Here is a 48,687-nt window from a genome sequence, read left to right as displayed (position 1 = left end):
ACACAATCGCTTGCGTCCTGCGAATTACTTGTTTGGAATTTTTTTCAAGTGTTTCCTCACTTTAAAAGGGTTCCGTTCAAGCTTCGATATTGTTCAATTTTCAAGGTCCTGTGCGCCGCGCCCTCTCGGGTGGGCAGCTCATTTATTATATCTCGCGGAGTGCTGTTTGTCAAGCACTTTTTTGAGATTTTTTCGAGCCGCTTTCCAGCGCCGTGCCCCCTCAAAGGGTGCTCACATATAATAGCACAGACAACCCCCTGGGTCAACACTTTTTTTGCGATTTCTACGCAAAAGTCATTCTTTCGGGATTCTTGCCAGTAAATTCACGGGATTTTGTGTAAATTCCAAGTAAAATGCGGGGTGTATCGCCGCAAAAGGGGCTGCCTGCGCGCAAAATGCACAAGCGGCCTTTAGTCATCCAACAGCCTGCGGCGCAGCTGCGCCAGAATTTTTCGCTCCTTACGGGATATCTGAACCTGGGTTGTTCCCAGGACTGCAGCGGTTTCACTCTGGGTTTTCCCCTGAAAAAAGCGAAGCTGGATCAGCTTCCGGTCCTGCGCCGGTAAGGTTTGCAGCACTTCCGACAGGCCGATCCGGTCGGCCAGTTCCTCCTCCGGGGAATCCACCGGGATGTCCAGTTCCCTTCCTCCTTCTTCTTCCGAGGCCGGTGTCAGGGAAAGCGCCGGCTGTCCGGCCCGGATGGCCAGTGCCACCTGTTCACTGCTGACCATCAGTTCTCCCGCCAGCTGACTGACGGTGGGTTCGCTGCCGGTACTTTTTATATACCGTTCCCGCAGAGCGTTGATCCGCATTCCCAGTTCTTTGACCGAGCGGCTGACCTTGACGGTGCCGCCATCCCGGAACAGTTTTTTGATCTCCCCCAGGATGACCGGCACCGCATAGGTGGAAAACTGCACGCCCCGGCTGGTATCAAATCCATCGTAGGCTTTGACCAGCCCCATACAACCGGCGGCATACAGATCGTCGTATTCCACCCCTCTGCCCCGGAATCGCCCGGCACAGGCATGCACCAGGCCCAGGTTGTTTTCTATGAATTCTTCTCTTGTGCCGGGAAGCTGCGTCATGGCCCGTCCCCTCCTTTATGTAGACGGCTCACTCCCGGGTCTCCAGCTGTTTTTCCAGAATGACGCGGGTGCCTTTTCCGGGCTGAGAGGTGACCTTGACACGATCCATAAAGCTTTGCATCACGGCAAATCCCAAACCGGCACGCTCGTCCGGATTGCCGGTAGTGTAAAGGGGCTCCATGGCTTTTTCCACATCCGGAATGCCCACACCGCTATCGGCAATCACGACGCGTACCCGGCCGCCCTCCAGCAGGGACAGGGTCATCCGCACCACCCCCGCCCGGTCCGGGTAAGCGTGGACAATGCAGTTGGTGACCGCCTCCGACACGGCGGTCTTGATATCTGCCAGCTGGTTGACGGTGGGGTCTGCCTGGGAAAGAAACGCCGCCAGCGCACCACGGGCAAAGGCCTCGTTGGCGCTGCGGGACGGAAAGCTGATACGGGCAATGTTGCGGGTTTTCATAAACCATTCCTCCTTTATACATAAGCCACATGAGCCAGTTCCAGCATCTTCTGAATCTGCGCCGGGGGCTGCTGCACCACCACACGGCCTTCGCCTGCCTGCATCCGGCGTGCCCGGCCCAGAATCAGGCCCACGCCGGAGGAATCCATAAAGCTTACCGCCGAAAAATCCAACACAAGCGTCTGCGGCATCCGGCTTTGGAGAACCGAATCAATCTCGTCCCGCAGGTACTGGGCGGAATGGTGGTCGATCTCGCCGCTCAGGTAGGCGACCAGGGTATCGCCCGCCGAAGAAAAGGTGACCTTTGCCATACTGTTCCTCCTTGTTTGCTGTTCCTGCCCGGTGCGGGCAAACAAAAAGACCCGCACATTGGGGATACTCCCAGTGTACGGGTCTTTGTCTGCGATTTTTGCCAAAAGCAGGCAGTCACTTCACAAAATACGGACGGGCCTGCGCGGCCAGATAAAGCGAGCCGCAGATCAGCAGCGGCGCGCCGTCCGCCCGGGCCAGATCCAGCGCCTGCTGCAGGCTGGCACAGGGGGTCACATCCGGAATATGGGGGTTCGCCAGCTCGGCCAGCTGTTCGGCGGAAAGAGCGCGGGGGCTGTCCGGCGCTACGGTATAGGCACGGCGCACACAGGGTGCAATGGCGGCCAGGGATTCCGCGGCGTTCTTGTCCGCCAGCATTCCCAGCACCGCCGTGAAGCGGGGCAGATTTTCCGCGGTGAGGGCGGCGGCCAGCGCTTTCATACCGTCCGGGTTGTGGCAGCCATCCAGGACTACCAGCGGGTCCCGGCCCACAACCTCAATACGGGCGGGCAGACGTGCCGCTGCCAGCCCCTTGTCGATGGCTTCGTCGGAAATCTCCAGACCTTTGCGCCAGAGGGCCAGGGCGATCTCCACCGCCATGGTGGCATTGTAGGCCTGGTGCACGCCCGGGAAGTTCAGCGCCGCCTGGTAACCGCCGTAGTCGATGCGGTTTTCCAGCGGGCGGCCTTTAAGAAGGCGCAAATCTTCCTTATCCGGCACGACCAGTTCGCAGCCTGCCGCGCCGGCAGCCACGATCAGCTCCTGCAGGGCCTCCTTGGGCTGATCCGGATAGCAGACCACGATGCTGCCGGGCTTGACGATACCGGCTTTTTCCGCGGCGATGGCGGCCAGGGTGTCCCCCAGCAGCTCGGTGTGATCCAGGCCGATGCAGGCCACGGCGGCCACCAGCGGCGGCGGCAGCACATTGGTGGCATCAAACCGGCCGCCCAGGCCTACCTCCACCACCGCGATATCGCATTTCTGACGGGCAAACCACAGAAACGCCAGGGCGGTGACCGCCTCGAACTCCACCGGCGGCTCGGCCAGGGTATCGGCGGCGGCGCGGATCTCTTCAGTAAGGGCAGCCAGTTCCTGGGGCGGGATCATCTCGCCATTGATCTGAAAGCGTTCCCGGAATTCCAGCACAAAGGGGGAGATGGTCAGGCCGGTGCGATACCCGGCAGCCTGCAGGATCGAGGCAGTCAGGCTGGCCACCGTTCCCTTGCCGTTGGTACCGGCGATGTGCACCGCCCGGAACTGCTGTTCCGGATTGCCCAGTGCGGCCAGAAGCGCCCGCATCCGGTCCAGTGTGGGTGCGCCGGAGAGCCGGGGCAGGCTGTGATAATAGGCAATGGCTTGTTGTTCGGTCATGATTTCTCCTTTTTACTCTTCGTTTTCCCGTTCCAGCCCGCGCAATGCCAGGCGGCAAAGCCGGAAAAACAACAGAATCAGCAGCGCAATAAACAATCCGGTAAGAACACCGGAGAAATCCAGCAGTACGTCCTTCACGCTGGAGGAGCGGCCGGGCACATAGAGCTGGATGGTTTCGTCAATTACGGCGGTGAGCAGGCCAAAGAAGAGCGGCCAGCTTACATGCCGTACAAAATGGCGGGTATACACCCGCAGGCAAAGCATAAACCAGAAGCCCAGCAGACTGAACTCGCAGAAATGGGCCAGCTTGCGCACAAAGTGCTCGCTGAGCGGGCCCAGCCCCACGCGGCCGAGCAGACTGTTGAGCAGTTCCATGACCTGCTGGCTGCGGGCAGAGGATTCCCGGGCGATCTCCAGCGAATTGGAGAAGATAAAATACACGGTAGCGGCCAGCGCAGCGGTGAACAGCACCCGGAACAAAATCAGGTACCAGGGGGTACGGGTATGTGATTGCATAGCGGTTTCCATTCCGATAAAAAGCGTCCGGCCCCGGCCGTGCCCCGAAAGGCGCGGCGGGGCCGGACGCACAGTGTATATAATCTACGGGTTAGCCCAGAGCGGCCAGGGACTGCTCCACATTGGCCAGCTTATCCTGCGCACGGGCCAGCTTCTGGCGGATGTCGTCCACCACCTTGGCCGGGGCCTTGCTCACAAAACCCTCGTTGGCCAGCTGACGGCCGAACTGTTCGATCTCCTTTTCAGCCAGAGCCTTTTCCTTGTTCAGGCGGGCCAGCTCCTTCTCCCGGTCGATCAGCTCCATCATGGGGATGAAGCCGCGGGCCGCGTGGGTGACCACCTGCACCATGCCGGCGGTGTCGCCCTCGTACTTGTCCACCACGGTCACGTCGGTGGCAAAGGCGAACTTGGCCAGATAGACCTGGCCGCGGCGGAAGGGCTCCGGATCGGCGGTGGCAATGATCATGCTGGTCTTTTTGGCCGGATGGACGTTCATATCGGCGCGGACGGTGCGAACCGCCTTGATGTAGTCCATCAGCTTGGCGAAGTCGGCCTCGTCGTCGGCAAAGTCCAGCGCGGGGTCGGCCTCGGGCCAGCGGGTGATCATGATGCTCTCGCCGCTGCCGGGCAGGGCGCGGTAGATCTCCTCGGTGATGAAGGGCATGAAAGGATGCAGCAGCTTGAGCGCCTTGTCCAGCACCCAGACCAGCACCTTGCGGGCGTTGTCCGCCTGCTGCTCGTCGCCGGAGTTCAGGCGCAGCTTGGCGATCTCGATGAACCAGTCGCAGTAAACATCCCAGATGAAGTCCTGCACCTTCTGGGCAGCCAGGCCCAGCTCGAACTTCTCCAGATTGTCGCCCACGCTGCGGCACAGGCTGTTCAGCTGAGACAGCACCCACCGGTCGGACAGATCCAGTTCGGCGGGCAGGCCGGCTTCAAAGCCCTCGGGCAGGTTCATGAGCACAAAGCGGGCGGCGTTCCACAGTTTGTTGGCAAAGTTGCGGCTGGCCTTGACCTTTTCATCCGAGAAGCGCATATCGTTGCCCGGGGTGCTGCCCAGCACCAAAGTCAGGCGCAGCGCGTCGGCGCCGTAGTCCCGGATGATCTCCAGCGGATCGATGCCGTTGCCCAGGGACTTGCTCATCTTGCGGCCCTGCGCGTCCCGCACCAGGCCGTGGATCAGCACGGTGTCAAAGGGGATGTTGTCGGTGTACTCCAGCGCGGAAAAGATCATCCGGCTGACCCAGAAGGTAATGATGTCGTAGCCGGTGACCAGGGTGTTGGTGGGATAGAAGTAGTCCAGATCCTCGGTCTTGTCGGGCCAGCCCAGGGTGCTGAAGGGCCACAGGGCGCTGGAGAACCAGGTGTCCAGGGTATCCTCGTCCTGATGCACGGGCGCGCCGCAGTCCGGGCAGGTGGTGAGCGGCTCGGCGCTCACATGGACCTTGCCGCAGGCGTCGCAGTAGAAGGCCGGGATGCGGTGACCCCACCAGAGCTGACGGCTGATGCACCAGTCCCGGGTGTTCTCCATCCAGTGGTAGTAGTGCTTGTCGAACCGCTCGGGCACAAACTTGATGCGGCCGCTGCGTACCGCCTCGATGGCGGGGCCGGCCAGGGGCTCCATCTTCACAAACCACTGCTTGCTGACCATCGGCTCGATGACAGTATGGCAGCGGTAGCAGGTGCCCACCTCGTGGGTGAGAGGCTCGGTCTCTTTGAGATAGCCGCCGGCCTCCAGGTCGGCCAGAATGGCCTTGCGGGCCTCCTGGGCGGTCATGCCGGCGTACTTGCCGCAGTCCAGCACTTCGGGCTCGTCGGCGCTGGCACGGCCGGAAGCCCGCAGCTCGTCGGCCTCGGCCTTGTCCGCCGCGCCGGTCATGCGGCCGTCGTAGGTGAGCACGCGGACCATGGGCAGGTTGTGACGCTTGCCCACCTCGAAGTCATTGGGGTCATGGGCGGGGGTGATCTTCACCACGCCGGTGCCCTTTTCCATATCGGCATGCTCGTCGCAGACGATGGGCAGTTCCTTGTTCAGCAGCGGCAGGATCACATGGCAGCCGTGCAGATGGGCATAGCGGGGATCGTCCGGGTTGATGGCCACGGCGGTATCGCCCAGCATGGTCTCGGGACGGGTGGTGGCCAGTTCCAGCATCTCGCCGGTTTCCTTGACCGGGTAGAGCAGATGCCAGAAGCTGCCTTCCTTCTCGGCATACTCCACCTCGGCATCGGAGATGGAGGTGCGGCAGTGGGGGCACCAGTTGACCATCCGGCTGCCCCGGTAGATCAGGCCCTTGTCGTACAGCTGCTGGAACACCTTGAGCACCGCTTTGGAGCAGCCCTCGTCCATGGTGAAGCGTTCCCGCTCCCAGTCGCAGGAGCAGCCCAGCTTTTTCAGCTGGCTGACGATGCGGCCGCCGTACTGTTCTTTCCAGGCCCAGGCGCGCTCCAGGAAGCCGTCACGGCCCAGATCCTCCTTGGTCAGGCCCTCCTCCTTCATCTTGGCCACCACCTTGGCCTCGGTGGCGATGGAGGCATGGTCGGTGCCGGGCACCCACAGGGCGGCATAGCCCTGCATCCGCTTATAACGAATCAGGATGTCCTGCCAGGTTTCGTCCATGGCGTGGCCCATGTGCAGCTGGCCGGTCACGTTGGGCGGGGGCATCACGATGGAGTAGGGTTTCTTGCTCCGGTCCACCTGGGTGTGGAAATAGCCTTTCTCCACCCAGTCCGCGTAGGTGCGGTCTTCAACACGGGCAGGATCGTACAGTTTGTCCAGTTCTTTCATTGCGACCTCCTGTCTTGTCACGGGCGGCAAAAGAAAAAGGCCGCCCCACTGTTACATGGGACGGCCTGTGTCTATACACGAGCCGCGGTACCACCCAAATTGCCGCCCTGACCGGACGGCCACTCGAGAGCCTTTAACGCAGGCCTACGGGGACGGCTACCTGCAATTCACCGCCCCTGCTCCAAAGCGACAACCCGCCGCGCACCCTGCCGGGCTTACAGCCTGGGGCCCGGCTCTCTGAAAGGGACGCAACAGCGGCGGGAACTCTTTTTCCGCGCATTTGACAGCCGCCGGAAACCCGGCAGCCTGGGGATATACGCCAATATTATACCACAGAATCCCGGCCCGTCAACTGTCAGAAGGACATCTGTTCGGCGGTATCCTCGGCGCGCAGCAGCGCGCCGGCCGCGGGCAGGGTGCGGACCCGGTAGCGGTGGGGGTTGGCCAGCTCCAGTTCCGACGCGGGCCGGATGGAGGTGATGGTCTGGTTCTTTTTCAGGGTAATCACCGCCACGCCCGCGGTGTCGCGGGTCTGCTTGGCAGGAATCTGGGCGGTGCCCACCAGCAGCAGACGGCCCGCGCTGGTCTGGATGGCCAGTTCGGTTTCCTCCGCCAGCTGCAGCGCCTGCACCAGCGGCGCTTTGTCGCTGTAGGCTTTCAGCAGTTTTTTGCGGTTCTGCTTGGTGGCGTAGCTGTCCATCGGCACCTTGGCACACTTGCCGTTGTCAAAGAAGAAGAGCATATGGCCCTTGTACTCCTCGGTGATGGCCATATAGACCGGGGCCTCGTCCGGCTCCATGCCCAGGGCGGCGGGTACAAACTCGCCCATCAGGCTGGCCTTGCCGTCGGCAAAGTCGCCGGCGCGGCACTTGTACACCTGGCAACGGTTGGTGAAGAAGAGCAGCCACACATTGTTGCGGGTTTCCACCTGGGTGATGATCTTGTCCCCTTCCTTGAGTTTCTGTTCGCCGCTCATGCGCAGCGACTGGGGCGTGATCTTCTTGAAATAGCCCTCCCGGGTAAAGAACACCGTGACCGGATAATCCGGCATGGCGTCCTCGCCGGCATCCTCTTCCTCGTCGGGCAGGTCGTAGACGATCCGGCAGCGGCGGGGCTCACCGTATTTCTTAGCCACAGCCGCCAGCTCATCCATGATGATGCGGCGGATCTTGGCGGGCGAATTCAGAATCTCCTGCAGGCGGGCGATCTCGGCTTCCAGATCCTCGATCTCCTCGGTGCGCTTCAGGATGTATTCCCGGTTCAGGTGGCGCAGCTTGATCTCGGCCACATATTCGGCCTGAACCTGGTCGATGCCGAAGCCGATCATCAGGTTGGGCACCACCTCGGCCTCTTCCTCGGTTTCCCGCACGATGCGGATGGCCTTGTCGATATCCAGCAGGATGGCTTCCAGACCTTTGAGCAGGTGCAGGCGCTTCTGCTTGCCCTGCAGGTCGTGGAAGGTGCGCCGGCGCACACACTCGGCCCGGAACGCCGCCCACTCGTTCAGGATTTCGGCCACACCCATCACCCGGGGCTGGCCGCCCACCAGGATGTTGAAGTTGCAGGCGAAACTGTCCTCCAGCGGGGTGGTCTTGAACAGCTTCTGCATGACCTTGTCCGGGTCCTGGCCGCGCTTCAGGTCGATGGTCAGTTTCAGGCCCTGCAGGTCGGTTTCATCCCGCATGTCGCTGATCTCGCGGATCTTGCCCGCCTTGACCAGTTCGGCGATCTTGTCCATAATCGCCTCCACCGTGGTGGTGGGCGGGATATGGGTGATCTCCAGCATATTGCCGTCTTTTTCAAAACGGTACTCGGCCCGCACCCGCACGCTGCCCCGGCCGGTGGCGTAGATCTTGCGCAGTTCGGCTTCGTTGTACAGAATTTCGCCGCCGCCCACAAAGTCCGGGGCGGGCAGGGTGGACAGCAGGTCGTGTCCGGGGTCCTTCATCAGGGCGATGGTGGTCTGGCAGAGTTCCGCCAGGTTGAAGGAACAGATATTGGAGGCCATGCCCACCGCAATGCCCAGGGTATTGTTGGCCAGGATGGTGGGGAAGGTCACCGGCAGCAGGGTGGGCTCGGTGGTGGTGCCGTCATAGTTGGGCACAAAATCCACCGTGTCCTTGTCGATATCCTTGAACAGTTCCTCACACACCGGCTCCAGCCGGGCCTCGGTATACCGGCTGGCCGCGTAGGCCATATCCCGGCTGTACGCCTTGCCGAAGTTGCCCTTGGAATCCACAAAGGGCACCAGCAGGCTCTCGTTGCCCCGGCCCATACGCACCATCGTTTCGTAGATGGCCGCGTCGCCGTGGGGGTTCAGATGCATGGTGCTGCCCACGATGTTGGCGCTCTTGGTGCGGTTGCCCTTGAGCAGCCCCATTCCGTACATGGTATAGAGCAGCTTGCGGTGGGCGGGCTTGAAGCCGTCGATCTCGGGCAGCGCCCGGGACACGATCACGCTCATGGCGTAGGGCATGTAGTTGGTTTCCAGCGTCTGGGTGATGGGGGTTTCCAGCACCACACCGGCGCCGGGGATCTCCACATGGTCGCCCAGCTGGGGACGCACGGGGGCCGTGCGCTTTGCGTTCTTTTTCGCCATTGGTTTCTCCTTTCCCCGCGATCAGGACAGATCCAGATCGTCCAGATATTCTGCGCCGTGCTGGGCAATGTGCTCCTTACGGCCGGCCAGGTTGTCGCCCAGCAGCAGGTCAAAGACCCGGGCGGTATCCTCCGCGTCCTCTGGCATGACCTTGATCAGGCGGCGGCTCTCCGGGTTCATGGTGGTAAGCCACATCATCTCCGGGTCGTTCTCGCCCAGACCTTTGGAGCGCTGGATGGTGGGCTTTTCCTTTTCGCCCAGGCGGCTCAGGATGGCGGCCTTTTCCGGCTCGGTGTAGGCAAAGTAGGTCTTGGTTTTGGTGTTGATCTCGTACAGGGGGCTTTCCGCGATGTACACATAGCCCTCCTGGATCAGGGTGGGCACCAGCCGGTAGAGCATGGTCAAAATCAGGGTGCGGATCTGATAACCGTCCACGTCCGCGTCGGTACAGATGACCACCTTGTTCCACCGCAGGTTGGCCAGGTCAAAGGTGGCCAGATCCCGCTTGCTCTTGCCGCCCAGCTCCACGCCGCAGCCCAGCACCTTGATCAGGTCGGTGATGATGTCGGATTTAAAGATCTTGTCGTAGTCGGCCTTGAGGCAGTTCAGGATCTTGCCGCGCACTGGCATGATGGCCTGGTACTCGGAGTCCCGGCTGGTCTTGACCGCGCCCATAGCCGAATCGCCCTCCACGATGTAGAGTTCCCGGCGGGAGGCGTCCCGGGTGCGGCAGTCCACAAACTTCTGTACCCGGTTGGCGATGTCGATCTGGCTGGACATAGTCTTTTTGATCGACTGACGGGTCTTTTCGGCGTGTTCCCGGCTCTGCTTGTTGATCAGCACCTGCTGGCAGATCTTCTGGGCCTCGTCCGGCTTTTCCAGGAAATAGACCTCCAGGTTGTGCTTGAGGAACTCGGTCATGGCCTGGGCCACAAATTTATTGGTGATGGCCTTTTTGGTCTGGTTCTCGTAGCTGGTGCGGGTGGAGAAGCTGCTGGACACATATACCAGACAGTCCTGCACATCCGCGAAGGTGATCTTGCTCTCCCCTTTTTTATACATGCCCTTATTTTTAAGGAAAGCGTCGATCTGGTTCACAAAGGCGGTGCGCACCGCCCGGTCCGGGCTGCCGCCGTGCTCCAGGAAGCTGGAGTTGTGGTAGTATTCCAGCAGCTGTACTTTATTGGAGAAGCAGAAAGCCGCGGTCATCCGCACCTTGTAGTCGGGCTGGTCCTCCCGGTCCCGGCCGGTGGCGGAGGACTCACAGTAGACCACCGGGGTCATACCGTCCAGCCCGGCAATCTCCTCCACATAATCCTCGATGCCCTTTTCATAATAGAATTCGGTGGTGGTGCGCTCGCCGCCCATCTCGTCCACGAACACCAGGGTCAGGCCGGCGTTGACCACCGCCTGCCGCTTCATGGTATCGGTGAAGTACTCGGTGGGCACTGCGATATCGGTGAACACCTCGGTATCCGGCATCCAGCGGATCACCGAACCGGTGCGCTTGCGGGTGAGCGGTTCCTTTTTCAGGCCGCCCACGTTCTCGCCTTTGCGGAAGTCCAGATGATAGTGAAAGCCGTCCCGGTAGATGTCGGCGGTCATCCAGGCGCTGGCGTACTGGGTGGCGCACAGGCCCAGACCGTTCAGGCCCAGGGAGTATTCGTAGTTGTCCTCCCCGGCGGTGTACTTGCCGCCGGCGTACATCTCACAGAAGACCAGCTCCCAGTTGTAGCGGTCCTCCTTGGCGTTGTAATCCACCGGAATGCCCCGGCCCATATCCTCCACCTGGATGCTGCCATCCTTGAAGCGGGTCAGGGTGATTTTGGTGCCGAAGCCCTCCCGGGCCTCGTCGATGGAGTTGGAAAGGATCTCAAAGATCGAATGGGCGCACCCCTCCACCCCGTCGGAACCGAAAATAACCGCGGGACGTTTGCGCACCCGGTCTGCGCCCTTCAGGCTGGTGATACTTTCGTTGCCGTAGGCTTGCTTTTTTGGCATAGATTTCCTCTCCTTCTTCCCGATGTGGGCGGCGCCGCCGCCCCGAACAAACCGCCGCGAAAAAGCGGCATACCATATTATTTAACCACGGCCGGGGCGGTTATGTCAACCAGACGGCGTTTGCCGCGGCTATGGGCAGACAACAAAAAACCGCGCCGGCGATTGCCAACGCGGTTTTTGGAGCTGTTAATGCGATTCGAACGCACGACCTCATCCTTACCAAGGATGTGCTCTGCCGACTGAGCTATAACAGCATGTGGCGACCCGGATGAGGCTCGAACTCACGACCTCTAGCGTGACAGGCTAGCGTTCTAACCAACTGAACTACCGGGCCAGATTTTGTTGTTTTGTCGTCGTCGCACCGGCGACGTTGTTTATTATACGGGATGCCATAGCAAAAGTCAACACCTTTTTTCAAAAAATTTTTCAATATTTTTTGAGACGGCTTTTCTCGGCACATTTTTCCGTGTATTTATGCAGCCGCTTTGTCTGGCAAGATCATCAAACTTACGGCTTAAAGTCTATGTCCGTCTTATTCATTCTGTAAAATCAATGCATTTTATTGCAAAATCTATTGCATATTATTTCATAATGATATACAATAAATCCAACCGGTAAGCCCGCAAAAAGGCTTGCCCGCACAGTGAGGGGTTGTAATTATGCATACGATATTCATTGATGGCAGCGCCGGAACCACCGGTTTGCAGATCCGCCAGCGGCTGGAACAACGGACGGACATTCAGCTGCTGACCCTGCCGGAGGAGCAGCGCAAAGACCCGCAGGCCCGTCAAAAGGCGTTGACCGAATGCGACATCGCGTTTCTCTGTCTGCCTGACGCGGCCGCCCGGGAGGCGGTGGCACTGGCAGAGGGCAGCCAGGCGGTGATCCTGGACGCCTCCACCGCCCACCGGATCGCGCCGGGCTGGGCATACGGATTTCCGGAACTGGGGCCCGCCTTTGCCGACAAGATCAAAACCGGCAAGCGTATTGCGGTGCCGGGCTGCCACGCCAGCGGATTCATCGCCCTGGTGCAGCCGCTGGTACAGGCCGGGCTATTGGATACGGACGCGCTGCTCACCTGCCACTCGGTAACCGGATACAGCGGCGGCGGCAAATCCATGATCGCCCAGTATGAAGCCGATGGGCGAAGCGGGCTGCTGGATGCGCCCCGCCAGTACGGCCTGGGCCAGACCCACAAGCACCTGCCCGAGATGCAGGCGGTGACCGGGCTGGCAAACGCCCCGGTGTTCTGCCCTATCGTGGCGGATTTCTACAGCGGCATGGCGGTAACGGTGCCGCTGTTCCGAAGCCAGCTGAAAGGCACACCGGAGGATGTGCGGCAGCTGTATGCATCGCTCTATACCGGGCCGGTGGTTCACTGGCAGCCCGAAACCGGGGAGGACGGTTTCTTCTCCGCCGCGGCGCTGAGCGGGCTGGACCGCATGGAAATCTCGGTGGGCGGCAACGAGGACCGCATCCTGCTGATGGCCCGGTACGACAACCTGGGCAAAGGGGCCAGCGGCGCCGCGGTGGAATGTATGAATCTGGTGCTGGGCCTGCCGCCTGAAACCGGGCTGCATCTCGCCTGACCATCGCTCTATATATAAATATAAGAAAGCAAACGAGGGAGAAACGATGAAACAGATTACAGGCGGCGTGTGTGCCGCACAGGGATTCAAGGCCGCGGGCGTGCACTGCGGCATCCGGAAGAACCAGACCAAGCGGGATCTGGCGCTGATCGTCAGCGACTGCCCCGCCAGCGCGGCGGCGGTTTACACCACCAACCTGGTCAAGGGCGCACCGCTTCTGGTGACCAAAGAACATCTGGCCGACGGCAAGGCCCAGGCCATTCTGTGCAACAGCGGCAATGCCAACACCTGCAACGCGGACGGCCCGCAGATTGCCAAAGAGATGTGCCAGCTGGCCGCCGACCAGCTGGGCATCGTCCCCGAGGACGTGGCGGTAGCCTCCACCGGCGTGATCGGCCAGCCGCTGAACCTGGCCCCCATTGCGGCCGGCATGGCACCCCTGGCCGCCGATCTGGGCTATGACAACAGCCTGCATGCCGCCATGGCCATCATGACCACCGACACCATCGCCAAGGAAGCCGCCGTGGAGTTTACTCTGGGCGGCAAGACCTGCCATCTGGGCGGCATCGCCAAGGGCAGCGGCATGATTCATCCCAATATGGCCACCATGCTGGTGTTCCTGACCACCGACGCGGCCATCAGCAGCGAACTGCTGCACAAGGCCCTGTCCACCGATGTGCAGAGCACCTTCAACATGGTCAGCGTGGACGGGGACACCTCCACCAACGATATGGTGGTCATCCTGGCCAACGGACTGGCCGGCAACGCCCCCGTAACTGAGGAAAATGAGGAGTTCGCCGTTTTCATGAAAGCGCTGAACACCGTGACCATGCAGCTGTGCCGGATGCTGGCCGGCGACGGCGAGGGCGCCACCCGCCTGCTGGAATGCCGGGTGCAGGGCGCGCCCGATCTGGCCACCGCCCGCACCGTGGCCAAGGCGGTGATCTGCTCCTCTCTGGTCAAGGCGGCCATGTTCGGGGCGGACGCCAACTGGGGCCGGGTGCTCTGCGCCATCGGCTACAGCGGCGCGGCCGTGGATGTGCAGAAAGTAGACGTGGCCTTTGCCAGCGCGGCGGGCCGGATCGAGGTCTGCAAGGACGGGGCGGGCATCCCCTTCTCCGAGGAGTACGCCAAGGAAATTCTGCTCAAGGACGAAATTGAGATTCAGGTCAACCTGCATATGGGCGAAGCGGAGAGCACCGCCTGGGGCTGCGATCTGACCTACGACTACGTAAAGATCAACGGCGACTACCGCACCTGAGGAGGCTGTACAGAATGGAACTGAGCAACGCACAGCGGGCACAGGTGCTGATCCACGCCCTGCCCTACATACAGAAATACGCCGGCAAGATCCTGGTGGTGAAATACGGCGGCAACGCCATGATCAACGAAGAACTGAAACAGGCCGTCATGGGCGACCTGGTACTGCTGAGCCTGATCGGGGTAAAAGTGGTATTGGTGCACGGCGGCGGTCCGGAGATCAGCGACCTGATGCGCCGGGTGGGCAAGGAAAGCAAGTTTATCGACGGGCTGCGGGTGACCGATAAGGAGACCGCTGAACTGGTGCAGATGGTACTGGCGGGCAAGATCAACAAGAGCCTGGTGAGCCTGTTGCAGAGCAAGGGCGGCAAGGCCATCGGTCTGAGCGGCATGGACGGTTATCTGATCCAGGCCAAACCCCTGCGGGAGGAATTGGGCTACGTGGGCGAGATCACCCAGATCAACGTGGATCCGGTGCTGGATGTACTGGAAAAGGGCTACATCCCGGTGATTTCCACCGTGGGCTGCGACGCGGAGGGCAATGTGTACAACATCAACGCGGACACCGCCGCCGCCCGCATCGCCGCCGCCCTCAAGGCCGAGAGCCTGATCTCCATGACCGACACCAGCGGCATCCTGCGGGACAAGGACGATCCCGCCACCCTGATCAGCCAGATCACAGTGAGCGAAGCGCCCCAGCTGATGCGGGAGGGTATCATCTCCGGCGGCATGATCCCCAAGGTGGACTGCTGCATCGAGGCCATCCGCCGGGGCGTGAACCGGGTATTCATCATCGACGGGCGCATTCCCCACGCCATCCTGATCGAGACCCTCACCGACGAGGGCATCGGCACCATGTTTATCCAGGGAGGCAGTTATGGACAACATTAAACAACTGGACCAGACCTATATAGCCCCCACCTATGCCCGGTTCCCGGTGGTATTGACTGGCGGGCACGGGTCGGTGCTGACCGATGAGGCCGGCAAGGAATACATCGACCTGGGCAGCGGCATCGGGGTAAACGCCTTCGGCGCCTGCGACGAGGTGTGGCAGAAAGCAGTCTGCGAACAGGCCGCCAGACTGCAGCACACCTCGAACCTTTACTACACAGAGCCCTGCGCCAAACTGGCCGCCATGCTCTGTGAGCGCACCGGGATGCAGCAGGTGTTCTTCTGCAACTCCGGCGCGGAGGCCAACGAATGCGCCATCAAGGTGGCCCGCAAATACGGGGCCGAGCATCTGGGGCCGGAGCACACCACCATCCTGACCCTGAAAGGCAGCTTCCACGGCCGCACCCTGGCCACCCTGGCCGCCACCGGGCAGGAGGTATTCCACAAGGATTTCCTGCCCCTGACCCCGGGCTTTGTCTATGCCGAGCCGGGCAACCTGGCCGATGTGGAAAAGCAGCTGGACGCGAATTCCTGCTGCGCCATCCTGTTTGAAGCCATCCAGGGCGAAGGCGGGGTCATCCCGCTGGAGCCCGCCTTTATCCAGGGGCTGGCCAAGCTGGCGCAGGAACGGGGCCTGCTGCTCATGGCGGACGAGGTGCAGACCGGCAACGGCCGCACCGGCAAGCTGTTCGGCTATATGCACAGCGGTGTGCAGCCCGACGTGGTGACCACCGCCAAGGGCCTGGGCGGCGGGCTGCCGCTGGGCGCGGCCATCCTGGGCGGCAAGGCCGCCGGTGTTCTGGTGCCGGGCAGTCACGGCAGTACCTTCGGCGGCAACCCGGTATGCTGCGCCGGGGCGCTGACCATCCTGGAACGGCTGGACGAAGCCTTCCTGTCCCAGGTGGCCGCCAAGGGCAACTGGGTGCGCAGCCAGTTGGAAGGCGCGCCAGGCATCAAGAGCGTGACCGGAGCCGGCCTGATGCTGGGCATTGAAACCGAAAAGGGCGCGGGCGAGGTGCTGGCCGCCTGTCAGGCGCGGGGCGTGCTGCCCCTGCGTGCCAAGAACAAGGTGCGGCTGCTTCCGCCGCTGAACATTCCCCAGAACCTGCTGGCGCAGGGGGTACAAATTCTCAAAGAGGTGTGTGCAGAATGAAACATTTGCTGAAACTGGCGGATCTGTCCGCCGCGGAAATCAACGAAATCCTGAACATTGCGGATCAGCTGAAATACGAAAAGAAAAACGGCGTGGAGCATCACCTGCTCAAGGGCAAGACCCTGGGCATGATCTTCTCCAAGTCCTCCACCCGCACCCGGGTATCCTTTGAAGTAGGCATGTACGATCTGGGCGGTTCGGCCCTGTTTCTGAGCAGCCGGGATCTGCAGATCGGCCGGGGCGAGCCGGTGGAGGACACCGCCCGGGTGCTGAGCCGCTACCTGGACGGCATCATGATCCGCACCTTTGCCCAGCAGGAGGTGGAGGATCTGGCCAAGTACGGCTCCATTCCCATCATCAACGGTCTGACCGATTACTGCCATCCCTGCCAGGTGCTGGCTGATCTGATGACCATCCGGGAGCGCAAGGGCGCCCTGGCGGGCAAGAAGCTCTGCTTTGTGGGCGACGGCAACAACATGGCCAACAGCCTGATTGCCGGCGGCATCACCATGGGCATGCAGGTGGCGATTGCCTGCCCGGCCGGGCACGAGCCGGACGCGGCCCTGATGCAGTGGGCGGCGGAAAACGGCAGCTTCCTGTGCACCGAAGATGTGCAGGAGGCCATGAAGGACGCGGACGTGGTGTACACCGACGTGTGGGCCTCCATGGGTCAGGAGGCCGAGGCGGAGGAGCGCCGCAAGGTATTCGCCGCCTACCAGGTGAACGCCGCCAACATGGCGGTGGCCAAGCCCGACGCGATGGTGCTGCACTGCCTGCCCGCCCACCGGGAGGAGGAGATCACCGCCGAGGTGTTTGAGCAGCACGCGGACGAGATCTTTGAACAGGCCGAGAACCGCCTGCACGCCCAGAAAGCGGTGCTGGTGAAGTGCATGGGAAACGCACAGTGAGGTGACAGCAATGGAAAAGGCATGGCTTGTGCTGCAGGACGGCACCGCCTTTGAGGGGCAGCGGTTCGGCGCGGAGGGCGACACGGTGGGCGAACTGGTGTTCACCACCAACATGTGCGGCTATCTGGAAACCCTCACCGACCCCAGCTATGCCGGGCAGATCGTGCTGCAGACCTTTCCGCTCATCGGCAACTACGGGGTGATCGAGGCGGATTTTGAGGGCGAATGCCGGGTAAAGGGCTATGTGGTGCGCCACTGGTGCCCCACCCCCTCCAACTTCCGCAGCCAGTATGACCTGGACGCCTTTCTGAAAGCGAAGGGCGTGCCGGGCATCTGCGGCATCGATACCCGGGAAGTCACCCGCATCATCCGGGAAAAGGGCGTGACCAACGCCATCATTACCTCCGCCCCGCCCGCCGACCTGGCGGACGTGGCCGCGTACCAGGTAGAGGGCGCGGTGGCCTCGGTAACCTGCGCCGCCCCCTATACCCTGCCCGCGGCGGGGGAGGAAACCCACCATGTGGCCCTGCTGGATTACGGCGCCAAGGCCAACATCGCCCGGGAACTGCAGAAGCGGGGCTGCCGGGTAACGGTGCTGCCCGCCGGCACCAGCGCCGAACAGGTGCTGGCGCTGGGCGCGGATGGGATTTTGCTCTCCAATGGCCCCGGCGACCCGGCGGAAAACACCGGCTGCATTGCGGAGTTGTCCCGGCTGCTGGGCAAACTGCCCATCTTCGGCATCTGCCTGGGGCACCAGCTGCTGGCCCTGGCGGCGGGCGGACGCACCGTCAAGCTGAAATACGGCCACCGGGGCGCCAACCAGCCCGCCCGGGATCTTGCGGGCGGCCGCACCTACATCACCAGCCAGAACCACGGTTACGCGGTGGTGGCGGACTCGGTGCCCGGGGCGCGGCTGCGGTTTGTGAACGCCAACGACGGCACCTGCGAGGGGCTGGACTATCCCCAGCTGCGCGCTTTTACGGTGCAGTTCCACCCGGAGGCCTGTGCCGGCCCCCGGGACACCGGTTTTCTGTTTGACCGGTTCATTCAACTGATGGAGGGAGGGTCGGTCGATGCCACTTGATACAAGCATCCGCAAGGTGCTGATGATCGGCTCCGGGCCGATCGTGATCGGGCAGGCGGTGGAGTTCGACTACGCCGGCGCCCAGGCCTGCCGGGTACTGAAAGAGGCGGGCGTGAACGTGGTGCTGGTCAACTCCAACCCGGCCACCATCATGACCGACAAGGCTCTGGCGGACGAGATCTATCTGGAACCGCTCACCGCCGAAACGGTCAAGCGCATCATCGACAAGGAAAAGCCCGACTGCCTGCTGGCGGGGCTGGGCGGCCAGACCGGCCTGACCATCGCCATGCAGCTGGGCCGGGAAGGCTTTCTGGAAAGCCGGGGCGTGCGGCTGATCGGCAGCAATGTGGAAGCCATCGAAAAGGCCGAGGACCGGGAGAAATTCAAAGAGACCATGGCCGCCATCGGCGAGCCGGTGATCCCCAGCGACATTGCCGAAACGGTGGACGCCGCGCTGGCGGTGGCCGACCGGATTGGCTACCCGGTAATTGTGCGGCCGGCCTACACCCTGGGCGGCACCGGCGGCGGCGTGGCCTACACGCCGGAGGAGCTGCGGGCGGTGGCCCACACCGGGCTGGACGCCTCCCCCATCACCCAGATCCTGGTGGAGCGGTACATCTACGGCTGGAAAGAGATCGAGTTTGAAACCATGCGGGACGCGGCCGGCAACGTCATCGCCATCTGCAGCATGGAAAACTTTGACCCGGTGGGGGTGCATACCGGCGACTCCATTGTGGTAGCCCCGGCGCTGACCCTGTCCGACAAGGAGTATCAGATGCTGCGCTCGGCCTCGCTGAACATCATCAGCGCGCTGGGCATTGTGGGCGGCTGCAACTGCCAGTTCGCCCTGAATCCGGACAGCTTTGAATACGCGGTGATCGAGGTGAATCCCCGGGTAAGCCGTTCCTCGGCGCTGGCCTCCAAGGCTACCGGGTATCCCATCGCCAAGATCACCACCCGCATCGCCCTGGGCTACACCCTGGACGAGATTTCCAACGACGTGACCGGCGAGACCTGCGCCTGCTTTGAGCCCGCGCTGGACTACGTGGTGGTCAAGATGCCCAAATGGCCCTTTGACAAGTTTGCCGGGGCCAGCCGCAAGCTGGGCACCCAGATGAAGGCCACCGGCGAGGTCATGGCCATCGGGCCCAGCTTTGAGATGGCGCTGATGAAGGCCGTGCGGGGCGCGGAGATTGGTCTGGATACCCTGAACGCCGCCCCCGCCGACGACGCTCCGGTGACCGAACGGCTGCACCGGATGGACGACAAGCGGCTGTTCACGGTGTTTGAAGCCCTTAAGGCCGGGGTATCGGTGGATGAGATTTTTGCCATTACCCGCGTTGACCGGTGGTTTTTGCACCGGCTGGCCCGGCTGGCGGAGTATGAAGCGAGCATCGCGGGCAAGGCTCTGACCCGGGAGGAATATCTGGCCGGCAAGGAACTGGGCTATCCGGACGCGGCGCTGGCCCGCCTGAGCGGCGGGGCGCTGCCGGAGCATCTGTCCGCCATTTATAAGATGGTGGACACCTGCGCCGCCGAGTTCTCCGCCCGCACCCCCTATTTCTACAGCGGCTGGGGGGTACACTGCGAAGCCCGCAGCTTTGCCCGCAGCGGCCGTCCCACCGTGCTGGTGCTGGGCAGCGGCCCGATCCGCATCGGCCAGGGCATCGAGTTTGACTATTCCTCGGTACACTGTGTCTGGACGCTGAAAGAACTGGGCTACGATGTGGTGATCGTGAACAACAACCCGGAAACCGTCTCCACCGACTACGACACCGGCGACCGGCTCTACTTTGAGCCTCTCTGCCCGGAGGATGTAATGGACATCATCGCGGTGGAAAAGCCGACGGGTGTGGTGGTGGCCTTCGGCGGCCAGACCGCCATCCGGCTGACCCGGTATCTGGACGAAAAGCACATTCCCATCCTGGGCACCAGCGCCGAGGGCATCGACACCGCCGAGGACCGGGAACGGTTCGACGCGCTGCTGGAGAAATTCGGCATCCGGCGTCCCCGGGGCCTGAGCGCCCTGACGCTGGAAGAAGCGCTGGATGCCGCCCGCCAGCTGGAATATCCGGTGCTGCTGCGGCCCAGCTATGTGATCGGCGGGCAGAACATGCGCATCGTGCGCAGCGACGACGAAGTGCGCCGCTACATGCAGCGGATTCTGGCCGGGGGCATCGAAAACCCGGTGCTCATCGACCAGTACATGCCCGGCACCGAACTGGAAGTGGACGTGATCAGCGACGGCACCGATGTGCTGATCCCCGGCGTGATGCAGCATATCGAGCGGGCCGGGGTGCACTCCGGCGATTCCATCGCCGTGTATCCCCCCTACAATCTGAGCGATATGATGATGGATCAGGTAGTGGATTGCTCCCGCAAGCTGGCGCTGGCCCTGGGAACCAAAGGGCTGGTCAACATCCAGTACCTGATCTGGAAAAACGAGCTGTATGTCATCGAGGTGAACCCCCGGGCCAGCCGCACGGTGCCCTACATCAGCAAGGTGACCGGGGTGCCCATGGTGGATCTGGCCGCCAAGGTGATGACCGGCACGCCGCTGAAAGAGCTGGGCTTCGGCGACGGGCTGTGGCCCGCTCCGCCCTATGTGGCGGTCAAGGTGCCGGTGTTCAGCTTTGAAAAGCTGAACGACGTGAACGCCTACCTGGGCCCGGAGATGAAGAGCACCGGCGAGGTGCTGGGCATCGGCAAGGATCTGCGGGAGGCCCTGTTCAAGGGGCTGGCCGCGGCGGGCATCGATGTGCGCCCGGCCCTGCTGGAGGGCGGCGCGGGCGTGCTGCTGAGCGTGGACGGCCACGACCTGTACGAGGTCATCACGGTGGCCAAAAAGCTGGACGACCTGGGCATCCGCCTGTATGCCACCCCGGACACCGCCGATGCGGTGGAGGCCCTGGGCGTGGACGTGCAGCGGGTACAGCCCATGGGCGAGGGGGACGAGATCCTGCGGCTGCTGGATGAGGGCAAGATCGGTGCCATTGTCTACACCGGCGCGGCGGAGGATGAATCGCTGGCCGACTACATCACCCTGCACCGGCACGCGCTGACCTTGTCCATCCCCTGCTTTACCTCGCTGGACACTGCCGGGGCGCTGGCGGATATTCTGGCCAGCCGGTTCACCCAGCAGAACACTGAGCTGGTGGACCTGAACCATATGCGCACTGCCCGGCAGACCCTGCCCTTTGCCAAACTGCAGGGCACCGGAGACGACTACATCTTCTTTGAGAACTTCGATGGAGCCATCACCTGCCCGGAATCCCTGGCGGTGCGGCTGTGCCACCGGCATTACGGCATCGGCGGCGATGGCGTGGTGCTGCTGGAGCGCTCGGAGATTGCGGACATCCGGATGCGTATCTTCAACCAGGACGGCAGCGAGGGCAAAATGGCCGGCAACAGCATCCGGGGTGCGGCCAAACTGGCCCACGACCGGGGCTATGTGACCGGCGATGAGATCACGGTGGAGACCGCCAGCGGCATAAAGCAGCTGCATCTCTACCTGCGGGGCGGCAAGGTGAGCAGCGCCCGGGTGGAGATGGGCAAGGCCAGCCTGCATCCCGCCGATCTGCCCTGTACGCTGACCGCCGATCCGGCGGTGGACGTGCCGGTAACCATCGCCGGCCAGGACTGGCGGGTGACCTGCGTGTCCATGGGCAATCCCCATTGCGTGGTGTTCTGCCCCCGGGTGGACGCGGTGGATCTGGAAACGGTGGGCCCGCAGTTCGAGCACGCGCCGCTGTTCCCCCAGCGGGTCAACACCGAATTTGTGCGGGTGGTAAACGATCACACCCTGAAGATGCGGGTATTTGAGCGGGGCAACGGGGAGACCGTGGCCTGCGGCACCGGCGCCTGCGCGGCGGTGGTGGCGGCGGTGGAAAACGGTTACTGCCCCAAAGGCGAGCCCATCACCGTCAAGCTGCGGGGCGGCGATGTGACGGTCTGCTATACAGACGAAGGGGTCACCCTCACCGGCGACGCGGTGCTGGTATACGAAGGTGTTGTGGAAGTATAAGAGGGAAAAAGCGCGGGGCGCGTTCCGGAAACGGGACGCGCCCTTTCGTTTTGCCCCTTGGTTGACAAAGTCAGTATTTGCATTTACAATAGTTGCATATGCAAGTATTGATTCTGCCCCGACAGAACCTGTAAAGGAGGAAGCCCCTATGTTCCCTGCCCCGGAAACGGCGCGCCGCGAACTGGAGCTGGCCGCGCAGGCCAACCCCGGGCTGTGGGTGCGCCATTCGCAGAATACCGGCGAGGCCGCGCGGCGCATTGCCGCCCGCTGCCCCGGAATGGACAGCGAAAAAGCCTATGTCTGCGGGCTGCTGCACGACATCGGCCGCCGTACCGGTGTGGCGGCGGTGCGGCACATCATCGACGGATATGATTATGCCATGGCGCAGGGATGGGACGAGGTGGCGCGGGTCTGCCTGACCCACTCCTTTCCCATCCAGGATATCGAAGCCGACATCGGCAAAAAGGATATCACACCCCAGCAGTACCGCTTTATCCAGCAGTTTCTGGAACAGGTGGAGTACGACGAGTATGACCGGCTGATCATCCTGTGCGACTCGCTGGCGGATGCCAACGGCTTCTGTATTCTGGAAAAACGCCTTGTGGACACCACACGGCGATACGGGGCCTTTCCCTTTACCGTGGAGCGCTGGAACCGCACCTTCGCCATCAAGGAGGCCTTTGAGGCCCGGATCGGCTGTTCGGTATACAGGCTGCTGCCCGGCATCGAAGCCTGCATCTTCTGTTGAAGGCACAATATATACGAAGGAGTGATTCTATATGCAGCTGATCCGCCGTTTCGCGGGCTATCTGCACAAATACCGGCTGTGGACCGCGCTGGCTGTGTTCTGCGTGGCTGCCGAAACGGTCTTTGAACTGGTGATCCCCATGATCATGGTGAACATCGTGGACGTGGGTGTGGCCAACGGCGACCGGGCGTATATCTTCCAGCAGGGGGCGCTGATGTGCGTCTGCGCTGTGATTGCCATGGTGCTGGGGGTGGGCAGCGCCCGCTTCTCGGCGCTGTGCGGCCACGGACTGGCTGCCGAGGTTCGCAAGGCCGAATACGCCAAGATTCAAAGCTTCTCCTTTGCCAACCGGGACCGGTTCCAGACCGAATCCCTGGTGACAAGGCTGACCAGCGACGTGACCACCATCCAGAACGCGGTGATCAACGGCCTGCGGCCGGGGGTGCGCAGCCCCATCATGATGATCACCGCGCTGTGCATGTCCTTTCTGATCAACGCCCGGCTGGCGCTGGTGTTTCTGGTGGCGGCCCCGACGCTGGGATTTTTGCTGTTCCAGATCATCCGGCACGTGCGGCCGCTCTATTCCCGGATGCAGCGGGCCATCGACCTGGTCAACCGGATCGTGCAGGAAAACCTGACCGCTGTGCGGATCGTCAAGGCCTATGTGCGCGGAGACTATGAGATCGAAAAGTTCGGTCAGGTAAACGACAACCTGTGCCAGGTTTCCCGCCAGGCCATGCGGATCGCCGTGCTCAACATGCCCGCCATGCAGCTGGTGATGTACGGCACCATTCTGGCGATTCTGTGGATCGGCGGCGGCATGATCATCGGCGGTACCATGCAGATCGGTAAGCTGACCGGTTTTCTCAGTTACGTGCTGCAGGTGCTGAACAGCCTGATGATGTTCTCCAACGTGTTTCTGCTGCTGACCCGGGCCATCGCCAGCGGCCAGCGCATCTTTGAAGTGATCGACGAACCGCTGGATATCACCGAAGAGGACGCCCAAGACGTGGCGGTGGAGCACGGCGACATTGAGTTTGACCACGTTTCCTTCCAGTACCGGGCCGGCGCGGCGGAGTATGTGCTGCGGGATATCACCCTGACCATCCCGGCCGGTTCCACCGTGGGCATCATCGGCGGCACCGGCTCGGCCAAATCCACCCTGGTGCAGCTGATTCCCCGTCTGTACGACGCCACCGAGGGCACCGTGCGGGTGGACGGGCGGCCGGTGCGGGAATATCCGCTGGCCCACCTGCGGGACGCCATTGCCATGGTACTGCAGAAGAACACCCTGTTCAGCGGCACGGTGCGGGATAACCTGCGCTGGGGCAAGCCGGATGCCACCGACGCCGAGATCGAAGAAGCCTGCCACATCGCCTGTGTGGATGAGTTCATCGGGCGGCTGGAAAACGGCTATGACACCGATCTGGGCCAGGGCGGCGTGAACGTGAGCGGCGGCCAGAAACAGCGGCTGTGCATTGCCCGGGCCATCCTGAAAAAGCCCAAGGTGCTGATTCTGGACGACTCCACCAGTGCGGTGGATATGGTCACCGAGGCCAAGATCCGGGACGGGCTGGCCCGGTGTCTGCCCCATACAACCAAAATCATCATTGCGCAGCGGATCTCCTCCGTACTGAATGCGGACCAGATCGTAATCCTGGATAATGGCCGGATCAACGAGGTGGGCACCCACTGGAGCCTGCTGGAGCACAACCGCATCTATCAGGAAATCTATCATTCGCAGCAGGAAGGAGCGGGATTGTAATGGCAATGCGTGTACCGGCCAGCTATAAGCGGCCAAAAGACCTGAAAAAGACGCTGCGCCGCCTGTGCCGCTATCTGGGGATGCACTGGCTGGCACTGGCCGCGGTGGCCGTGCTGGTCGTTATCAGCAGTCTGGCCAATCTGATGGGCACCTATCTGCTCAAACCGGTCATCAACAACTTTATTGCCCCGGGTGACCTGCCCGGGCTTACCCGGGCCATTCTGGGCATGGCGGTGATGTATGCCGTGGGTGCGCTGGCCACCTTTGGCTACAACCAGCTGATGGTGCGCACCGCCCAGCAGGTGGTGGCCAAAATCCGGCAGGATCTGTTCACCCATATCCAGAGCCTGCCCCTGCAATATTTTGACGGCCATACCCATGGGGAACTGATGAGCCATTTCACCAACGACGTGGATACCGTGACCGAAGCCCTGAACAACAGTTTTACCCTGCTGATCCAGAGTTTCTGCATGGTCACCGGCACCATCACCCTGCTGATCGTGCTGAACGCCCGGCTTTCCCTGATCGTGATTGCGTTTCTGGCGGCCATGACCGCCTTTATTCTCTACAGCAGCAAGCGCAGCAAACACTATTTCTCCCAGCAGCAGAAGCACCTTGGCGAACTGAACGGCTTTGTGGAGGAGATGGTGGCCGGTCAGAAGGTGGAAAAGGTGTTCAACCATGAGCCGCAGGATTTTGAGCGGTTCTGCCTGCTGAACGAATCCCTGCGCAAAGCGGGCACCGCCGCCGCCAGCTATGCGGGCATGATGGTGCCCACGGTGGTAAGCCTTTCCTATGTGAACTACGCGGTGGCAGCCTGCGTGGGCGGCCTGTTCGTGCTGGCCGGCCACAGCGATCTGGGCAGCCTGAGCTCCTACCTGGTGTTTGTGCGCCAGAGCGCCATGCCGCTGAACCAGCTGACCCAGCAGGGCAACTTCCTGCTGAGCGCCCTGTCCGGCGCAGAGCGGATCTTCAACCTGATGGACGAAGCCCCGGAGGTGGACGAGGGGGACATCACTCTGGTACGGGTACGCCCCGAAGCGGACGGCAGCCTGACCGAGGTACCCGAACGCACCGGCCACTATGCCTGGAAATGCCCGGAGGCGAATGGCAGCCGCCTGGTACCGCTGAAAGGCGACGTGCGGTTTGATCATGTGACCTTCAGCTATGTACCCGGCAAACCGGTGCTGCGGGATGTAAGCCTGTTCGCCCGGCCGGGCGAAACCATTGCCTTTGTGGGCAGCACCGGCGCGGGAAAAACCACCATCATCAACCTGATCACCCGTTTTTACGAGATCGACAGCGGCACCATCACCTACGACGGGCTGGACCTGCGCCGCATCCGCAAGGACGATCTGCGCCGCAGCCTGTCGGTTGTTGTGCAGGACACCCATCTGTTCACCGGCACCATCGCGGACAACATCCGGTACGGGCGGCTTTCCGCCAGCGACGAGGAGGTACGGCAGGCCGCGGTGCTGGCCAACGCGGATTCCTTCATTCGCCGGCTGCCGGACGGGTACAACACCCAGCTGTCCGGCGACGGGGATAACCTGAGCCAGGGCCAGCGCCAGTTGCTGGCCATCGCCCGGGCGGCGGTGGCAAAGCCGCCTGTCTTTATCCTGGACGAGGCCACCAGCAGCATCGATACCCGCACCGAAAAGCTGATTGAGCAGGGGCTGGACAGCCTGATGGAGGGCCGTACCGTCTTTGTGATTGCCCACCGGCTGAGCACCGTGCGCAACGCCGACGCCATCCTGGTGGTGGAACAGGGCCAGGTGATCGAGCGGGGCGACCACGAAGCCCTGCTGGAGCAGAAGGGCCGTTACTATCAGCTGTATACCGGCCAGTCCCAGCTGGCCTGATCGGAGGGAGGCAAACCAATGGAGCCCCGCGAACTGCGTCTGGCCGTTGCCCGGCTGGAGAACGAAAAACGGCGTCTGCTTCGGAAAGAATTTCTGCAGCTGGACATTCCGCTGGGCCAGGGACAGCCCCGGCTGCTGGAATGTCTGCTGCGTACCGGCCCCCGCACCCAGCGGGAACTGGGCGAGGAATGCGGCATTGACGTTTCCACCCTTTCCCGCAGCGTGGACCGGCTGGTGGAGGCCGGATTTGTGACCCGTACCCAGGATCCGGCCTGCCGCCGCTGCCAGAAGATTGCCCTGACCGAATCCGGCCGCCTGGCCGCCGAACGGGTGGCCGCCCGCTTCAAAAAGCTGGACGCCCGGTTCCGTGCCGCTCTGAGCGAGGAGGAGGCCCGCCAGCTTCTGGAATACCTGAACCGGCTGTATCAATCCCTGCAGAACCCCGCCTGGGAGGACAGCGAATAATCTTTCAATACACAACAAAACCGCCGGCAGTCTAGCTGCCGGCGGTTTTGTTGTGTGCGCGCGCATCACTGCGCGTTGGAAAAGGAACGGGCTTTACTGATCTCAGAGCATCTCCTGCTTGATGCCCCGGTGGAGGATAGCGTCGCAGGTAAGTTCCGGGTAGACATCCTCCTCAAAGACCGGGCTGACCGCTTTCAGTTCTTCCAGCGACAGCTCTTCCAGCGCCTTGCCCTGCTGCTCGCAGTAGAGCACCAGCTGCCCCACCACGCTGTGGGCATCCCGGAAGGGCATGCCCTTGCGCACCAGATAGTCGGCGGCTTCGGTGGCGTTGATGAATCCTTTTTTGATAGCCGCCCGCATGATCTCCGGATGGGGGGTCAGGGTGGCGATCATCCGCTCGGTAACCTGCAGGCAGGCCGTAACCACATTCAGGCTGTCGTAGAAGGCCAGTTTATCCTCCTGCATATCCTTGTTGTAGGCCAGCGGCAGGCCCTTCATGGTGCAGAGCAGGGCGGTCAGATGGCCATAGACCCGACCGGTCTGGCCGCGTACCAGTTCCGCCCCGTCGGCGTTCTTCTTCTGGGGCATGATGCTGGAGCCAGTGGTGTACTTGTCGTCCAGTGTAATGAAGCCGAACTCAGCGCTGGACCAGAGCACCAGTTCCTCCGACAGGCGGGACAGGTGCATCATCAGAATGGAAAACGCGCTCAGCGATTCCAGCACATAGTCCCGGTCGGACACACCGTCCAGAAAGTTTTTGCAGGGCCCATGGGAAAAGCCCAGCTTTTCGGCGGTAAACGCCCGGTCGATCTGGTGGGTGGTACCCGCCAGCGCGCCGCAGCCCAGCGGGCTCTCGTCCATCAGGTCCAGGGCATTCAGTACACGCTGTTTATCCCGGGCCATCATCTCGGCGTAGGCCAGCATGTAGTACTTGAAGGTAACCACCTGGGCCCGCTGCAGATGGGTATAGCCGGGCATAGGCCAGGGATTCTTGTCCGCCACTTCTTTCAGCGTGGCGGTGAAGCTGTCGATCAGGCCGGCCACCCGGTGCAGCTGGGCCTTGACGTACAGCTTCATATCGGTGTTGACCTGATCGTTGCGGCTGCGGGCGGCGTGCAGCTTTTTGCCCACCTCTCCTACCCGGCGGATCAGGTTCAGCTCCACAAAGGTATGCACATCCTCATATTCCGGGCCGCAGGTAATGGCGCCGCTGCGCCAGTCGGCCAGGATACTTTCCAACCCCTCGGTAAGGGTCTTGCCCTCCCCCTCCGTGAGCAGCCCGCACCGTACCTGCATGGCCACATGGGCCAGACTCCCCTCAATGTCCGGCTCCATGAGCCACAGCGTTTCGCAGGCGTTGCCGTTGAACCGCTGCATCAATGCATCCTCGTCCTCGTGGAAGCGGCCGCCCCACAGGCGGGTCTCGTATGCGTCTGCCATGGGCAGTACCCTCCTTTTCTCGTGTTTACTTGCCCTTGCCGGCCAGCTTGGCGCTGACGGTGATGGGCAGGCCGAACAGGTTGATGAATCCGCCCGCATCGGCCTGGTCGTAGATGGCGTCCTCGCCAAAGGTGGCCAGATCCTCGCTGTACAGGCTGTTGGGGCTGGTGACCGACACCGGCAGCACATTGCCCTTGTACAGCTTGACCTTCACATCGCCGGTAACCTTCTCCTGGGTGGATTTGACAAAGGCGTTCAGCGCGTCCATCAGCGGGGTGAACCACTGGCCATTGTAGACCAGATCCGCGTATTTCTGGGCCACCAGCGCCTTGTAGTGGCTGGTCTCCTTATCCAGGCAGAGCATCTCCAGCTGGGCATGGGCCGCATACCAGATGGTGCCGCCGGGGGTCTCGTAGACGCCGCGGCTCTTCATGCCAACCAACCGGTTCTCCACAATATCGATGATTCCCACACCGTTGGCACCGCCCAGCTCATTCAGCTTGGTCAGCAGATCGGCGGCCTTCATCTCCACCCCGTCCAGCGCGGTGGGCATACCCTTTTCAAAGTGGATGGTCACATAGGTGGGGGTGTCGGGCGCCTGCTCCGGGGCCACGCCCAGCTCCAGGAAACCGGGCTTGGTGTACTGGGGCTCGTTGGCGGGGTCTTCCAGATCCAGGCCCTCATGGGACAGGTGCCAGATGTTCTTGTCCTTGGAGTAGTTGGTCTCCCGGCTGATCTTCAGCGGGATGTTGTGGGCCTCGGCGTAGTCGATCTCCTCGTCCCGGCTGGTGATGTCCCACTCGCGCCAGGGGGCGATGATGGGCATATCCGGGGCAAACGCCTTGATGCCCAGTTCAAAGCGCACCTGGTCATTGCCCTTGCCGGTGCAGCCGTGGCAGATGGCGTCCGCGCCTTCCTGCAGCGCGATCTCCACCAGCTTTTTGGCGATCAGCGGACGGGCAAAGCTGGTGCCCAGCAGGTAGGTACCCTCGTACTTGGCCCCGGCCATCACGGTGGGAGCAATGTAGTCCTCCACGAACTCGTCCACCAGATCCAGCACATACAGCTTGGAGGCGCCGGTGGCCAGCGCTTTGGCCTCCAGGCCTTCCAGCTCGTCGGCCTGACCCACATTGGCGGAAACGGCCACCACTTCACAGCCGTAGTTTTCTTTCAGCCAGGGGATGATGATGGAGGTGTCCAGCCCGCCGGAGTAGGCCAGCACTACCTTGTTGTACTGCTTGTTCTGCGCTTTATGGTTCATAATGGTTCCCTCTCTCCATTTTGTTTTCGCTTGGGTTTGTCTGTATTATAGTTGGATATTTATGCATTGTCAATGCATTTTTATGAATTTATCATTTTGTCCAGCCCACAGGCAGTTTTCCCCGGCAATTGCTGGGCACATTGCGCAAAAGCAGCTGTTTTCACACATAGCACAAACGAATTCCCCGGCACAGCGCTGGAAAGCCAGGTTGTATTTTCATAAATACAGCCTGGCTTTTTTTGCATAAAAACAGAGGGCGCCGTTCCACATGAGAACGACGCCCTCTGTTTTTCTATTCAGTATCAGTGACGGCCGGTGCCCTTTTCCATCAGGTAGGTAGCTTCCAGATCCGCCATATGCAGCTTTACCGCCAGCGGGTATTTATCATACGCCTCGCTGATGGCGCGGCAGCCGCCCCGGGCCGCATCGTCAAATCCGCCCATATGCCAGCGGATTGCCACGGCCTCTGCCGGGCGCAGCCGGATGAAGCGCTCAATGAGATAGACGCTCTTTTCTCCGTGCCCGTAGGGGAACATATCCTCCACATTATAGGTGGGAACCTTTTCCCATTGGCCGGTAGTCTCGTTTTTCACGTTCCGGGTGCCCGCTTTGTAGTAGTTTGCCTTGCACAGATCGTGCAGCAGCGCCACTACTGCAAAGCTCTCCTTGCTCTCTTCTTCGGTATAGAACCGATCCATGAGAGCGTGGTATACGTTCAGGCTGTGCATGACAAGGCCCGACTCGCAGGCTCCGTGAAAGCGGGTGGATGCCGGCGCCCGATAAAAATCGGTGGTGTCCAGCCATTCCAGCAGCTTGTCCGCACCCGGACGGGTAATATTCTGGGTGAATATCTCAATGAACTCTTCCCGGTACCCCATTACAGTTCCATATCCTCCAGGATGCCTTTCAGGATGGCCAGCTCATCGTGGCTCAGGCTGATGCCCTTACCCATCTTGCTGCCGTCCGGAGACCAGTCGCGGATGTCATACTTGGGCTCCCGGTCGTTCCAGCTGACCATATTCAGCTGACGCTCCCAGCCGTTGGCGCTGGTGCTCAGCACCGCGATCCGCTCGGTAATTTCATACTTGAACTCTGCCATATTGCAAACCCTTCCTGTCTTCTTCATTTTGTCTTTCTTTTATCATAAAAGATTCAATTAAGGATTGCAACTGTTTTTCGCAACGAAATATGGCGGCTGTACAAAAAAGCCCGGAACACACACAAATGTTGCATAAGTTCCTTGACTTTGCCTGTATCAATGTGATATATTTATCTCACAAAGATACAAATACATCACATCGGAGGGGTTCGTTATGTCACGCAAGCAAATCAAGCGGATCATCGCGGCCGGCACGGTTCTAATCGTTCTGATGTGCGCTGCCGTCGCCTATTCCCTGCTGTTCAATGAAGGACGCATGGTTTATCTTACCGATCTGAGCACCTACCAGTTTTCCGTCCGCGATCTGCCGATGCTGATCGTGGGGGTGCTGCTGCTTGTGTATATTGTATGCCTGTCGGTTTTCTTTACCCGGCTGGCCCTGCAGTCCCCTCCGGCCGCCCGCACCTACACCCGGCGGCTCCCGCCCGCTCTGGGGCTGGCCGGCTTTGCGGGGTTTGCCGGATTTCTGGGGTTCTGGACCTACAGCCAGGACGGCGTGATCTTTCCGTTTATCTTTTTCGCCTGCTTTGGTTTCTTTGGGTTCTTCTATGAGGGCAAGCTCTCCCATACACTGGAAGATGAAATGTTCGCACAAAACCGTCAGCGCGCGGAACTTGCCGCCCTGCGCACAGGTTTTGTTCTTCTGGCCCTGATGGTCTGCCTGGCGGACACCGGCATGCTTTCCCACGACCTGGAATGGTGTGCCGTATTCATGACCGCTGGCTGTTCCCTGATCTGCGGTCTGGTCGCCTTTCTGAGCCAGTACCTGCTCTACCGCTACGAAAAACAGGAGTGACCCCATGGGCGCAGAATTTGTTTGCAATCTCAAGGCCTACCGGGTGGCCAAGGGACTGACCCAGGAACAGCTGGCAGAAAAGGTGGGTGTACGCCGGGAGACCATCATGCGGCTGGAAAAGGCGCAATACAACCCCTCCCTGAAACTGGCCATTGATATTTCCCGGGCGGTACAGGCCCCTATTGAGGACATCTTTGTATTTGAATAAGTATACTTCTTATTGGCATTGACCGCCCAAGCGGCCGCCTCTCCGGAAAACATCCGGAGAGGCGGCCGCTTGCTTTTTAGGCTCAGATCAGCCCTGGGGAAACTCTTCCTTGCTGCGCAGGCGGCTGTCCACCGTGGAACGGGCTTCCTCCACGCGGTGCGGCTTGTGGATCAGCTGTCGCTGGGTAAAGTATTCCTCCGGACGCAGTGTGCCCTCCGCCCGGGCCTGCGCAGCACGGCGGGCAGCCGGCAGCGCGTTCAGGCTTTCCGCCCGCGCCTGCGCCTGTACTTTATAGATACGTTGATCCAATGCGTGCTTGTGTGTGCTCATAATGATCACCTCCTGTTTCAGTATGTTGCAGGCCCGGAATTCTATGCTAAAAAGCCGCAAAAATGGCTTCGCCAAATTTTTCAAAAAATTTGAAATTACCTGTTGACAAATCCATGGGGGTTAGCTATAATAATAGAGCACTCCGGAAACGGAGCGCCGCACAAAGACCAATGGGGAATTGTGTAAGGGTAGCACGACAGACTCTGACTCTGTTTGTGAGGGTTCGAATCCTTCTTCCCCAACCACCGGCAGCAGCGTGTTTTTACGAGCTGCTGCCATTTTTTTCGGGGTGTAGCGCAGTTGGTAGCGCGCCTGGTTCGGGACTAGGAAGCCGTGGGTTCAAATCCCGCCACTCCGACCATGCGGAGTATCATTAAAGGATCTGAAAAGGTCTGCTGATGATACTCCGCATTTTTTATTTCCAAATCTACATAGCGATCTGTGTGGGGGCGTAGCTTAATGCTACGCCTTTTCTCGTTTCCAAAAGAATGTCCCGCTCGGGGATTTTCCGGCGATCCGGCACCTCAAACGCACCAATGCAGTTGTAGTGGATCGTCACCCGCTGATTGGTAACACCGTCCTCCTTGACCGCCGGATAAACCTCGATGTACTGAATGAGCTCGGCAACCATGCGCTTGGTGATGGTGGTTGCGTCGGTGTAGCGACGCACCGTTTCCAGAAAGGTGTCCACATCCATCCGCTTATCTTCCAGCTTTTTCAGCTCCAACCGCAGCGCCTTGATCCGTCCGGCGTTCTCGCCCTGCTCCTGCTCATATCGCTTGGACATTTTGGCAAACCGGGCATCGTCGATCTTGCCGGACACATTGTCCTCGTAAAGCCGTTCAAAGAGCATATCCAGTTCCTTGTCCCAGGCCAGCAGCCCGTCCAGCTCCCGCTTCTTGCGTACCCGGTCATTTTCCACCACCTTGGCGGAGCGGCCAACCATCGCCTTGATAAAGTCGCTTTCATACTCATTAGCAAAGCAAGCCAGCCGGTGTACCTCATAGAGCACGACCTGTTCCAAGAAGTCCAGCCGAATATAGTGGGTGGACGAGCATTTGCGGAGCCCGGAATTGTGGTTGCGGCAACTGAAAAACTTGATGTCGTGTTTGCCCTGGTTAAAATGGAAATTCAAATTGCCGCCGCACTCCGGGCATTTTAGATAACCGCAAAAGGCGCTGGACTCCTGCGTGACGGTAGGCCGTCTGCGCCGGGAAGTTTGCAGGCTTTGTACCTTTTCCCAAGTCACACGGTCAATGACAGGCTCATGGACATTGAGGAAGATTGCCCGGTTTTCTTCCGGGTTTTCAATCCGGCGTTTCATCTTGTAGGACTTGGAGTAGGTTTTGAAGTTGACCACATCGCCGCAGTATTCCTGCAAGGTGAGGATTTTCTTGACGGTGGTATGGTTCCACTTGGTAGGCTCCAGCGTACTTTTGGAGCCGCCCTTGCTGATTCCCTTGCTGGTTCGATAGGCCGAAGGGTTCAGAGCCCCCATCGTCCCCAGCGCCGTGGCAATCTGCAAGGGGCCGTTTCCCTCCAAGGCCAGACGGTAGATGCAGCGCACCACCTCGGCAGCCTCCGGGTCAATGACCCAAAAACGGGGATCGTCCGGGTTTTTCATGTAGCCATAGGGCGGCGGTGAAAGAGGAATCCCAGCGTTTCCTTTCATCTTGTTGACGATCCGGCGCTTCTTGGAGATGTCCTTGGCGTAGTACTCATTCATAATGTTCTTGAACGGGGTGAAATCGTCCTCGCCTTCGTTGCTGTCCACGCCATCGGAAACGGCCACCAGCCGCACATCATGGAGCGGGAAAAATTCCTCGGTGAGCTTGCCAACCTCAATGTAGTTCCGGCCCAGCCGGGAGAGGTCTTTCACAAACACCGCCGAGATGTACCCGGCCTCGATTGCGGCGATCATTTTCTGAAAGCCGGGGCGCTTCATGGTAGTGCCGGTGATACCGTCATCCACGAAAAAGATGGTATCGGTATAACCCTTGTCCTTGGCGGCCTTTTGGAGAATTTTCTTTTGGAAAGAGATTTGTCAAGGGTAAATTATACCTCATGTCCCATAGGTATCTTAATTTCGTCTTAATGTCAGTCTTGCCATCTTTATGGCATAACAAGGTCTCTTATGCTATAATAAATTACCTAGAGGACAAATTTATTGTAACAGGCGGGGAGAGATGCAGGGTTGGAAAATTATCAGGCGCAAAATCAATACCGCCCAGGAGCTTTTCAAAAAGGACATTTAAAAATCTTTTTTGGATATGCTGCGGGTGTCGGCAAGACTTATGCTATGCTGGAGGCCGCTCACCAGGCTCAAAACAGAGGGATAGACGTTGTTGTGGGCTACATTGAACGTCACACCCGCCCCGATACATTGGCATTGCTGGAAGGGCTAGAACAGCTGCCCGAAAAAATAGTTGAATATAAGGGAATCTCCCTCAAGGAGCTGGATTTGGATGCCGCCTTACAGCGCCGCCCCAATATCCTGCTGGTAGATGAGCTTGCCCATAGCAATGCTGCCGGGTGCCGCCATTCAAAACGATATCAGGATGTGGAGGAACTGCTGCGAGCCGGTATCAGTGTGTACACCACCGTTAATGTTCAGCATCTGGAATCCCTGAATGATCTGGTGGCCTCCATCACTCATATTGCCGTCAGCGAGCGTATCCCTGATTCGATTTTTGACTCCGCCGACCAGGTAGAATTAGTGGATATCGAGCCGGACGACTTGATCCTGCGGCTGCAATCCGGAAAAGTCTACCAAAAGCAGCAGGCTTCCCGTGCCTTGAATCACTTCTTCACAAGGGATAATCTGGCGGCCCTTCGTGAAATTGCGCTGCGCCGCACCGCTGACCAACTAAGCAAAAAAGCCCAGAAAGCGGAAAATGAGACTGCCGCCAAAGCCGGGGAACACATTCTCACCTGCCTTTCCAGTGCGCCATCCAACGCAAAGGTGATCCGCACGGCAGCCCGCATGGCTGAGGCCTTTCACAGCGGATTCACGGCGCTGTTTGTAGAAACTCCCGAGACCAGGGATCTGAAGGGCGAAAATCTGAAACGCCTGCGGGACAATATGCGTCTGGCTGAACAGTTGGGAGCGCGGATCGCCACCGTGTATGGGGACGACCCGGCTGTGCAAATCGCCGAATATGCCAAGGTAAGCGGCGTCACAAAAATCGTGCTGGGGCGCACAAACCACTCTGCATCCCTTTTTATGAAAAGCAAGCCGCTGGTGGACCGGCTTACCAGCAGGATGGAGGATGTGGACGTCTATATCATTCCGGATGTCCAACCTCTATATAAGAAAAAAAGGGCACTGCTTCGCAAACCGGAACAGAAATTTGATTGGAAGGATTTAGGGAAATCCCTCCTGCTCACCCTTGCCGCTACGGGGATCAGTTTTTTGTTTTATGAACTCGGCCTGCGTGAAGCGAACATCATCATTGTCTACCTATTGGGGGTTCTGCTCACAGCGGTTTGGACGAACGGGTATTTCTACGGGGTTTTGGTTTCACTACTAAGCGTAGTCTCCTTTAACTTTTTCTTTACAATTCCGCGTTTTTCCCTGACAGCGCTCGACCCGAACTACCCGATCACCTTTCTAGTGATGATGCTGGCAAGTTGTCTTTCCTGCTCTCTGGCTACCCGCGTGAAAAGGCAGGGGCGGCAATCTGCTCAACGGGCCTATTATATGGAACTCCTGATGAGCAGCAATCAAAAAATGCAGCAGGGCCAAAGCGAACAGGAAATCATCCGGATTGCCGCGCAGCAGCTCCAATCTCTTCTGGGACGTCCAGTGTTGTATGCACTGCTGGAAAAGGATAGACAGCTCCGATTTCATGCGGTCCCAGCCTCTGAATCAGAACAGACCATGGGCAGGCTGACTGCCGAAGAGCTTGGGGTGGCGGAATGGGTCGCCAAAAACGATAAGCACGCGGGCGCTACGACCAGCACCCTTTCTCATGCGCAAAATCTGTATCTGTCCGTCCGGGGCAATCAGGAGGTCATGGCGGTGGTCGGCATACCATCCAAGTTTTATCCGCCGTTGGATACTTTTGAAAAAAACCTGATGATCGCCATGCTGGACGAATGCGGCCTGATTTTGGAGCGCCGCAAACTGCGCGCTGAAAAGCAGGCCGCCGAGATGGAAACCCAGCGTGAACAGCTGCGGGCCAACCTGCTGCGGGCCATTTCCCACGATCTGCGCACACCGCTGACCGCCATCAGCGGCAACGCCGGTATGCTGATGGAAAAAAGCGTTTCTCTGAATGAAAATAGAAAACAGGAAATGTACCGTTCCATCTATGACGATTCCATGTGGCTGGTCAATCTGACGGAGAATCTGCTTTCCATCACCCGAATCGAAAACGGGACCCTGCCGTTGCGGCGGGACGCAGAGATGATTGGCGACATTTTCCATGAAGCGCTTTCCCATGTGGATCGCAGGGCTGCGGAACACGAGATTCGCGTAGAACTTGAGGACGATATGCTGATGGCCAATATGGACGCCCGCCTGATCGTACAGGTCATTATCAATATCGTGAACAACGCCGTCAAGTATACGCCTGAAGGTTCGGATATCTGCCTGTCGGCAAAAAAGGAAAACAGCATGGTCCGCATCGAAATTGCTGACAACGGCCCGGGCATATCCGACGAAGCCAAACAACGGCTGTTTGATATGTTCTATACAGTGAACACCGGCAGCGCCGGGGCGGACAGCCGCCGGGGCCTTGGACTGGGTTTAAGCCTGTGCAAATCCATTGTAGAGGCGCACAGCGGGTCTATTACCGTTCATGACAACCAGCCCCATGGCTCAGTGTTCTCTTTTACACTGCCCTTGGAGGAGGTGAAAATTCAAAATGTATAAGCCCAAAATTCTTGTGGTAGAGGACGACCCTGCCATCACCAATTTAATCCGAACCACGCTGGATACACAGGAATACCAGTACCACACCGCCAAAAACGGCGCAGACGCGCTCCTGGACGCCGTCTCCTATAACCCCGATGTTATCATTCTGGATCTGGGGCTGCCCGATATGGACGGTGTGGAGATTATCCGCAAGGTGCGCGGATGGAGCAGCGTGCCCATTATTATTGTAAGCGCACGGAGCGAAGATCAGGACAAGGTGGAGGCATTGGACGCTGGAGCAGACGACTACCTGACAAAGCCATTCAGCATTGATGAATTTCTGGCCAGGCTTCGCGTGGCCCTGCGCCGCAGCCGAACCGACCAGACTGCCGGGCCATCCCAGTCCTCCCTGTATCAGAACGGGGAATTAAGGATTGATTATGCGGCGGGATGCGCTTATATGGGGGGAAAAGAAATCCACCTCACCCCCATCGAGTACAAACTCCTGTGCGTACTTGCAAAAAACACGGGAAAGGTACTGACGCGCAACTACATTCTGAAAGAGGTGTGGGGAACTGCCCTTGCCGCCGATATCCCTTCCCTGCGCGTTTTTATGACCACCCTGCGCAAAAAGATTGAACGTGACCCATCTGCCCCCAGGTATATTCAGACCCACATTGGCGTTGGGTACAGGATGATCCGTCAATAGACTCTGCGTTTCAGATCCGTCCGCTTTTGCGGGCGGCTTTTTGTTTTGGTGGGCCTTTATATGCTTTTAATCCTTGCCCGGAAATGTTAAGAGCATCTTCACGGTTTATATGGTAAGATTCTCTCCAGAAAAGCGGAGAGGAGGGGACCTTTATGATGGATTGTATCATGTTTGCAGTGTTGGCAGGCTGTATCGGTTCCATTATCCTGCTGATCGGATGGTGCCAGAAGCAGGTGGATAAAAGCGAGTAAGGAGGGAAATCATGATTGTTTTAGGAATCATCATTTTACTGCTGGGTGTTTATTTGGTCTATGCACTTCTTCACCCGGAAAAATTCTAAGTCCAACAGGAGGAAAATCAGATGTTACAAATTGCCTTGACCATTCTCATCTATTTGATTCTGGTCATCCCGGCAGGAGTTTACGTGTATCATATTGCCGCCGGAAAATATACCTTTGCCGATCCGGTATTCAACCGGGTGGACGGCGCTATTTATAAAGTCTGCGGCGTCAATCCCAAAAATGGAATGAACTGGAAGAAATATGCCGTTTCTCTGGTGATAACCAATGGGATTATGATTCTGCTGGGATACATAATCCTGAGAATTCAGAGTATTGGCCTGTTCAATCCCAATGGGATCGGAGCGATGGAGGAATCCCTTTCCTTTAACACCATCATCAGCTTTATGACCAATACCAATTTGCAGCATTATTCCGGCGAGTCGGGGCTGTCCTATCTGTCGCAGATGCTGGTCATCACATTCATGATGTTTGTATCCGCCGCCAGCGGTTACGCTGCCTGCATCGCATTCATCCGCGGCCTGGCAGGCAGGACGAAGGATAACGTCGGAAACTTCTTTGTCGATCTGGTTCGCATCACGATCCGCGTGTTGCTTCCGTTCTCCATTATCGGCGGCCTGCTGCTGGTATGGCAGGGCGTGCCGCAGAATTTTTCCGGGAATGTGGTGGTGGATACCATTGAAGGCACAAAACAGGTGATTGCTATGGGGCCTGTGGCGGCGCTGGAAATTATCAAGCATCTCGGCACAAACGGCGGCGGATTTTTGGGCGCGAACTCGGCTACGCCGATTGAAAACCCGACCATCATCTCCAACTTGATTGAGCTGTATTCCATGATGCTCCTTCCCGGAGCCTGTGTGATCACCTTCGGCAAGATGGTTCGGGACCGCAAACGGGATCTGGCGGCTGCGGTTGTCGCAGATGATGCAGCCGCTGCGATCCCCCAAATCGAAGGTCGGGAAAGCCTGACGGCAAGAATCTTTGGCCGTGAAGGCCGAAGCATCTTCATGGCAATGGGAATCCTGTTTCTGATTGGGCTGGGGGTCTGCTTCTGGGCGGAAAGCCAGGGCAACCCGGCGCTGGCAGAAGTCGGGCTGGCACAGTCCATGGGCAGCATGGAAGGCAAGGAAGTGCGGTTTGGCATCGCCCAATCCGCGATGTTCACAACCACAATAACGTCTTTCACGACCGGTACGGTCAACAATATGCACGACACGCTCACGCCGTTGGGCGGCATGATCCCCCTGCTCCACATGATGCTCAACGTGGTATTCGGCGGCAAGGGCGTTGGTCTTATGAATATAATCACTTATGCGATCCTGGCCGTTTTTATCTGCGGTTTGATGATCGGACGCACGCCGGAGTATCTCGGCAAAAAAATCGAAGGCCGGGAGATGAAGCTGGCGGCCCTCTGCATCATCATTCACCCGCTGCTGATCCTGACGTTCTCTGCGCTGGCGGTAGCTACGCCGGACGGTCTGGCCGGTATCACCAACCCCGGTTACCATGGGCTTTCGCAGGTGCTCTATGAATTCGCGTCTTCGGCAGCCAACAACGGCTCCGGATTTGAAGGCCTGGCGGACAACACGTTGTTCTGGAATATTACCACCGGTCTTGTCATGTTCTTCGGCCGTTACCTCCCAATCGTCTTGCAGCTTGCAATTGCGGGGTCTCTGATGAAAAAGCGGTTTGTCAGTGAATCGGCAGGTACGCTTCATACCGATACCATGAGCTTTGCCGTCATTTTGGTGTTTGTCGTTTACATCTTTGCGGCGCTGACCTTCTTCCCCGTGCTGGCGCTTGGCCCCGTTGCCGAACATTTGACCCTTTGGGCATAAGGAGGATTTACCATGAGCAAAAGGAATCAGAAGCTGGTCACGCCTGCAATTTTACGCCAAGCAGTTATCGGCTCCTTTACAAAGCTGAATCCTGTTTACATGATGAAAAATCCCGTCATGTTTGTTGTGGAAATCGGCTTCTTTATCACATTTGTACTTTCATTTTTCCCGGGCCTTTTTGGGGATGTCGGTTCGGGTACAAATTTGAGAGCATACAATATGATCGTCTGTGCGGTGCTGTTTGTCACCGTCCTGTTCGCAAACTTCGCAGAATCAGTGGCGGAAGGACGGGGCAAAGCGCAGGCCGCCAGTCTGAAAAAGACGCAGAAGGATACACAGGCCCGTCTGCTGCTGGAGGACGGCACGGAGAAAACAGTTCTGTCCAGCGAATTGAAAAAAGGCAATGTCGTTATGGTGAAGGCGGGCGAGATCATCCCCGGAGACGGAGAAGTTATTGAAGGCATCGCTTCGGTAGACGAGTCGGCCATCACAGGTGAGTCCGCTCCGGTGGTGCGGGAATCCGGCGGCGATTTCTGTTCTGTGACCGGCGGCACAACGATCGTATCCGACTGGCTGAAAATCCGCATCACCTCTGACCCGGGCAGCAGCTTTCTTGACCGCATGATCGCTCTGGTCGAAGGCGCTTCCCGAAAAAAGACGCCCAACGAAATCGCGCTGAATACGCTTTTGGTCTCTTTGACCATCATTTTTCTGATCGTTATCGTAACGCTGTATCCGATTGGACTGTATTCCGGCGTACAGCTGCAAACTTCTACCCTGATCGCTCTTTGCGTATGCCTGATCCCGACGACCATTGGCGGCCTGCTTTCCGCCATCGGCATTGCAGGTATGGACCGCGTGACCCGGTTCAATGTCATCGCTATGTCCGGCAAGGCTGTGGAGGCCTGCGGCGATGTGGACACCATGATTCTGGATAAAACCGGTACCATCACCTACGGCAACCGCCTGGCCGCCGATTTCTTCCCCGTGGGAGGTGCCTCCCGCAGCGAACTGATCCGCTGCGCCGCCCTGACAAGCTTGCATGACGATACCCCAGAGGGCAAGTCCACATTGGAGCTTGCCCGTCATCTGGGCGATACGAGCCAGGACGCGGCGGGCGCTGCATATATTGAATTTACTGCGCAGACCCGGATGAGCGGCGTGGACCTGCCCAACGGCACAAAAGTACGAAAGGGGGCGGCCGAAGCCATTGAGCAGTATGTAAAGTCTATGGGCGGTACGATCCCCGCCGACCTGCATGAGCAGGTTGACAAAATTTCCAGCCTTGGCGGTACGCCGCTGACGGTCTGTGAAAACAACCGAATTCTGGGTGTTATCTATCTGAAAGACACTGTGAAGCCCGGCATGGTGGAGCGATTTGAGCGCCTGCGCGCCATTGGCATCAAGACCATTATGTGTACCGGCGACAATCCGCTGACCGCAGCGACTATCGCCAAAGAAGCGGGCGTGGACGGTTTTATTGCTGAATGCAAGCCGGAAGATAAGATTGACGTCATCAAAAAAGAGCAGGCAGAGGGCAAAATCGTTGCCATGACCGGCGACGGCACCAACGACGCGCCCGCGCTGGCGCAGGCGAATGTGGGCCTTGCCATGAACAGCGGCACCACCGCGGCCAAAGAAGCTGCCAATATGGTGGACCTGGACTCCGATCCCACGAAGATTCTGGAGGTCGTGGAGATTGGTAAGCAGCTTCTGATTACGCGGGGCAGCCTGACGACTTTCTCCATCGCCAATGACATTGCAAAATATTTTGCCATTATTCCCGCCATGTTTATGATGGCGATCCCGCAGTTGAGCGTTTTGAACATCATGCACCTGGCGACGCCCTACAGTGCGATTTTGTCAGCACTGATCTTTAACGCCATCATTATCCCCTGCCTGATTCCCCTGGCCATGAAGGGCGTAAAATACCGGCCTATGTCCTCCGGGCGACTGCTGGCACGGAATATGCTGATTTATGGCCTTGGCGGCGTCATCACGCCGTTTGTCGGAATCAAGATTATTGATACGTTGATTGCTCCGATGCTTACGGCAATCGGTGTGGTTGGTTTTTAAAGAAAGGTGGATATGGGATGAAAGAATCTGTTAAACGTATATTACATAGCGCACGTCAAACAATCGGCGTTACGGTTATTCTGATGCTGGTCTGCGGCCTGCTGTTCCCCTGCCTGCTGACAGGGCTGTCCGCCCTGATTTTCCCTCACCAGGCAGGCGGGAATCTTCTCACAGTCAACGGGCAAACGGTAGGCGCGGAATATGTCGGCCAGGAATTTACCGAGGATTATTATATGTGGAGCCGTCCCTCTGCGTATCATTACAATGTATATGTGGAAGGGGAGGATGGGAAGCTGTACTACAATGACGGCACGGAATTTCCCGGAATCGGTTCCGGTTCCAACAATTACGCGGCGACCAATCCGGCGCTGACCGAACGCGTGGAGGCGGACATCGAGGCATTTCTGGAGAAAAATCCCGGCGTAAATCGGGAGGATATCCCCACCGATTTGCTGACGGCCTCCGGTTCCGGCCTGGATCCGCACATTTCCCCGGCTTCCGCCGAAATACAGATCCCCCGGATCGCTGAAGCGTCCGGGCTTACAGAGGAAGAGATCGAAGATATCGTGTCAGAAAATACCCAGGGCAAAGTCTTTGGCGTCTTTGGCGAGGAGACTGTCAATGTGCTCAAAGTCAATATCGAGATTGCACAGCGGATGGGAATTCTGTGACAGAGGTGGACGGCGATGGAGGAGATGCACTATTCTCAAGAATCGCAGCGGGAAGAAGTCCCCGTTCCCGATTTTAAGGATAACATTACACGGAAACTCCTGCTGCAATTTCTGTGCGACCTTTGCACTTGGGCGCAGGCTACGCCGGTCACCAGCGTTGGAATTAAAAAAGATGCGCATAGCCTCTATATCCTTTTTCGCAATTTTGCGTTTTCCGAGCAGGATTTCTGGCAGACATTTGGCGGGTATCTGATTGCTCTCCGACCAAAATGGAAAATCGGCATCTTTGGCACAGAACTTTCTTCACAGGAAACGGTAGCATTGTTGCTGAACCAGCAAAACGGGAAATTCTATGCGGTTCAAAAAACAATCTCAGGCTGCTATGCGGACAGCATCCGTTCTCTCTGCCTGCGAATTGAATGTGCCAACACAGAGGACGCCGCGATGGTGAACTTGCTCTGTCAGCATATGGACTGACAGAGCGGGATTCTTGTGGCAGATTGGGATCTGCGCGAGGCATTTGAACGGGAGTACATCCCGTGGTTACATCAGAGTACCTGCTACTGTTATGGGAATCTGTCAGAAGATCAGGAACAGCAGGACTACCTGGACGTGTTATCCTTCCCGCAGAAGGTCGGACTCTGGCTGCAATTCCTGGAAAATGGAATTGATTATGAGGAATTTGCATGGATCTATGACAGAATTTTCGCACAGGAGCTGAACGACCGAATCGAATGGGAGCTGGCCGTATATGCAGCCCTGAACCAACTGGAGTACGCCTTGAAAATATCCGAATCAGAGTTTGAGCTATACGATGGGAGCGGCGAGAGGCGATACTTCAGTTTTAACAGCGAGCAAAACGCCCAGCGCGTTTTTCTCAAACTTCTATTCCCGTTAAATGTCTGATTTTAACACGACTTACTGTTATGTTTTCCCTAAATCAATAGCGCAGACGGATGTGTTGCGCCAAGCGGGATAGCTGTCTGCGCTGTATACGGTAAACCTATAACCAATAACAAAAGATAAGGGACAGAAATGGCATCACCGCTCCTGTCCCTTATCATCTTTTTTGACTTAAAAATCGGGTGCTCTTTCTGCGCCTGCCGCACCATTCTCCGTACTGCCTGCTGTTCTATATCTTCATTCAGCATCCGAGAAACCGCCTTTTTGCTGTCAAACATCAAAAGCGGGTTGTACTTCTCGCCGTAAACCTGCTGTACCCGGTTCTCCGCTTCCTGCTCCTTGCCGGGGCGGATGGCATGCCTTGCTTCATGCAGCTGCACCGGGTCGAAGCCTTGGGCCTGCTCCCGAAGCCCGGCATACTCATTCAGGGCAGCATCCAACTCAGCGGAATATTTCTGCTCCTGTTCTTCCAGTCGTTTCAGGTTCTGCTCCATGGCAGCGATGTCTTTAGGGAATTGATCGGCAGCATTTTCCTCGGAATATGCCAGCGACGCCAGAAGCAGGTTCTTTTCCGAACACAGTTCCTCCAGATCCTCTGTCAGCGCCGCAATTTTAGCCGCCAGTTCCCGGTGCCGGAACACATGGACAGCAGGGAATGACTTTTTCTCGGAGAGCAGACTGCGGCGTTCTTTCATCTTATTCCGTATGTCCTTTGCCAGCTGATTGTACTGCGTGAGGGCAGGGCGCAACGTATTCAGCGAAGCGTTCAGGCGTTCCTTGCCCTTGCGGAGATACCCCAGCTGATAACAGAACAGCAGCAGATTTTTACGCAGATTCTCCATGGCCTCGGCAAGTGCCGGGATGGTATTTTTGACTGTCTGGGCCAGCTTTTTGACCTGTCCCCTCAGCTCCCGGAGCAAGGCATTGTCCGCCTTGATCTGCCGGTTCAGTTCACACCGGTCAAAGATAATACCTTTTTTCTCCATGGCTCTGGCAACTACGCCCTCGTGGATCGTAGGTCGTTCCTCCAGGCCACGCTCGGCATGGCTGCGGTGATCGATGCGGCTGTCGTGACCGGCCAGCTCCAGGCAGCGGTTCGCCGCTGTGGCCCACGCCTCCCTCCAGGCAAGCAGCTGTTCTTCGCTGTTCCACCGCGCAGAGATGGGATTCTGCCGCCCATACTTTGTGCTTTTCGGATATTTGCTAGCCCGCCCATACCCGTACTTCTCAGCCTGGGACGGGGCCATATATACCTTCTTTTTGTCCACCTTATACTGGTATTGCTTCTCCCAGCCCTCGGCCTGCGCCGACTTGAACTCAGCGGCGGTGAAGCCCCGTTCCTCGCCGTCCTTGATACAGAGATGTTATCGTCACGGCTCAGTCGGCAGTAGAGGGCGGCTGTGCCGGTAGAGATTTTCTTGCTTGACTGCTTCACAATGTCCTCCTTTCCAAGCAGCCGAGCAAGGCTTCATCCTATGTATATTATACCTCTGCCGACCGCCCGAGTTAAGGATGTCGATGGAACAGTTAGGCTGGCTCCAGATCGGCCAGCATCAGCTTCAACAGGATGTCACGCATGGACTCGCCTTTGTCCTTGTAGACTGGCGTGACGATGAATTGGATCTTGCCGACTTGATAGGTGTATTCCTCCTTGACGGGTACGGGATCTTCCATGTGGGCCTCCTTCCAGAGTGACACGAAACAATGACCGACAGTCCCCCTTGTCCCGTGGGGAAACGCAAAAAGGCGGCACCTTCGGCGGTGCCGCCCTCTTGCCTTGCTCTACTTTGGGACAACTTGTCCCAAGGTCAGTAGGAGCTGTTTTCAAAGTGCTGCTGGGCCTCCTCCAGCCCGCAGAAGTCAAAGACCTCATGGAGTTCCGCCACCACACGCCGGATGTCCGTGGGAGAAAACCCGCAGTTTTCCATAGCGTAGATGACATAGCCACGGCAGGCGTTGTTGCTCCACGGCTGGGCAAGCAAGACCGCCAGTTTGGGATCATGTTTCATGTCGGTTTCCTCCTTGATAAAAGTTTCGGGAGCGCCACGCTCATTTCCTTGGCCCGTCATAAGACAGCAATACTCAGTATGACGCTCCCGAGGGGGGCGGCGGCCCGGAGGGGCAAGCGGCCAGCTTGTCCGGCTGCGGATCGTGGCCGTGGGGTGGCTTGTCCCACTTGCGGCGCTGGTGTTGTTCGCTCGTTCTTCTGTCGGAGAAGTCACAGCGCACCCGCCGCCTGGCTCCCCGCTCTATAGCTCGGGGCCGCCGCTATTCAGTTGTTGATCGGATGTTACTCCTCTCATATACCAAGGACAAAAAACGGCTCTGTGGCAGGGTCAATCAAAGAACTTTTTTCAAATATTTTCTCATAGCAACCAAACCGTTTTGAACCGACTCCTGCACAGATGCAAAGGAGACCCTAGAGGCATCACACTATGGCATGCAACCTATAAAAGATCAGATTTTGAGATATATTGCATGCCAAAAACATCTAGGTCTTTCATATGGCGATGTTTTATTGCTTGTCGGGCCTCCTGGCGTTGGTAAAACTTCGATAGCCGAATCAATAGCCATCGCTATGAAAAGGAAATTTTTTAAAATATCATTAGCTGGTATGTCTGATGCAGGACCATTACGGGGGTATGACACAAATTACCAATCACCTAAACCGGGGCGCATCGTGGAAGGAATTATACAAACGGGCACCTTTTCTCCTCTAATACTTCTTGATGAAATCGATAAAATGGGGAGTTCCTCTAATAATGGAGATCCAGCGTATGTCTTGCTTGATATTCTCGATAGCAATAGAAGTAGATTTATTGATGATTTAATCTCTGTACCAATAGATTTGTCAAATATCGTTTTTGTTGCAACTGCTAATTCACTCCAAGCTCTCTCGCCTATTCTTTTGAATCGCTTAGAAATCATTAAGCTCAAAGGATATACGCGTGAAGAAAAAATAATTATCGCAAACAAATATCTCATACCGTCTCTTATTAAAGATTATCGTATTGAAGATTTAGGGGTAGAGTTTACAAAAGAGCTTATTGAATACATTATAGACAATCATGCTCATGAACCAGGTATACGAGCCCTTAAGCGTTTGTTAAAACTAGCTATTGAATCAGTAATTACAGAAACATATCTGGGAAATACAGTTTCTTCGAAAATAAGCATCGCAGAATTTAATCGTCTTACACACAATGATAGCGAACTAGAAAAAAAGTTGCCAAATAAAAACGTAAGCAAACGAAAAAAGCTCAAAATTCCACTGAATTATGATTAAATTGGGGGGCGATTGCATGATAGAGTACCTTGATATTGCAATGCAGGCATTAACTGCAATAGCAACAGTAGCATCAGTTTTGTGGGCAATTCATGTGTATCGAAAAGCAAATGAAGATCGTATTTTTTGCAAATCAAAAATAGCATAATCCAAGTACCGCAAATCTGCCACGATATTAATTTCTTGCTTACAGAACCATTCTTTGCTGCTATCGGAAATAGTGTAGCTGAAGAATTGAAATCATTATATTCTGCTGATCAATCTTTAGAAGATTTTTCTGAGTTTCTACTTAATGATGAAGCTTCCCATAACTATAAAGGATTAGCAATTTATTCAGGACTCAAGCAGTGTGTTGAGGTCACACAGATCAAAGGTTTGATTAAAGATCTCCAAGATGCAGAGAGAGTAATAACCGCCAAATTGCCCTTTTTAGGAAAAGCTTTCTCAAAACTATCTTTCTATATTACGGAAGCAGCAAAAAGAACTATATCTTCCAGTGTCTTAAATCGCAGTATGATGACTACATTTGAAGATGGAACCAAAAATGAGCCCTTTAATCAGGCCGTTAAAGCAGCCGCTGAAACTGGAACACCAGAGTTATATTTCAAAGAACTGGCGGTATTTATCACTGAAGTTTCCCAGTCTTCTCTTCGCACAGAGCATCTGGGTCAACGAACCATAGATTTATCTCATCACATGTTAAAAATTTCTGGAGATATTTTTGGCTTATTAACGGAATCCGAACTAAAAAAAGCTAGCAAATATGATTTAAAGCTTCAAAGGAAAGGATTTTGTGTTAACAACCGCCATGCTGTTGAAGATGCGATGGAAATATTGAAAAAATATAAAAAACGGTATGGAGAGGAGCAGTGGGATAAACTTATTGAATGCAAAGGAAGAATAATTGAACTTATGGAATCCGCAGATCGAGACAATGATTAACTTCAAGGGCTTCTGCTTTTTGAACAATTATATTGAAAAGCAGAGGCCCTTTTGAACTCTAATTTCTAATTAAGGATAAAAGCCTTGCTTGCTGCTTGCAAACCATTGATATTACTGGATTTCCACAGATCCTTAAATGACACTCCGACCAAATACCGCAGAGGATTTCTCCTCTGCGGTATTTTTGTTATTGGTCCGCTCTCTTGCCAATGGGATAGTAAAATTGTTTAGAGTGTGGTATGTTTCTATTTATAAAGATTATTGATCAGAAATTCTAGTATTGTTTGTAAATGCGGTCCGGTATATAGGGAAAGGGGTTCACAATATGAAAAAGCGATTTGAAGTTTTTTAATCGTTTGCCTTTCCATTTCCACTTTAATCTTTGCGCTGCTCTGGCAAAGCCAAAAAAATGATAAGAATGATATCAGGGCATTGGCACAGGCCAGTGCCGCTGATGCTTGTGCTCAGTTTACGGAATATCAGACGGATGGTTGCGAAAGCAGCTATTGGTATGGGGTTGCCGCCTTTCGCTCTTTTCAGCAAGCATACTATTCATTGACGGAAGGAACAGATAAAGCCGTCAACTACACTTTCTGCAATGAAGTATATGGCTATTTGGTATTGCGCCCCGAAATCAGTCAATCGCATATTTCAGAGCTCATTGAAACTATGAGTATTCTTTCTTTGGATATCGAGGATGAAAATGGATATAGTAAAATGTCAGAACTGCGAAACAGTCTAAAACATTGAGTACATCATAATTTCTGTTGTTTCCCCCGACCTGTTTGTCTCGCCGGGCGCAGTCAAACACAGCGCTGGTGCCTTTCTATACTAAGAAAAGAAAAAATATTCAAAAAAGGTATTGACAAATTCTGCCGGGCGCGATATACTGATTAAGCTGCAACGGCAGACAGGCCTCTGTAGCTCAGTTGGTAGAGCAGGGGACTGAAAATCCCCGTGTCATTGGTTCGATTCCGATCGGAGGCACCATTTTGCGGCTTTAGCTCATCTGGTAGAGCGCCACCTTGCCAAG

42 protein-coding genes, 5 tRNA genes and 1 other annotated feature are annotated in these 48,687 nt (G+C 57.7%); of the genes, 28 read left to right on the top strand and 19 right to left on the bottom strand.

What is annotated here, in order from left to right:
- Positions 1-410 precede the first annotated feature (410 nt).
- The 10 genes from B5E65_RS13400 to B5E65_RS13355 all read right to left on the bottom strand — a co-directional run bounded on the left by B5E65_RS13400 (position 411) and on the right by B5E65_RS13355 (position 11,463).
- Positions 411-1,085 carry a sigma-70 family RNA polymerase sigma factor gene (locus tag B5E65_RS13400; RefSeq protein ID WP_087172270.1) on the bottom strand — a complete coding sequence of 225 codons (675 nt, stop codon included), beginning with the start codon at positions 1,083-1,085 and terminating at the stop codon, positions 411-413.
- 28 nt (positions 1,086-1,113) lie between these two features.
- A complete protein-coding gene (spoIIAB, locus tag B5E65_RS13395) occupies positions 1,114-1,548 on the bottom strand; it encodes an anti-sigma F factor (RefSeq protein WP_087172269.1) in 435 nt (144 codons plus the stop codon).
- Positions 1,549-1,562: 14 nt separating this feature from the next.
- Entirely contained in the window at positions 1,563-1,859 is a 297-nt protein-coding gene (locus B5E65_RS13390; protein WP_087172268.1) for an STAS domain-containing protein, read from the bottom strand.
- A gap of 115 nt (positions 1,860-1,974) precedes the next feature.
- The gene (locus B5E65_RS13385; RefSeq protein WP_087172267.1) at positions 1,975-3,228 is read right to left on the bottom strand and encodes a bifunctional folylpolyglutamate synthase/dihydrofolate synthase; all 1,254 of its coding nucleotides are present in this window, start codon (positions 3,226-3,228) and stop codon (positions 1,975-1,977) included.
- A gap of 12 nt (positions 3,229-3,240) precedes the next feature.
- Entirely contained in the window at positions 3,241-3,744 is a 504-nt protein-coding gene (locus B5E65_RS13380) for a VanZ family protein (protein ID WP_087172266.1), read from the bottom strand.
- Between the two features lie 91 nt (positions 3,745-3,835).
- Entirely contained in the window at positions 3,836-6,529 is a 2,694-nt protein-coding gene (locus B5E65_RS13375; RefSeq protein ID WP_087172265.1) for a valine--tRNA ligase, read from the bottom strand.
- A 53-nt stretch (positions 6,530-6,582) separates the two neighbouring features.
- Positions 6,583-6,813: a binding site (T-box leader), on the bottom strand.
- Between the two features lie 71 nt (positions 6,814-6,884).
- Positions 6,885-9,128, bottom strand: a complete 2,244-nt coding sequence (locus B5E65_RS13370; protein ID WP_087172264.1) for a DNA gyrase/topoisomerase IV subunit A — start codon at positions 9,126-9,128, stop codon at positions 6,885-6,887.
- Between the two features lie 21 nt (positions 9,129-9,149).
- Positions 9,150-11,129 carry a DNA gyrase/topoisomerase IV subunit B gene (locus B5E65_RS13365; RefSeq protein ID WP_087172263.1) on the bottom strand — a complete coding sequence of 660 codons (1,980 nt, stop codon included), beginning with the start codon at positions 11,127-11,129 and terminating at the stop codon, positions 9,150-9,152.
- Positions 11,130-11,307: 178 nt separating this feature from the next.
- A tRNA-Thr gene (locus tag B5E65_RS13360) sits at positions 11,308-11,383 on the bottom strand.
- Positions 11,384-11,386: 3 nt separating this feature from the next.
- A tRNA-Asp gene (locus tag B5E65_RS13355) sits at positions 11,387-11,463 on the bottom strand.
- A 325-nt stretch (positions 11,464-11,788) separates the two neighbouring features.
- Between B5E65_RS13355 and argC the strand changes: the two genes are divergently transcribed.
- The 11 genes from argC (at position 11,789) to B5E65_RS13300 (ending at position 26,878) form a co-directional block, all read left to right on the top strand.
- Positions 11,789-12,718 carry an N-acetyl-gamma-glutamyl-phosphate reductase gene (argC, locus tag B5E65_RS13350; RefSeq protein WP_087172262.1) on the top strand — a complete coding sequence of 310 codons (930 nt, stop codon included), beginning with the start codon at positions 11,789-11,791 and terminating at the stop codon, positions 12,716-12,718.
- A 46-nt stretch (positions 12,719-12,764) separates the two neighbouring features.
- Positions 12,765-13,979 carry a bifunctional glutamate N-acetyltransferase/amino-acid acetyltransferase ArgJ gene (gene argJ, locus B5E65_RS13345; RefSeq protein ID WP_087172261.1) on the top strand — a complete coding sequence of 405 codons (1,215 nt, stop codon included), beginning with the start codon at positions 12,765-12,767 and terminating at the stop codon, positions 13,977-13,979.
- Positions 13,980-13,993: 14 nt separating this feature from the next.
- A complete protein-coding gene (argB, locus tag B5E65_RS13340; protein ID WP_087172260.1) occupies positions 13,994-14,869 on the top strand; it encodes an acetylglutamate kinase in 876 nt (291 codons plus the stop codon).
- Complete coding sequence (locus B5E65_RS13335) at positions 14,856-16,022, top strand: acetylornithine transaminase (protein WP_087172259.1); 1,167 nt, start codon at positions 14,856-14,858, stop codon at positions 16,020-16,022. Before argB ends, B5E65_RS13335 begins: the two co-directional genes overlap by 14 nt.
- Positions 16,019-16,930, top strand: coding sequence for an ornithine carbamoyltransferase (gene argF / locus B5E65_RS13330; RefSeq protein ID WP_087172258.1), 912 nt, complete (start codon positions 16,019-16,021; stop codon positions 16,928-16,930). Before B5E65_RS13335 ends, argF begins: the two co-directional genes overlap by 4 nt.
- A gap of 10 nt (positions 16,931-16,940) precedes the next feature.
- On the top strand, positions 16,941-18,014 hold the full coding sequence (locus B5E65_RS13325; RefSeq protein ID WP_087172257.1) for a carbamoyl phosphate synthase small subunit: 1,074 nt from the start codon (positions 16,941-16,943) through the stop codon (positions 18,012-18,014).
- Positions 18,004-22,038: a carbamoyl-phosphate synthase large subunit gene (gene carB, locus B5E65_RS13320; RefSeq protein ID WP_087172256.1), complete on the top strand. Its 4,035-nt coding sequence runs from the start codon at positions 18,004-18,006 to the stop codon at positions 22,036-22,038. Before B5E65_RS13325 ends, carB begins: the two co-directional genes overlap by 11 nt.
- 148 nt (positions 22,039-22,186) lie before the next feature.
- Entirely contained in the window at positions 22,187-22,786 is a 600-nt protein-coding gene (locus B5E65_RS13315; RefSeq protein ID WP_087172255.1) for an HD domain-containing protein, read from the top strand.
- A 31-nt stretch (positions 22,787-22,817) separates the two neighbouring features.
- A complete protein-coding gene (locus tag B5E65_RS13310; protein WP_087172254.1) occupies positions 22,818-24,551 on the top strand; it encodes an ABC transporter ATP-binding protein in 1,734 nt (577 codons plus the stop codon).
- 5 nt (positions 24,552-24,556) lie between these two features.
- Complete coding sequence (locus B5E65_RS13305) at positions 24,557-26,413, top strand: ABC transporter ATP-binding protein (RefSeq protein WP_087172271.1); 1,857 nt, start codon at positions 24,557-24,559, stop codon at positions 26,411-26,413.
- Positions 26,414-26,431: 18 nt separating this feature from the next.
- On the top strand, positions 26,432-26,878 hold the full coding sequence (locus B5E65_RS13300; protein ID WP_087172253.1) for a MarR family winged helix-turn-helix transcriptional regulator: 447 nt from the start codon (positions 26,432-26,434) through the stop codon (positions 26,876-26,878).
- Between the two features lie 102 nt (positions 26,879-26,980).
- Here the strand turns inward: B5E65_RS13300 and argH are convergent, their stop codons facing one another.
- From argH to B5E65_RS13280, 4 genes are all read right to left on the bottom strand, one after another.
- On the bottom strand, positions 26,981-28,318 hold the full coding sequence (gene argH, locus B5E65_RS13295; protein WP_087172252.1) for an argininosuccinate lyase: 1,338 nt from the start codon (positions 28,316-28,318) through the stop codon (positions 26,981-26,983).
- A 25-nt stretch (positions 28,319-28,343) separates the two neighbouring features.
- Complete coding sequence (locus B5E65_RS13290; protein ID WP_087172251.1) at positions 28,344-29,579, bottom strand: argininosuccinate synthase; 1,236 nt, start codon at positions 29,577-29,579, stop codon at positions 28,344-28,346.
- A 302-nt stretch (positions 29,580-29,881) separates the two neighbouring features.
- Positions 29,882-30,457, bottom strand: a complete 576-nt coding sequence (locus tag B5E65_RS13285; protein WP_087172250.1) for a hydrolase — start codon at positions 30,455-30,457, stop codon at positions 29,882-29,884.
- A complete protein-coding gene (locus tag B5E65_RS13280) occupies positions 30,457-30,678 on the bottom strand; it encodes a YdbC family protein (protein WP_087172249.1) in 222 nt (73 codons plus the stop codon). Before B5E65_RS13280 ends, B5E65_RS13285 begins: the two co-directional genes overlap by 1 nt.
- A gap of 214 nt (positions 30,679-30,892) precedes the next feature.
- On the opposite strand from B5E65_RS13280, the gene B5E65_RS13275 reads away from it, so the two are divergent.
- On the top strand, positions 30,893-31,534 hold the full coding sequence (locus B5E65_RS13275) for a DUF3796 domain-containing protein (RefSeq protein ID WP_087172248.1): 642 nt from the start codon (positions 30,893-30,895) through the stop codon (positions 31,532-31,534).
- 4 nt (positions 31,535-31,538) lie between these two features.
- On the top strand, positions 31,539-31,742 hold the full coding sequence (locus B5E65_RS13270; protein WP_087172247.1) for a helix-turn-helix transcriptional regulator: 204 nt from the start codon (positions 31,539-31,541) through the stop codon (positions 31,740-31,742).
- Positions 31,743-31,829: 87 nt separating this feature from the next.
- Here B5E65_RS13270 and B5E65_RS13265 read toward each other — a convergent pair whose 3' ends face one another.
- A complete protein-coding gene (locus B5E65_RS13265) occupies positions 31,830-32,072 on the bottom strand; it encodes a hypothetical protein (protein WP_087172246.1) in 243 nt (80 codons plus the stop codon).
- A 171-nt stretch (positions 32,073-32,243) separates the two neighbouring features.
- Here B5E65_RS13265 and B5E65_RS13260 point away from each other — a divergent pair.
- Positions 32,244-32,317 (top strand) — tRNA-Gln (locus B5E65_RS13260).
- A gap of 40 nt (positions 32,318-32,357) precedes the next feature.
- A tRNA-Pro gene (locus B5E65_RS13255) sits at positions 32,358-32,433 on the top strand.
- Positions 32,434-32,499: 66 nt separating this feature from the next.
- Here the strand turns inward: B5E65_RS13255 and B5E65_RS13250 are convergent.
- On the bottom strand, positions 32,500-34,095 hold the full coding sequence (locus B5E65_RS13250; protein ID WP_275532877.1) for a recombinase family protein: 1,596 nt from the start codon (positions 34,093-34,095) through the stop codon (positions 32,500-32,502).
- 171 nt (positions 34,096-34,266) lie between these two features.
- On the opposite strand from B5E65_RS13250, the gene B5E65_RS13245 reads away from it, so the two are divergent.
- The 8 genes from B5E65_RS13245 to B5E65_RS13210 all read left to right on the top strand — a co-directional run bounded on the left by B5E65_RS13245 (position 34,267) and on the right by B5E65_RS13210 (position 43,429).
- Positions 34,267-36,948 (top strand): sensor histidine kinase, encoded by a 2,682-nt coding sequence (locus tag B5E65_RS13245; protein WP_242957559.1) that lies wholly within the window; start codon positions 34,267-34,269, stop codon positions 36,946-36,948.
- A complete protein-coding gene (locus tag B5E65_RS13240; protein ID WP_087172245.1) occupies positions 36,941-37,639 on the top strand; it encodes a response regulator in 699 nt (232 codons plus the stop codon). Before B5E65_RS13245 ends, B5E65_RS13240 begins: the two co-directional genes overlap by 8 nt.
- 262 nt (positions 37,640-37,901) lie before the next feature.
- Positions 37,902-37,979: a K(+)-transporting ATPase subunit F gene (gene kdpF / locus B5E65_RS16860; RefSeq protein ID WP_087154834.1), complete on the top strand. Its 78-nt coding sequence runs from the start codon at positions 37,902-37,904 to the stop codon at positions 37,977-37,979.
- Between the two features lie 21 nt (positions 37,980-38,000).
- Positions 38,001-39,776: a potassium-transporting ATPase subunit KdpA gene (locus B5E65_RS13230; protein WP_087172244.1), complete on the top strand. Its 1,776-nt coding sequence runs from the start codon at positions 38,001-38,003 to the stop codon at positions 39,774-39,776.
- 12 nt (positions 39,777-39,788) lie between these two features.
- The gene (gene kdpB / locus B5E65_RS13225; RefSeq protein ID WP_087172243.1) at positions 39,789-41,852 is read left to right on the top strand and encodes a potassium-transporting ATPase subunit KdpB; all 2,064 of its coding nucleotides are present in this window, start codon (positions 39,789-39,791) and stop codon (positions 41,850-41,852) included.
- A 17-nt stretch (positions 41,853-41,869) separates the two neighbouring features.
- On the top strand, positions 41,870-42,523 hold the full coding sequence (kdpC, locus tag B5E65_RS13220; RefSeq protein ID WP_087172242.1) for a potassium-transporting ATPase subunit KdpC: 654 nt from the start codon (positions 41,870-41,872) through the stop codon (positions 42,521-42,523).
- 15 nt (positions 42,524-42,538) lie between these two features.
- Positions 42,539-43,000: a hypothetical protein gene (locus B5E65_RS13215; protein ID WP_087172241.1), complete on the top strand. Its 462-nt coding sequence runs from the start codon at positions 42,539-42,541 to the stop codon at positions 42,998-43,000.
- 15 nt (positions 43,001-43,015) lie between these two features.
- The gene (locus B5E65_RS13210; protein WP_087172240.1) at positions 43,016-43,429 is read left to right on the top strand and encodes a hypothetical protein; all 414 of its coding nucleotides are present in this window, start codon (positions 43,016-43,018) and stop codon (positions 43,427-43,429) included.
- Between the two features lie 29 nt (positions 43,430-43,458).
- Here B5E65_RS13210 and B5E65_RS13205 read toward each other — a convergent pair whose 3' ends face one another.
- The 3 genes from B5E65_RS13205 to B5E65_RS13200 all read right to left on the bottom strand — a co-directional run bounded on the left by B5E65_RS13205 (position 43,459) and on the right by B5E65_RS13200 (position 45,435).
- The gene (locus tag B5E65_RS13205) at positions 43,459-44,673 is read right to left on the bottom strand and encodes a MobA/MobL family protein (RefSeq protein ID WP_343286406.1); all 1,215 of its coding nucleotides are present in this window, start codon (positions 44,671-44,673) and stop codon (positions 43,459-43,461) included.
- 280 nt (positions 44,674-44,953) lie between these two features.
- Entirely contained in the window at positions 44,954-45,100 is a 147-nt protein-coding gene (locus tag B5E65_RS16350; protein WP_006573143.1) for a hypothetical protein, read from the bottom strand.
- A gap of 134 nt (positions 45,101-45,234) precedes the next feature.
- Positions 45,235-45,435 carry a hypothetical protein gene (locus tag B5E65_RS13200; RefSeq protein WP_087172239.1) on the bottom strand — a complete coding sequence of 67 codons (201 nt, stop codon included), beginning with the start codon at positions 45,433-45,435 and terminating at the stop codon, positions 45,235-45,237.
- A gap of 431 nt (positions 45,436-45,866) precedes the next feature.
- Between B5E65_RS13200 and B5E65_RS13195 the strand changes: the two genes are divergently transcribed.
- From B5E65_RS13195 to B5E65_RS13185, 5 genes are all read left to right on the top strand, one after another.
- Positions 45,867-46,712, top strand: coding sequence for an AAA family ATPase (locus B5E65_RS13195; protein WP_087172238.1), 846 nt, complete (start codon positions 45,867-45,869; stop codon positions 46,710-46,712).
- Between the two features lie 16 nt (positions 46,713-46,728).
- A complete protein-coding gene (locus tag B5E65_RS16740; protein ID WP_275532875.1) occupies positions 46,729-46,860 on the top strand; it encodes a hypothetical protein in 132 nt (43 codons plus the stop codon).
- Positions 46,839-47,654: a hypothetical protein gene (locus B5E65_RS16090; RefSeq protein WP_143403031.1), complete on the top strand. Its 816-nt coding sequence runs from the start codon at positions 46,839-46,841 to the stop codon at positions 47,652-47,654. Before B5E65_RS16740 ends, B5E65_RS16090 begins: the two co-directional genes overlap by 22 nt.
- Before the next feature lie 432 nt (positions 47,655-48,086).
- The gene (locus B5E65_RS16085) at positions 48,087-48,404 is read left to right on the top strand and encodes a hypothetical protein (RefSeq protein ID WP_143403030.1); all 318 of its coding nucleotides are present in this window, start codon (positions 48,087-48,089) and stop codon (positions 48,402-48,404) included.
- Between the two features lie 164 nt (positions 48,405-48,568).
- Positions 48,569-48,644: transfer RNA gene (locus B5E65_RS13185), tRNA-Phe, on the top strand.
- Positions 48,645-48,687: the final 43 nt, after the last annotated feature.

The organism is Gemmiger sp. An120 (genome assembly GCF_002160955.1).
In the GTDB taxonomy this organism is placed as follows: Bacteria; Bacillota; Clostridia; order Oscillospirales; family Ruminococcaceae; genus Gemmiger_A; species Gemmiger_A avium.
Note: the sequence above shows the minus strand (reverse complement) of the source record. Positions and strands in the feature narration are given on the sequence as shown.

Coding starts and splice junctions, on each gene's coding strand:
- B5E65_RS13400 (WP_087172270.1), bottom strand. CDS start 1,085: ATGACGCAGCTTCCCGGCACAAGAGAAGAATTCATAGAAAACAACCTG.
- spoIIAB (WP_087172269.1), bottom strand. CDS start 1,548: ATGAAAACCCGCAACATTGCCCGTATCAGCTTTCCGTCCCGCAGCGCC.
- B5E65_RS13390 (WP_087172268.1), bottom strand. CDS start 1,859: ATGGCAAAGGTCACCTTTTCTTCGGCGGGCGATACCCTGGTCGCCTAC.
- B5E65_RS13385 (WP_087172267.1), bottom strand. CDS start 3,228: ATGACCGAACAACAAGCCATTGCCTATTATCACAGCCTGCCCCGGCTC.
- B5E65_RS13380 (WP_087172266.1), bottom strand. CDS start 3,744: ATGCAATCACATACCCGTACCCCCTGGTACCTGATTTTGTTCCGGGTG.
- B5E65_RS13375 (WP_087172265.1), bottom strand. CDS start 6,529: ATGAAAGAACTGGACAAACTGTACGATCCTGCCCGTGTTGAAGACCGC.
- B5E65_RS13370 (WP_087172264.1), bottom strand. CDS start 9,128: ATGGCGAAAAAGAACGCAAAGCGCACGGCCCCCGTGCGTCCCCAGCTG.
- B5E65_RS13365 (WP_087172263.1), bottom strand. CDS start 11,129: ATGCCAAAAAAGCAAGCCTACGGCAACGAAAGTATCACCAGCCTGAAG.
- argC (WP_087172262.1), top strand. CDS start 11,789: ATGCATACGATATTCATTGATGGCAGCGCCGGAACCACCGGTTTGCAG.
- argJ (WP_087172261.1), top strand. CDS start 12,765: ATGAAACAGATTACAGGCGGCGTGTGTGCCGCACAGGGATTCAAGGCC.
- argB (WP_087172260.1), top strand. CDS start 13,994: ATGGAACTGAGCAACGCACAGCGGGCACAGGTGCTGATCCACGCCCTG.
- B5E65_RS13335 (WP_087172259.1), top strand. CDS start 14,856: ATGGACAACATTAAACAACTGGACCAGACCTATATAGCCCCCACCTAT.
- argF (WP_087172258.1), top strand. CDS start 16,019: ATGAAACATTTGCTGAAACTGGCGGATCTGTCCGCCGCGGAAATCAAC.
- B5E65_RS13325 (WP_087172257.1), top strand. CDS start 16,941: ATGGAAAAGGCATGGCTTGTGCTGCAGGACGGCACCGCCTTTGAGGGG.
- carB (WP_087172256.1), top strand. CDS start 18,004: ATGCCACTTGATACAAGCATCCGCAAGGTGCTGATGATCGGCTCCGGG.
- B5E65_RS13315 (WP_087172255.1), top strand. CDS start 22,187: ATGTTCCCTGCCCCGGAAACGGCGCGCCGCGAACTGGAGCTGGCCGCG.
- B5E65_RS13310 (WP_087172254.1), top strand. CDS start 22,818: ATGCAGCTGATCCGCCGTTTCGCGGGCTATCTGCACAAATACCGGCTG.
- B5E65_RS13305 (WP_087172271.1), top strand. CDS start 24,557: ATGCGTGTACCGGCCAGCTATAAGCGGCCAAAAGACCTGAAAAAGACG.
- B5E65_RS13300 (WP_087172253.1), top strand. CDS start 26,432: ATGGAGCCCCGCGAACTGCGTCTGGCCGTTGCCCGGCTGGAGAACGAA.
- argH (WP_087172252.1), bottom strand. CDS start 28,318: ATGGCAGACGCATACGAGACCCGCCTGTGGGGCGGCCGCTTCCACGAG.
- B5E65_RS13290 (WP_087172251.1), bottom strand. CDS start 29,579: ATGAACCATAAAGCGCAGAACAAGCAGTACAACAAGGTAGTGCTGGCC.
- B5E65_RS13285 (WP_087172250.1), bottom strand. CDS start 30,457: ATGGGGTACCGGGAAGAGTTCATTGAGATATTCACCCAGAATATTACC.
- B5E65_RS13280 (WP_087172249.1), bottom strand. CDS start 30,678: ATGGCAGAGTTCAAGTATGAAATTACCGAGCGGATCGCGGTGCTGAGC.
- B5E65_RS13275 (WP_087172248.1), top strand. CDS start 30,893: ATGTCACGCAAGCAAATCAAGCGGATCATCGCGGCCGGCACGGTTCTA.
- B5E65_RS13270 (WP_087172247.1), top strand. CDS start 31,539: ATGGGCGCAGAATTTGTTTGCAATCTCAAGGCCTACCGGGTGGCCAAG.
- B5E65_RS13265 (WP_087172246.1), bottom strand. CDS start 32,072: ATGAGCACACACAAGCACGCATTGGATCAACGTATCTATAAAGTACAG.
- B5E65_RS13240 (WP_087172245.1), top strand. CDS start 36,941: ATGTATAAGCCCAAAATTCTTGTGGTAGAGGACGACCCTGCCATCACC.
- kdpF (WP_087154834.1), top strand. CDS start 37,902: ATGATTGTTTTAGGAATCATCATTTTACTGCTGGGTGTTTATTTGGTC.
- B5E65_RS13230 (WP_087172244.1), top strand. CDS start 38,001: ATGTTACAAATTGCCTTGACCATTCTCATCTATTTGATTCTGGTCATC.
- kdpB (WP_087172243.1), top strand. CDS start 39,789: ATGAGCAAAAGGAATCAGAAGCTGGTCACGCCTGCAATTTTACGCCAA.
- kdpC (WP_087172242.1), top strand. CDS start 41,870: ATGAAAGAATCTGTTAAACGTATATTACATAGCGCACGTCAAACAATC.
- B5E65_RS13215 (WP_087172241.1), top strand. CDS start 42,539: ATGGAGGAGATGCACTATTCTCAAGAATCGCAGCGGGAAGAAGTCCCC.
- B5E65_RS13205 (WP_343286406.1), bottom strand. CDS start 44,673: ATGGCCCCGTCCCAGGCTGAGAAGTACGGGTATGGGCGGGCTAGCAAA.
- B5E65_RS16350 (WP_006573143.1), bottom strand. CDS start 45,100: ATGGAAGATCCCGTACCCGTCAAGGAGGAATACACCTATCAAGTCGGC.
- B5E65_RS13200 (WP_087172239.1), bottom strand. CDS start 45,435: ATGAAACATGATCCCAAACTGGCGGTCTTGCTTGCCCAGCCGTGGAGC.
- B5E65_RS13195 (WP_087172238.1), top strand. CDS start 45,867: ATGCAACCTATAAAAGATCAGATTTTGAGATATATTGCATGCCAAAAA.
- B5E65_RS16740 (WP_275532875.1), top strand. CDS start 46,729: ATGATAGAGTACCTTGATATTGCAATGCAGGCATTAACTGCAATAGCA.